Consider the following 56,542-nt stretch of genomic DNA (forward strand, 5'->3'; position numbering starts at 1 on the left):
TCGCGCAAGCGTCTGTTGATCCGACACCGGGAGCCCGCTTTCAGCGGGCATCCTTCACCGGCCGGAGGTCGGAAGCGCGAGGGATATGGAGGGCGTCAGTCCCGCAACGCGGGATGAGCGAATAGCGAACCCGGAGCAGCCCGCCCCGAAGGGCGCGCAGAGTCATAACACAGCGCCGTCCAGGTCAATCAGAAAAATCCTGCATCGCTTGTTGGCTTGCGGTGAGTGCGGCGTAATCCTCAAGCGTGTTGACGCGCTCATTGTACTTTCGCCCCTTGAGACCTTTGATCAAGTACACATTTGGAGAGCCGGCCAGAGCCTTAGCGGGCATCGGCAAGCCAAAGGCTTCAAGAGTACTTTCGTTGGTGACCCGAAGAACGCTGATAAGGTCATGGTTGATCAACACATCGAGAGCCTGACGTACTTCCTGACTACCCAATCCTATGCGTTCCTGAATGCGGTCGTAAGCAATCAACGACACATTCGTATTGCGCTGACAGACCGACAGCAAGAGTAGATAGAGAACCAGGCCGTTCATGGCCGTTTTCCCTCGGCTGGGATACTCGGCAAGCATGATCGGATTCGCACTGGAGTACCGCCGAAGGCCAAACAGGTGACCCTTGGGCAGTTTAACGTGTCCTTTCCATTCATCCGGCCGCTCCGGGTCCAGACCCTTAATTCTGTAGACCAGAGGTTTGTACCCCAGTCGTTCGAGCGCATCGGTAGCCTCCAACAGTTTAAGCCCCTCCCGCACCAACGCCCTCGACAGTTTCAGGTACAGCTGAATTTCCTCGTAGGTCGTCCGCAAACAGTGCTTGCCCACATTCCGTTCCTGCTTTTTGTCGTCCGCCATGGCCACCAGGGCAATGTAGATCTTCAGTGCAGCAATGACCCCGCCCGTTGTTGGCCGCCACGCTAGCCCCGTGGGAAAGAGAAAAGGGTCATGAAGTGAGGCCCTGGCTAGGTTCCAAGGCGAGTGCCCTGCCCTACCCAACCAGTGTCGAGGTATCGGTGAGAACCGGTCTTCTCTCAAACTCGTGCTTTGATCGCTCATATCAAGAATTTCTCCAAATCACGGCCAAAGTCACCAGGGTCATCGCGACAACGGCAAGATTCTCTGTGGGCATGGCGGCGGCTGCGGTGATGAAATTGTCCAGCCAGTGCGGTGAGTCAGTCATGGTGCAGGCTCCTGTTGATCTACCATGCCACCAATTTGAACAGCCCTAGGCGTTGATCTCTAGAATACTGATTCAGCATAAATACATGTAAAATGTTTTAATTCATGTGGTTAAGTAAATTTAAATAGTTCACGAAAAACACTCAATTACTGAAACAATAGCCGATTCCGAAAAAGCCTGGGAAGACTGTTTCAGAAAGCCCGTCAATTGCCAATCACACCAGACCACCGTTGGGGAACTGGCTAGCGCCGCTGACAACATCAGCGACGCCGCCAAAAGGACCGTGTGCAGATAAGCACGCCCACCAGGGTCACCATTACAGGCACCGCGATCAGCCAGGCAGGGGGACCGATAGCTGCCATTACCCCCGTTCCTGTCAGCCCTGCAGTGACGATCTTCCCGCCCAGGGTGTTTAATCCAATGTCCGTTTCTTTTTTTTCTGTCATTCGATTTCCTCGCTCTAAGTTTGTAATCATCTAAATATTTAGGGGCGCTTGCTCTTCCTCTCATATATGACAATTTCCGATTCCTCGGCTTTCGCAATGGCGAAACAGCGCTTCCTGTCTTTATTTATAAAAACCTGAGTTCAAACGTTCCCCTGTGTCGACGTCCCACTAATGAACAGATCTGAATGTCGAAATAACGAGAATCTCTTGGTTTTCAAGCAAACAAGGATTCGAAGGCCGACAAAGTTGTCCTCGCCCTTCTCCTCCTTCAGACCAGGTACGGGAGTGCGAAAATTCGATATGCAGAAACGTCGAGGGGAAAGGAAATGGCTTAATCATCGCCGTAGCATTATTAAGAGCTGGAAAACCCTGCAAGAAATTCCGACGCCATTGTGGTAAACTTTATTTGCCAAATGGCAGGAGGTTTTATGTCAGCGATTACGGAGAAAAAGCAGAGCCCTAAAGGGCCTGGTAAGGCAAACGTTCGAGGCGTCTATGCGGGGCGTGGTGCTGTGAAAACTCACTCAGCCGCCACTGGAAAGTACGTGTTTTCCGGTGTTCAGGGCGTGAAGAAAATTCGCCGAGGCGGCAAGGCTAAAGAGCTGGATGCCTTGAAGGCCTTGTACGACATCGACGACTCTGTCTTGTGCGCCCTGCTGGGCATGTCTCCGCGCACCCTCGTACGTCGGCGCGAAGATGGCACCGTCCATAAGGCAGAACTGGACAGGTTAGCGACCCTGCACCTGGTGATGCGCGACGCCGTGGAATTGTTTGAAGGCGACCAAGAAAAGGCCCGACGGTGGCTGAAGCGTCCGGCGAGAGCTCTGGAGCACCAGTGCCCAATAGATCTGCTGGATACCGAGGCTGGTATTCGCATGGTAAGGGACCTGATCGGGCAGCTCGAGCATGGCGTGTACGCATGAAGGCGTACCGGATCACCAAACGAAAGCACAAGGACACTGCGTTTTCCGGGTTTGGTGCGCGCCAATATGGGGGGCGCTGGAATCTGCCTAATCACCCGGCGGTGTATCTATCCGAGAGTATTGCCCTTGCTCAGCTAGAAATTCTGGTGAATCTGGGTGAGGAAGACAGCTTGCAGAATTATCTACTGTTCCAAGTCGAGGTGCCCGACAGTCAGATTATGGTACTTGCCGACGACGCTTACCCAAAAGACTGGAACGGAACAAGAGTGCCAGCAGGCACTCAGGCGATCGGAACTGACTTCCTCATCGACCGCGAAGCGCTCGCCTTGGCGGTCCGTTCGTGTGTTGTGCCACAAGAATATAACCTCATCCTCAATCCGGAACACGCCGATGCAGAAGCGGTTATCGAGGAGGCCGTTGAAGTAACATTCCAGTTTGATGCTCGTCTGAGCCCAGGCTCCTAAACGGTTTTTCCGCATCGCAATGCCCTCACCCGACCAGATGACCGGGTACAGACCAACACGCCGGTTATCGTAAGCCAGACCAGCGACGTCCGCCCCGAAGGGCGCGCACTGTCTCTCGACTGGCTAAATCTCGCCAGGCAACTAAGGTTTCCCAATCGGAGTAATGATGTAGGGCATCAACTTATTTCGCATTTAAGGCTCGGAACGCCGATCTAATCCCAGATACTTTCACGGAAGGAATTCGAAATGACCGACTACAAAAATTGGATGACGGCCCGAGAAGCAGAAATGGGGCCTTTTACCCTGCGAGATTTCGCCATTCCTGGTAGCCACGACGCCGGGTCTAAAGGCGCTAAAGTTCTTGCGATATTCGGCAATGAAGCCGCCGAAGCCCAAAGCCTGACAGTGAAAGCGCAACTGGAAGCTGGCTCGCGCTACTTGGATCTTCGCGCAAAATGGCTGCCGGACATTATTCAAGAAAATTTCATTACCCAGGTCCTGACCCCGACGACTCCGAAGGTTTGGGTAATGAAACACGGTCCTGCCTGGACCACGACCAATATGTTCGATGTTCTGAAAGAGATCCGCGAATTCAATGCCGCCCACCCCAAAGAAATCATCCTGATAACCCTGTCGATTGAAGGCAACAATCCGGACGCGGCCTATCTCGAAGCACAAAAAGCCATCGGGCCAGCACTGATGGATGAGTCCACAGCAGATTTAGCGGGCAGATCGATCAGCAACATCATGGCCTCAAAAAAAGTGATCTACATGCAAAAGTGGCCAGACTCAGACAACCTCTTGAGGACAGGCATCTACAGTAACGCCGCCTACACGCCGATACAGATTTATCAGCTTCTGAAAGAAAAATATAACACCATGCCCAGTGATAAATTATGGGTCTGGCATATTGCCCCACCCTATCGTTTCTTGGGGCCTTCCCTGCAACGCATGGTCCAATTCGACTTTGACTATTTCGCGCCAAAGCTTAAATCCGGTGAGCTTCTGCCGTACGACCTCAACATCGTGAACTGTGATTACGTTGGTGCGCACGACTGGGCCGGGGCCTGCATTGAACACAACGATCACAAGCTCCAGGGACTCCGACCCACAGCACCAGGTCATATCTCTCTGGGGTAGGTGGTTTGATCCAAAGTTTCCGGCCGGAAACAAAAAAGGCCCGCGAATGCGGGCCAAGAAAAAACAAACCAAACCTAACCAACCCGAGCCTAGCAGTCTGATCGCAGCTTGGACAGCGCAATAAAAGGCTTGCCCCCTCTTTGGAGCCCGTGGACGGGAACACTTGGCAGTTGCGAAGCTCTGCCAGGTTTGTTCGGTAACGGGCTTTGCCTGATCAGACGCGCAGCGGCTGCCTTGGCGCGAGGGCTTTTTCTGGCGCGCGCAGCGCACCGGAAAACCTACGGTCCGAAGGACGCGCCACGTTTTTCCCAGAGGGTGGGCTGGGCCTGTTAAAGGGCCAGCCCCGCGAGCTCCGCAGTGCCCCAGAAATCGGCACCGAAAAGATAGCCGCGCGCGGCTTCGGTGACGGGAATGTGGGGCTGCTGTCGGTTGAAGAAATAACAGCGCTCAAACGGCTGCAACGTGATTCGTTCAGCGAATCCGGCCGGTAGCGCTTCCCTACAGTCCACCAGGGCACCATCGGCAAAGGCGAACACGGTGCGGACTCCCTCGGAGATCACTCGCTCCCAGGTTTTTTTGGACACCACAAAAGTCACGTTTTCCAAGCCAACGGCGCGGGCATACCCAACCACCTTCCGCTTATGCTGTCCTTCCATGGCCTGAATGGAAAAGAAACTCGGCTTTAAAAGATTGCGATACACCCGCACGCGCATGCCAGGCTTAATACTCTGGCCCTTGTAAGGTATGAACATCGCTCCCCTCCCCTATCAGTTTCCGGCCGGATCCTGTCCCTTAGTTGAGCAACGTGCCCAGGCGCATTTCGGTTTCTGCCACAGTGGGCGTCAGGTTCAAACCACATAGCCCCATCAGGGTCGCGGCCGTGCCCTTCACTCCATCGGACGTTTTCTGCATCCGACCGGCGACCACACAACGACCTTCCCAAACGGGCGCGGTGCGCTCCGGCACCAGGCTCTCAAGCCGTTCCATGACCTCGAACCGATCCACCCCCTCGGTCTTTCCATACATAAGATGGTTGTTCACCATCACGGCGCCATACAGTCCCAGCGCTTCCAGGAACACGGCATGGCCGACCACGTATTGCTCGCGAAGCTCTTGCGCCGAAATCTTCCCTGACAGCATCAGATCCCACATCGGCACATGCCCACGCGCCTTCTCCAGAAACAGCTTCACGCCTTCGGCTGCATCCTTCAGATAAGCCTCGTCGAAATCGGTAATGCTGCGTGTGGTTAGGTCGGTCAGATTTGAAACAAACTTCTTGAAGCTCACCAGGTTCCACAGTTTGAAACTCTTGGGGCCCACACTGCCGGACTCGAATTCAATCCGACTGCGAAAGTCAGGGAGCTCCTTGAGCAGTTCCAGAACAAACCCGTTGAACGGATCTCGCTTGTCGTACAGGGCACTCAGCGAACTACTGGGCTTCTTGGCATTCGCGTTGATGTCGGCAAACATCTGCTGGCTCCGTTGCAGTCCCTGATCAAAGAACAGGGTCACACACACGGTTTCCTCTCCCAGCATCGGCATGGATTCCAGCGCCAGCTCAATGCCCCGGCGGCGGTGTTGCCCGTCATTGATCAGCATCACGGCATCCATTGGGATATGCAGCACCCCTACCCTCGCACCGGCGCCAGATACCTGCAGACCCTCGAAGGCCATTTCACTGCTGACGCTTGCGGTAATCGCTGGCAATACGTATTCGTGACGGTTCTCCACGATGTAGTCAGCAATGTCGCGAGCATGGCGCTCATTGAGATTACGCTGCGCGCGGGCCTCCGGCGGCAAGGTGTCCTCATCGAACCGGAACAGCTTGACCAGGTACTTGAACGGTATCTGGGCGGTATAGAACTCGTTACCTGCCTGAATGCCCTTCACGGCCGGAAAGCTGTAAGTGATCTCGGAGCGCTCCGACACATCGGCCTCGATCGCGTTAATCCTTGCCATACGCGCGGCAAAATCCTGTCGTCCGGCCTCTTCCTCGTCCAGCTTGGCCGCTGCCCGCTCCCCAAACTCGGCCTTGAGCTCATCAACCGACAAGCCAAGATCCTCCAACCAGGACGCAAAGAAATCCGGGCGCTCAATCGGTGTGCCCCGCTCCTGCAGGATCAGATCCCGCGCAAGGCTCAAGCCCAACTTTTCGTGGCGCTCCTGTTTTGCCTGGGTCGCCAGCTTTGGAACAACGTCGCCCACGGCATGACCATAAGGCGCTTCTACCATGGCAATTCGATCCGGATGATCCGCTTTACGTTGCAAGGTGCGCCAGCGCTCGTCGGCCGTGTCCTCGCTCTTGTGACGACTGATAATGTTCCCTTCCGCGAAGGTCTCGGAGTAGGATTTAGTGACGGTAACGCGCTCTAAAGCAATGATGTAGAACATGGGATTTTCCTCTGATTCTGAAAGTTTCCGTCCGGAAACAGGGGGCTTTCGCCCCGCCGGGTTAGTCGAGAAGACGGTAGATTTTTGAAGCCTCTGGATGATCCCCAACGACAGCCATCAGCTTGTCGTAGGTTTCCAGGATCAGAGCCTCTTCCGGATACTTGTCTAGGGCGTAAGAGCACCCATAGATGGTCAGGACCAGACCTGCCGCCTCGGCGCTCATCGTTTCGTCCCCGTAGTTCAGAGGACTGATCAGACGAACCGGCTCCTCAGTGTTCAGAGAGATGAAAAGCGCATCGTTGGAGGTAATGTTCAGATTCCAATAGCCGCCGTTGTAGGCGTCGTTGAAGGTGTTCATGAAAGAGAACACGAACATTTCCAGGTTCACGCAACGATCGCCCCAGTATTGGTGCATCGTTTGAGCGCGTTGGAGCTTGGGAACACGAGTGAATAGCTCAGGGATAGCTTGTGCAGTAGACATAGCAGCATTTCCTAACTCGCCTCGATGACCGCCGGCGTATCACGGTGATCAGCACCCCGCTGACCATGTACTCATTATCAGTTTTTCCTTTCTTTGTGTCAATCTTTTTGTATACAGTTAAAAGACTAAAAACCCATTAAAAACAGCTTTCTATACACAACATCGTCGAAGCTCCGCTTGTCTTTAGCACTGTGATGATCTTGATTGTCCGGACGCCGCCGGGATCGGGCAGAGCCCGAATTAAATTCAGCGCGGCTCTGCCGCCACATCGTTGGTGAAGACCGACCACGCCCCTCCCCTGTCGTGAGATCCCGACCGCCCATCAACCGCACCCGTCTCGCCGGATGCCGGTGTAGTTCTGACAAGGAGAAAAGAGAGCCTGAGAACGTACCTTGTCAGGGCCGCGCTGGTATCCGAGGGTGCATACAGGTTGATGGAAGGTCGGGATGACACTGGGAAGCCATTCACCCCAGTGGGCTGTCTGTTACCGGCCGGAGGTCGGGAGCGCGAGGGATACGGAGGGCCTGTCCCAACCGAAGGGCGGGATGAGCGAATAGCGAACCCGGAGAAGCCCGGCCCCGAGGGCGCGCCCTACCCTACCCGCCATGGGTAGATCAGAAGTTTCCGGCCGGAAACAGGTGCAGAACCCAAACTCTCACATCAAAAGTTTCCGCCCGGAAACTTTCAACGTTTAGATCCTGAACCGGTTGCGAAAGCCAAGGCCAACTAAGAAAATCAAAGCAATGGAGATAAGCCCCTGGAGACCCATCAGCGCATAAAGTCCGGGATCGGCCGCCGCGAACACGTCCCGATACGCAGTGAGCCTGAGAATCCCAGCGGCCGGGAGAAATGGGAACGTCCACGCGAATGAAAATAATAGCGGCGCCTCTACGGCCTCAAATAGATATCGGTACAAGAGACCGAAGTTGGCCCAAAAGAATGCAATCCACAGCATCGGCAAGGCAATGGATTGCCCGTAGTTCGAGGTGCACTCGTACAGGACATCAAGGACATCTGCACAGAACTGTCCGACGCTCCTCCTCCGAAATCGTTTAAACCGCATTTCTTCGGCGTGACAGTGCAACGCGAGACTGTGATCTTTGTTGGCTTCGGCCAACTCCTTAATTCGCTGAAGCTTTGCGCCCCTTTGGTATTCATCCCGTTTTTCGCGCCAATTCATGCTCGCGCCAAACTCAACGTTCGAGAGATTGAGATGCTTACGGAATTCGGTTCCGATCAAATCAGGAACTGGGCCAAACTTCATGCCATCAATAATTAAAGGCCCATCGAATGTTGATCCCGTGAATGAAACGTCACATAGAAATTTCGCGCCCTCACGCTGACGGAATATAACATCTCCAGGGATTATCGCCTGACGAAAAATAACTATACCCGGCCCAAGATCCCCAAAATCAAACTGCGTTACACCCTTTTCTGGAAAATCCACAAACGAAAAATTAAGCACACCTCTGCTGGTACCAAGTCCGGCAAACCTCAACGATCTGACCTTGTTGAAATTAGCGAATGTAAAGATAAGACCGTTATCTGACAAAACATCAGATGGGTAACCTAATCGAAGATGGCGAATAATCACTGACTGACTGTGCCAGTGGGTGGAGTTGAAGTTGGCCCTCCATAGGTTATTGGCGCCTGAGAAATCCATATCGACTTTCTTGGCATGGAATTCGGCTTCCTCAAAATCGATGCATGTGCCAAGTGATTCTTTAATACAGATTTCGAACTTTTCGCCCCCTAAGATGCACGGGACCTTCGAAGGCAGTGGACCGTCGCCTTTATACATCGGCCCGAAATCCAGGGATTTCGAACCTAGATCAGAAATCGATAGTGACGCCATTTCACAGAATTCTGTGCCATTAAAATGAATTGTGCCCCCGCCACTAAATGTTACGTCTGAAAAGAAAAAACTAAGAAAGCCACATGCCATGAAACCAACGTCGCCGCTCCCAAAATGAGCGTGATTAAAAGAAACCGAAGCGGCGCCCATGCCATTAAAACTAATGTCTCCGTCACCAAAATCACAGTTGGAAAAATCCAGACTTCTGATACCCCAGTTGATGGGTGGGAACCTCAACTCGCGGCAGCCAAGATCCTCACGCAGCTTCCTCCAATCAACGGTCTCGAAGAGATACCTCGCGTACTCTATTTCTTTCCCTAGAATCACACTGGCTTCATCCGGAGTTCGGCATTGCAACAGCGTCAGAAGAAGCCCTTGCATTTTCTCGCCCGATACCTCTTCCATTATGATACCTCATCCTATCAAACGTCCTGTTGTACGAAATAAGTTTCCGGCCGGAAACAAAAAGGCCCGTGATTTACCAGGCATCAATCACTACCATCAGATTAGCAGGGCGGAAAGGTCGCTTCTATGTTACAGGTTTCAAGTCCCCCGCGACCCTCGCGCCCAATTTGTTTCCGGACGGAAACTTTCAATCGGCAGGTGCCGAAAGGGCTAATAACGCATCCTGACCCAGCCGCAGATTGGCGTTAAACGCGGCCTGGGCTTGAACAACGGAAATATCCATTTCCTCGGCCGCCTCGTGGGCATTTCGCACCCATCCTTTAAGGCGCCCAAATTCCACGTTCAACCGACACATCAGTCGCTGATTGACCTTGAGGTGTATCGTTCCTTTTTTGTAGGCTTTGGCTTCAAACGCTACGGATCGTTGCCCAGTCTTTTGATCGGTGAAATAGAACAACACGTTTTGACCCGCTTCCCATGCTTGGCGCTCTGCTGAAATCTCATCCCGAGTTACAAAGCCCAGATTGTTAGCAATCGTCATGAAATCATTAAGAAGATCGGCAACGGTGGAATTGAGGGTAGGCGACTTGTCTCCAAAATATCCGTAATCCAGCGCCTTCCAGCATTCCAGGATGATTCGGTAGTCCAGCTTGTAGCGATCGATCTCAGGGGTTCGACCATAGCGCCAACCTTCCTCTGTAAAGGTTTTCTGATTGGACTTGTAAGCAATGACGTTCGCTTTTTTAGTCAATCTCTCGACCAGCTCGATCAGCTGATCATCGAAATACTGATTGCAGTTCTTGATTAACCAGGCACACAGCGCGTGAACATTCTCCGGCATGAAATCGATACTCATCGAGGCCTGCAACTTATCAATCACCCTTTGCCGGGTCTTGGTGGCCAGTCGCGAGGTTACCGGCCTGAAATTCCCAAACAGTTCACGCCAGTAAACATGCTTGAGACCTTCGATTTTCAGCTTCAGGCCTTTAGCCAGAGCTTCAGTGCTGACGCCGAGCCCCCCAAGCAAAATAGGGTCAAGGCTGCAGATCCGCTCATAATCACCGATCAGCTCGGAGAGATCATTTTGATAGAATTGCGCAAGGGCCTGCACCAGGCCCCTGCTGGTGATCAAGTCCCGGCCGGTGCTGATTCGTTTCTTTGCTCTCGCCTCAATCGTGGCCTTTGGATCCATATTGGAGCTGTCAGATACCGTCGATTGCGGGGCAAAATGCTGCTCAAACCAGAGATCAAACGGATCCACCCGCAACTCATCGGAACGATAGTTATGTCCACGGTCCCGACCGTGCTTGTCCAGGCGAATCCGAACCACATCCACGGTGGTCCGCGCGCGCCGGGCCGCATCTGGAGTGTCGAACGAGTATTGCGCCAGCACTTCGGTTTCTGCCTTGCGGCTTTCGATGGCCGACTGCAGCGCTGGATCCGTTTGCCACCGGACAGGCACCACGAGATAAATCAGTTTCGCATTCGCCTCGCGAACAATCTTCTCGGACCAGGTACCAAAATGAGAGTAGGGCGGGTTAGAGAAAATAACGTCACACCGCAGATCTAAAAGCACCTGCGCAAACAGATCGGTGCCAACGGTCACAACACTGCGGTCCTGGCGCTCAACAAGCATCAGGCTTTTCTCAATGGCGTATCGATCGCCCTCAGTCAAACGCATCAGCGCACGGCCGTCACCGGCACCGACATCGAGCGCCGAAAAAATCGGGTACTTGTGACTGAAGGGAGCCGACAAAATCGCCTGAATATCCTCGCGAATGGTGTTCAACATCGCATCAGTGGTGGGGTAAAACTCGAAGTCCTGGGAATGGTCTTTCAGTGCGGAAACAAGCGCAAGTGTGCTCATGATCGGTCTTCTCCTAACTCGCCTCGACGCCGGCGAACGCGGTGCCAGCATTGGGCTGGCGACTATATGATTATCTTCTTTTCGTGCTCTTTCGTCAATCTATTTGTATATCTTTAGACGGCTTACCGGCCAGAAATAGGCCGACAAGCGCCGTTTAAATCATATACTGTTATATGAACCCTGAGGTATGATGGATCTGCCTAAAGGGGCATGGAAGCCCGTTCGCTGAAGTGGAGTCTATAACGGGTGCGTCACCTGCTTAGTGGTGAGCCTGGCCGGGGGCACCCGGCACCAAACAGGGTAGGGCAGGGCGCTTAGCCAGATCTGTCCAAACGGTCCCTACGGTTCTTTACCAACCTGATCATTGGTCGGCCTTTGTCCATGACGCCAACCACACCTGATTCAATCACTACACCCACCATGTAAATGCCAGGCCCCAAGCGAACATAGGGCTCCAGAATCATTCTTCTCCAGGTCGTGATGTCTAAAAGTACCGTCGAACGGTCGCTAATCCGCTTGATAACGTCCCGATCTGCGATCCCAAGCCAAGCTCTTATGTCGATTTCAGACGACGTAACAATACCTATAGGGTCATGAGACGCATAGGCGTTAAGCGTTGCGAAGTAGGTATTGTGTCTGCGGCGGAATTCCAAAATGCGGCCCTCGAAACTGTATGCATATACAGTCTAGCAAAGGTAGACCGTTCGAGCACCGGAGCAAAAACAATGTGAGACCAGAGCCCGGTTTACCCCAGAAGTTTCACAAACTCTTCGAAACGCATGGCAACAAGTCCGGCGCCGGACACCGAAAGGAAGCCCCCAAACCAGGCCTCATGATTTCCACTTTTCCACGCAAAGTTTTATCAACAACGGCTCTATTATGGCGCTTAGGATCATAGTAAACGCTTACTTTTCTACCCGCCGGAAATTGTGAAATAAACGCCTGAATGTCGTCGTACTGATAGGGGCTGAAGAAAAGAGGAGAGGTCGAGCGAAACGTTTTACCGCTGACGGCATACTCGTACTCGAAATCTAACAGGTAAGAGTTCCCGCGCGGGTTGCGGCTTTTTTCGGAACCAAAGTTAGCCTGCCGCTTTGAAGACTTAAGCACTACCCCAGAAACTGAAGGCCAACTCTGAGATGCATTCCTGGCAAGCCTCACCCGACGAACTGCCGTAACTAAGAGCCTCAGCCCACCAAAAACCAAGGCGATTCCAACAACAAGGGGTCCGAATGTCTCAATCATTTTTTAAGGTCCGATCCGTTAATTGACCTGGAGCCTGGCGACTTGAACTTCCAGAATATTCCATTTATGCGCTACAGGCGTACTTTGAAGGGGGCTTGCCCGTCACCGGTTGAGCTGACTCCGGTTCTATCGACTGGCTTGTGGCTTCATTTGCAGTATCAAACGTCGACGGGGGCATCTACTTCAGCTCTGATTCACTCGTACAGCCAGCGACACTCAGAATGGCGAGGCTTAATGTGTAAATCTGTGGGTATCGTATAGAGTCCTTTCTTTACACTGATCGTTTTTTAACTACCTCCTGGTTAACCATATAAAACAGAACACTAGGCCTTATTTCCACCGTTTTATCCACTGAATTTGCGGATAACCTACGACGTTTCGACGCAACAGCGTTGCCCGGAGGTTTCAAATAAAGTATTCACCCCGGTCCGGACATTGAATTCAACACAACCATACCGAATACGAAAACTCCTGCTGTTATTGCAAAACAATCCATTTGGGCATACAAAATTCCGGTGCTTGAATCGAGTGGGGTAGGGCGGGCCGCTCACCCCGCAATGGTTTTCTGGATCCTTCGGAACCGTAGGTTCTTCAGCTTTGGCAGCTCGTTCATGAGTTGATGGAACGTGCTCACCGTTCGCTCGTTCATTATCAGCCACTGCACATCGATAGCTCCGTGCTGCGACTCGATAAACAGCTTGATGTCCGCCCGGGTTTCATCCACAACCTTAACCAGGTCAAACTGTTCGACTGCTCCGAACGCCTCAACCATCCCGTCTCCATGGGATTCAATTAATCTCGCGGCATCGGTAAGGGATATGACACCTTCTTCGAGGCTGGACAATGTCAGCGCAGCAAAACGTAAAAACCGATCCCTAGCAAGCCACTGCAGTGTTTGCATGATTATTTGCCCTTCCATTGGTCTCTGATGTCGAGTTTCCGGCCGGAAACTGACGAAACAACAGCGCAGTATCGTCAGACCGATCCCTGGTAATGTAAAACAGCCTTAGTCTCAGCGTTTACAGGTGTATTCCATCGCAATTAAGCAATCTTCATTTAGTTGCCGGAAAACACGCGAGGCCCGCCTGATTAACACTGCTCACATAAACGCTTCGCTGGTTTTCGTTGCTCTTAGGCACGAACTCCAACACATTTTTGTTTTCGAGCTTCCCCGTGAATAGAACCTGATAATTAGGTTCCGTGGCAGCCTCGACCATGGAATGTTGCCCCGCAAAAAGAGTTCCTAAGCCAATCAAGGCAATGGCCGAAACTGGCGCCAAAAAGATAAAGACACCCGTCATTCTTTTCATAATTGTATTCCTTTACCTGGTTTGGCGACCCGAGGCGCAGCCGCTGAAGACAATGCTTTCTATCCAAAGGCACCAGAGGTGTTCCCATTCCATCCATCCGATCCAGAACAATGAAATTCTTTATCAGAGATCATTGGCGCAATTTGCCGCTTGCAGAGCCTGGTGGTACAGATAGTCGAAGTCCTCTTTTTCAAGATGTCTCCGCGCGAGCTCTACAAACAGCTGTGAAACCGAAACATCGGCCCCGCCGCGATGCCGCACCGCCTTGCCGGCTTTGATGAGTTGATTCACTTCAGCCAACTCTAACCGTGCCGCTTCCCGTTGCTGCTGGAGCTCTTCGATCTCATTCCCGATCCTTTGCTTCGCTTCACCAGATGATCCTGGGATGCAAGCTTTCAGGCGTCGCTTTTCCTCATCCAGGTTGCCCATAGTCTCAATAAGCACAAGACGTCGCTGATATGGAGTCACAATATTTTCAGCCATCACGATCAAGCCCCCCATGCCATATCAACGTCATCCCGCGCCACCCTCAAGCGGCCACCTCGGGTTTCAACGACCAAAGTGTTTTTGTAAACCCGCTTAACTTTGGCCAACACTCGATCCATTGGAACCGTTTGACCTCTTTTCACTTTTTCCATCTCACTTACCTCGCGTTGCGGTAAACCAATTTGACTACTCTTGTATCGTAACCTCCGCCTCCTTTTGAGGCAATCTCTTTGTATATCTTTCGAATACAATAGGCGGTAAGTTAGCGGCAAAGACGACAACAGTTTCAGACAGAGTTTCCGCCCGGAAACAAGCTATCCAGACTCAATGCGTCCTTATGCTTTTCCAAGTGTGCAAGAGCCATAGATCTAGGTACCGATGATTCAAGCGGCAGAGGAACTACATTTGATCCAAGATTTTCCTTGAACCTTTTCCCAAGATCTCCATAAAAAGCGACGCACCAAAGACCATTTTCTACTACAAGCTCCATACTAGAATTCTCTATTTTCATATAATTCTATATTAAATGAAAATAATTGCGCGGAGTCAAAGTTTTTTTATTGAAAGTTTGACAAATAAACCGGTAGGATAAGGCATTACTCACGTTCGCCGGTTTTCGTGGCGACCTAAAAGAAGGACCTACCTAATGGCGAAGCCTTTTGCCCCTAAGCTCAAACGCCCCATTAAAATTGCGGTGATTAATCGCAAAGGCGGCGTCGGCAAAACCAACACCACAATTAATTTGGCTTGTGAATTTGTGAACCGAGGTTATGCAACGGTTATCGCTGACACAGAGAAGGAAGGCGGCTGTGTTCACTGGCAAAGCCTGGCCGGTGATGAAGCCAAGGTGCCAGTAGTTGGCATGTATGACCCGATGATCAAGGTCAACATCAAAGCCTACGAAGGTTCGAACGACATTATTCTGATCGACACCGCCGGGATCATTGTCGATATGGATGATGAAGAAGATGGAAAAGCCAGCAAGATCAACAGCGCTGTCATGGCCATGGCCGATTACGTCATTGTTCCTCTTCAGCCGGCACCTGCCGACTTTCGTGCCACTGAGGTCTGCGTAGAGTCCCTGAGCAAGATCCAGGGTTTCCGTGATGGCGCGCCGTTTTTTCGGATTCTGCTGACCAGCACACGCGCCAATGAAGATTTAACCCGCATGGCGCTGGAACTATTCGGCGAGGATTACCCGTATCCCGTATTCAAAACCACCATTCGCCGCTCCGAGGAATTTAAAAAGGCGCACGCCTACGGCCAGGGCATCGTGGATTACGCCAAACGCTCAGAATCCGCAAATGACATCCGAGATTTGGCCGACGAAGTTCTGAGGGACCTGGACGAGGGTAGGGCATGAACAAGAAAGCAGGCTTGAAAGCTGCATTGGGGGGCAGCAAAAAGGAAACCACAGAAGCTAAAGTAGCCAGCAAACCCGTTGTCACTGCCGCGTCGGGCGAACTGTGCCGAGTGCTGATTTCCTCAATTCGGCCGGATCCCAATCAACCGCGGGAGAAGTTCGACCCAGAGTTCATCCAGTCTCTGGCGCGCAAGCTTCAAAAGGACGGTCAGCATACACCAATTACTGTCGTGATGACCGGGGCCAACCAATACAAGATCCGTAATGGTGAGAACCGCTGGAAAGCGGCACAAGAAGCGGGCTGGGAATACATCGATGCGATTATTTATGAATTCGAGCCCGAAGAGTTATCGGCCCCTGAACAGGCCGAAATTCTTCGTAAGCAGAAATCAGACAATGACGATCGCAGACCGCTAACACCATGGGAAGACATCAAAGCCTGCGCGCGCTATGTAGAGCTCTCTGGAAAGAAGCAGGGCGAAGCCGCCGAAGACCTGGATCTTTCCAAGACTGATCTGAGCAAACGACTGAAAATCTTCAACGGTCCCGAAGAAATTAAGAATCTTGTTCGTGCAGAAGCGTTAACGAACCTGAACACTCTCGGCAGCCTGGTGGAATTGTGGAAACTCGATCAGGAATCTGCCTCTGCCGAGGCTCAAACAATTCTCGAAACCGGCCAGATTGCCCCGGGAGCTGAAAAGAAATACGCAGCTCGCGTGAAAGCGCTTAAAGATGACGAGGAAGTACCAGGCTCTAAGCCGGCGAAGAAAGAACCCGATCCCCAAACACCGAAACCTCAGACATTTTCCGCCAAGAAAGTGAATGTCGCTGAGAAGGGCGTTCTGGAAATTGAAGACGGCAAAGGCAACGCCATGCGATTTAAAGTTCCTAGAAGCTGGAAGAAAGACTGGGAAAAAATCGGTGAAGCGCTGTTTGGCGGTAAGTTATGAGCGAAGAAAACAAAAAGCAAAGGGTAGGGGACGGCCGTGTGTTCTTTGCCCACGTACTGGCCGTCTTTGGTCCCCAAGAAAGCCATGACGTCACGGCTCAAAGAATTCTCGATGTGGGCAGGATCCGATACGGCGCCGAAAGAGACAACCTGAAAGGCAAGCACCTCAGATCCTGGGCTGACGGTACTCGTATCGTTCCCAAATGGGCGTATGCTGCCGCCCTGGACCTGGCGCTCGAAAACGGATTTGAGCCAACTGACGATGACCAGGCAATTGCGACCTGGAAGACCTGGCGCTCAGAAAGGCAAGAATTATCCGATGAACAGGCTTTCACCGAGTTCATGAGTTCCATCCCACTTTCCAAGTCACAGCGCGCAGCCGTGCAGACCTATGCGGGGTTAGGCGAATGAATATCCACCCCCAATCCTTTGCTAAGGCTGTGAAGGCCGTCAAACCTTCCCAGGACATCAAGGATCGGGCGTACCAAGTTTTAGTGGAAGGTACACCGACCTTGGAGGTGTTCAAGCGCGATGCACCCAACGCCGAAAAGGAATACCAGGTTCTGGTTGAGCTGTTTAAACATTCTGTAGCGCCTACGGAGCAGCCCATGTTCACTCAGCTGCAGCTGGTCTCGATCACTACAGAGTTTCGCTTCATCAAATATTGGGTATTCATGGCGCTGTCCCTCGTTCTCGTAGACGGCTACACCATGTCCCAGGTCGGACGTCTACTTGGGATGTCTCGACAGCAGGTAAACATCGGCGTCATCAGAGCCAAGGAGAAAGCGCTGTTTCTGGGCATCCTGGAAGACGCGCCGGATCTTGAGACGATCACGGTACAAATCCCGAAAACTGTTGCAAAGCAGGTTAAAGATTACGAACACGAATTTGCTAGCGCATCAGTGAAAGAGGGCGCCCAGAAGCGCCCTGTGTTCGCGATCCTTGATAATGACGATGCTGACCAGGTAGAGCGGTTTATTGCAGAACTTCAGAGCGCCAGAAAAAGCGCCTAACTCTTCCGGGCCGGGCTGGTGGCTTCACACGGGGCCAATTTCCGGCCGGAAACCACGCTTCATCCGATCAAAATCAACCTCTACACTGCGCCAGGATTTCTTTAATCCTCTGGTATTCGTCAGGATTAGGTTCCAACCGGTATTTCAGAACAATTCTTGTAAATCTGGCCGTGTAACCACAACGACCTTCCGGCGGTAACCATTGATCCGGCCCTCTATCGGATTTTGACTGATTCAGCGATTCGACGATCAACACATTCGCAGGATCATTGGCGAATGTCTCTTTTTGCTCGTCTGACCACTCTGAGGCCCCTCGGCGCCAACTCCAAAAGAGGGGGACCAGGTGATCGGCCTCAAGCTGTCGGGCATCGTGAATAACCTCATTGGTGAACGGGCTGATCCAACGCCCAAAGAGGACCCTGCATTTGGACGCATCCGTAAAGCGCACGGGTGCCGTAGAGCGTTCGATAAGAAGCTCATTACGGGTGTCCTGACAGTCACGGTCTTCATCTGCCCATCCGTTTCCATAGTGAGCGCGACTGTAGACCTGAGCACCAATTTGCTGGCGCGTGGAACTGGTCCCTTTTGGCAGGCGGCCTCCAGACTGCGTACACCTTCGAAGACTCTCGAAGCCTTGGTAGTTTTTCACCACGTCGTACCAGGGGCTTTGCGGTCCATGACAGATGCCCGAGCCAGACTTTTTGACCACATCGGCTGCCCCCATCAAGGGCAAAGCCGATAACACCAAGAAACATAACCAGACAGTCCATCGCTTAATCACGACTTACCGCCTTTCTCCCTGCCGGTACTGGTTTCCTGTCCTTGTTTCTGGAGCTCTTCAAGCTGCTTCTTTAACTGTTTTATGTCTGCTTTCAATTCTTCGTTTTGGCTTTGGCTCGTTGCCAGCTTGGTCTCAAGCTGAGTTACCTTTGTTTCTGCGTCTTTTTGGGCAGCGCGGGCAGACTCCCGATCAACCTTGCGTTCCTCTGCCAGGGCCTCCGAAGCTTTCTTTTGGGCTTCGAGCTCTTTTACCTGACCCTGAGCTTCTGACAGTTCGTTTTTCACATCAGACACTTCCTGTTCCCGAGACTCCGCACTCGCTTTCCAACCATCACGCTGTTCGCGCAAATCGAATTTGTCACCCTCCAGGCTTTTATTGGCGTTTTTCAAACCAGCGACTTCGTCTTTCAGATCTTTGGTTTTTTCTTGCTCTTTACTCAGTTTTTGATCGGCAATCGCAAGTTCTTTTTCCAGACTCACCAGCCGGTTTCCGAGGGTTTTGTTCTCTTCGTTCGCTGTATTCAGCGCTCGTTTTGTCTGATCCAACTCGTCCTGCAACGCCCTTGCCTGGCTCTCCAGTTCATCAACCGCTGTAGCGGCATCGATCAGCTCGGCCTCAGCGCTCTCCTGTTGTTCTTTGGCCGACTTCATCACATCGGCTACACGACGCTCCGCAGTCTTTACCGCTCGGTTGTTAAGATTCAGCGCCAAACTCCTAACCTGATCCAGAAATGAATCTGTCATTTCTGTCAGAGCTTCTTCAACTTCCACCGGCAAGTCTTGGACGGGCTGACTCTCAACCACTTCCTGACTTTGCCGGAATTCCTCCCATACCCTCACCAGGCGGGAAGGATTGCCGCCTCCGATTTCCTTTCTCAGGGCGAAGCCAGTTACCCGCCGACCTTCGCTCAAAAGACGCTTGCCAGCCTCGATGATCTGTTCATCTTCAAATTCAGCAGGGCGCATAAAAACCTCGAATCAGTGGAATATGAGTCAATGATACCCTAAGATAATAAACAAAGAAACAAACAAATAAAGGAACAAAGAAATAAATAACAAGCCAGGATTATGTGAAATTTGTGAGGAGTTTCGAATAGAAAACCTGGATGGTGCGCATATCGGTATTGCCGCACTTGAGGCGAAAACCACTTACACCGAAGCCGCGTGGCGTTTTCATGCCACGGTTAGGATCCTGAGTCCAAAAACCCGCGGGGAAGGGTGCATTCAAGGGAGTTGCCGGTGTGGCAAGACCTTTTCGGTGGCAGACTGGTCTTTCAGTTACTCCCTTGATGGCCTGGGTTTCAGGAGTTGGTGCATTGCCTGGATCCGATCCTATCTTCCCGGTGAAGTCACTTTCCCTTGGCTGGGTGGCGATCTGAGTTCTATTGACGCTAAAGATCGTGAGCGTAATAACGGTCGCCGGCGAGATCACTTCTGGAAACGTCACCTGGATTTAGGGCATGAAGGCCAGAGAAAGGGTTTCTTTCAGGTTGCCCTTAACGGTGATGGAGCCTTTGAAGCTCCCTGGGCAGAATTCGACTTTGATGCAAGCAGGGCAGGGTTTGTGGCCATTCCAATCAGCGAAGAGAAATAGGTGGCCAGGCTCACTGAGGTTGCCTTTCATGGAAGGCTGGTCTTATTAATTCCTGAGAAAAGCGGACAACCTCATGTTTGCATTATTTCCTATTTACACAGTTATGTTTGTTTCTGGACGAATAAAGACTGCCAAAACAATACATTACCTGTTTTCAGGCAACCACGATGAAGACTCAGTAGATCTGATGAAGTAAAACGGCAACTCCATGACGGTAAAATCGCATGGTCTGGACGGTTCCACGCAACTCCATGACGCAGTCCGGCAACCCAATGAAGGTCGGCCTCAGAAAGCGTTTTCTCACTAAAAGGCAACCCAATGACGGCTGTATAGGCACCTGTCAGGCTTTTTAGGCAACCTGATGACGGTTAACCTTCATTTTAAGCAACCAAATGACGGCCAAAGTCCGGAGATTTTTCATCCTGAAGGCAACTGAATGACGGTCGATCTCGGTTTCGGGGGTTTCGTAGCCTGGTACTAGCGTTTAACGGCAACCTGATGACGGCCTTAAAATCGATCTTAGCGAGTAACGGCAACTCAATGACGGTTAAATGTCTCTCCCAGGCAACCTGATGACGGTGGTTTCGATCTTTACTGGCCCAAAGCTACGCTAGAATGCTCGGTGTTGGGAAACTGCCCCCCTAAACGGCAACCAGATGAAGGCGAATCCAGCACAAGAAAGGGAAGGGCGGCTTCAGTAACAGCCCAAGCCCGCCCAATAATCGGGTAGGATCTATTGAATTACCCATCTTCACCGTCATTTGGTTACCAACGACCGTCATCAGGTTGCCTTTAACCTTCCTTGAGTTGCTTCTGATGCGTCGGGCTTGAAGCGATCTGACTTGGGTGATATTTGTTCAAACCATAATTTCATTCATTCGGGGATCGTCGTGGGTCAAGCAGCTGAAGCCGGTCACCAGCTCGATTTAATTCCGCTTAACGAAAACACCCAAAAACTCCGGGTTGCGAAGGCCAATGCACTGGTTGAGGCGCAATTCGAGCTCACCAGCCAGGAACACAAACTTCTTTTGGTTGCCATGGCGCAAATCCGGAAGGACCAGACGCAGTTCCATGAACAGGTTTTTCAGGTCCAAGACCTGGTCGAACACCTGGAGCTCAACCCAAAGAATGCTTACAGAGACCTACGGCGCATTTCCAAAGGAATTATGAGTAAGCAGGTCACCATTCGGAACGACGACACCGGCGAGTGGCGCATGTACCAGTGGGTTTCCAAAGCTTACTGCGAGCGAGGTACCTTCGGCATCAAATTCAGTGAAGAGCTCAAGCCCTTCCTTATCGGCCTGGTAGGGCGGTTCACCCTCTACGAACTTGGCCGGATCCTCAAGATGAAGTCGAATTATGCCATTCGACTGTACGAGCTTTTCCAGCAATACCGTAAGTTCGGTAATCGGACCGTTGGCCTGGATCCAAAGCTTGCAGCTCGCAATGGTTGGGATAACTTCTCGAAATTGATGGGCTACAACCCGGAAACCTACGAAAGATTCGCCAATCTCAATCAGAAGGTGCTTCAGCCGGCGATCGCTCAAATTGAGCAATTCACGGAGTTCAAAAAGGTTCACGTCAAAAAGATAAAGCACGGCCGTAAAACGGTTGCCTTAGAGTTCGAGTGGAAAACCATCGACACGCTTGAAGATCTTCCTAACCATCCGTTGTATTCAGACCTCAGGGCGCTCGGCGTCACCGACGCATCATGTCGCCAGCTCTTTTCCCAATTTGATGAAGATCGGATCGTCAACAATCTTGCGCTGGCCAAAGCCCACCACCGAGCCCATACATTGAGCAACCCGGCCGGCTGGTTCGTGACGGCCGTGCGTGAGAATTATGCGGACCCTGAGCTGCCATTTGAAATCGAATCAACAGCAGCCAAGACCGCGGAGCCAAAACAAAAGCCGGATCATCCTTTGTTCGACGACTGCGCATCGCCGGCGGAATTCCGTAAATTGGTTGCCGCTGAGCAGGAGAGGGGCGAATCGTTCGCGACCTACTCCGAATTTCTAAACTATTCGGTCAATCAGCAGGTTGAGAAATTCCGGGCTGTCCCTTAGCCATAATTGGCAGCCTTAACGTTCCGATATCGAAAAACAGATCTCGCCACTCAGGGTTTCACCGATAACATGGAAGAAAAGGATCGCCTCAACCTGGTTGCCGACCAGCTTCATAACATCTAACCGAGATTGCTTATGGCATTGGAAGGAATAAACAGCAAGAAGGAGTTGCACAGTTTCATTGCTAAACATCTCTCGCGTTCTCATCCCATCCGATCCCCGGAATTCCTTTTCGGTAGGGAAAAGGAACTGCGCCAGGTCGAGCGGGCTTTATACTCAGACGGGACTCACGTCTTCATTGTAGGGGACCGAGGGGTAGGGAAAACGTCAATCGCTACCATCGCTGCAACAAGCTTCCAAGAAGGATCAAAAGCCCACATTCATATTGACTGCTCCCCCAGGACCACCTTTGCGGGTATTGTCGCCAACATCGCCTACGAAGCTCTTAAACACTCCGGTATCTTCGAGCGAAGTAGTGAATCTGGGCACGGAACGTCTATCGCGCTGCTTGGCCTAAACATTGGGAAAAGTTTGAGTCAGGGCGTCCGGTTGGCTGACATTGAAACTGGTATCCGTGATGTCACCGATGCCGTGCGAGTGTTTAAATGGCTTGCAGACAATTATTCCGACCCAACGACCGTGGTCATCGATGAATTTGATCGTATTCGCGATCCAAATGAGCGCAACCGGTTCGCTGATTTAATTAAGCATTTTGGCAACCAGATGATCCCCGTAAAGCTGATTATCACCGGCATTGCCACCAACGTGACAGACCTTATAGGCGAGCATCCATCCTGTGCCCGACAAATTGATTCAATTGATGTTCCGAAATTGAACTTCGACGATCGCTGGCAGATTATTCGGGAACCGCTTAATAATTTGGACGTAACAATCGGGCGCGAGCTTGAAATCCGCATCGCATTGATCAGCGACGGTTATCCTTATTACGTGCACCTGTTAACAGAGCGCCTTATATGGGAGCTCAATGATGATCCGAACCTCGTACACACAGTGAACGAAGATCACTTTCAGACAGCCCTTGGAGAAGCCATCGAGACTTGCTCTGCGGAATACAAAGTGCCTTACGAGAAAGCCGTGAACTCAATCCCGAACATTGAAGAAATCCTCTGGTCGACAGCCGACACTGATTACATGGTCCGCACTGAAGAGGAGATGTTCGCATCGTATCTTGGGATTATGCGTCAGATTTCGCGCTCTCCAGTAAGTCGCGAGGAGTATAAAAAGGGTATTCTGAATTTGGCGAAACCATCCAATGGTCCAATTTTGCAGCGCGCTCAAAAACGAAAACCGATTTTTGATTATAAAGAGCGAATGTTGCGTGGGTATGTCCGCCTACAGGCTGAATCACATGGCGTTCGGTTATACAACGATTTGCAGAAGGATCCAAAACCCTTGTCAGCAAATGCTGCCAGTAGTCGTTACGGTTACAGGGCAAGCACGATTCCAAAGGAGGTCCGCTTTGCGAACGAATCTGGCCCAAAAGCCGATTAACTTTGCCCATTGGCACATGACAGGTTGAGCACTTTGGTTTCTTGGGGGGATCACCTTTTTAATCAACAAAACGCGTGAGTTGACTACTCAAGGCATACAGCGCAGGCGGGCGGCCAGCGACTCGAGATAAGACTCGGTCAAGGTAACCATCTTGATCTGATAACTTCGACATACCGGGCAGTCAGGGGTGGGATCAGGGACGTGATGACGTCTACAAGACTTACAGAAAATGGCACTGTCTTCGCCGGCGGCCGCGATACTCTGGGCGTCAATCACCGACAACTCAATTTGCTCGTCCAACTCTTTACGACGCTGTTTCTTCTCAGCTTCTCTCTGCAGACTTTCCTGAGACACGTTCTGGGCCAGGCGCACGAAGGTCCGTGCAGACCCCTTGGACCACTCCGTACCAGAGGACTGTTGCTGTCGACGATGAGTCTCCCAAATGTCCGCCCCTGACAACAGGACCTTAAACGATCGGCCTTGCGCAACCTCCGCAAGCAGGCCTCGCTTACGCAGCGCCTTTAAATAGGATAAGACAACGGCGTAGGGTGAACGAATGGCCTGGTTTTCAGCAGGATCCAGAAACCACACCCCTCGCAACTCATAGGCCTTCTTTTGATTCTCGGGGCGCTTCGAGTGGGCCTGTTTCAGTTGACTAAGCTGCAGGGCCCATGGCCGGACCCCCGCGGCTTTCTCAGCTATGGCCAAGGCCTTGGGCACGGACAACATCTCGCCTGGCGTGTTAGCGAGGATCAACTGTTCAAACACAGCGCTTTGCCACAGCCGTCGATCTTCTTTAAAAACCCACTCCTGGTCGATGGGAAGATTCAGGAAGGATGGCCATTGTCGCGGATTGAAACCCAAACGCAGCGCGACCGACGCTAGATGCGGCTCTGCGCGTTTGGACATCGTCGCAGACATATTGAGCCAACCGGTAAAATCATTAGCATATTCCAGCCGTTTTAGGGCCCCGAGCCAGGGTGCCCGTTCCAGTTCTCGCTGCTTTTCCTGGGCCTCTTGACGCTCGACCTTAAGCCGGGCTTGTTCTTCCTTTTGCATCTCAGCGGCTTTTTTACGTTCCAGGCGTTTGATTTCCTTCGGTACCCGAGCCTTCAGGGCCGCCTTCGCCGCCTGAACTTCTGGGAGCTCATCAAACAAAGAGCATCGATGCCACCAGCGCGAGGCTCGTTGTAGAACCTCCAGCTCAAGTTCAGACGAATCCAACACGGTTTCTTCAGACAGCCGGCTCAGATCGATTTCCATGACGTTATCAATGGCTCCTCCTTTTTCTTCCCCGACCGCATGAGTCACCAGGATTTCAATGTACAGCGGGGCGCCGTTTTTCAGCACCGCCGTGACATCAGGGATAAAACCGCTGTCCAGCTTTTTTTCTGACACCGCCGACTCGAATTGAACCTCTCGGGGTTCAAAGCTGACAGTTTCAGAGAGCGTCTCACCAAAGACCAAGGGAAAGGAGAAGGTCACGTCACGCTTGGGCAACCACACCCGACCGGCATCCAATAGGATCTGCTTGCCCATTTTGTGGATGGCCGTTTCATAGCCTCCCAAGCAGTTCTCGGCGCGGTGGTGCGCAAAAAACAAGCGGCCTGCCACACTGCGTTTCACGCTCAGTTTGGCGTCGCATTCGGGACAGTGACAATCGCACTGCTTTCCTCTTTCCACGGCATCCGGACGATACAGACGCCCGTCTTTTTCGCCGAAAGGCACGCGGAGTTTGCTGTAGGGGCTCGTTTCTGTCTTCACGCGTCCATCTTATCCAGTAACAGCAGGGCAGGGGTGGCTCAGCTCCGGCAGGGCTTTCTAAAACAGAGTTTCCGTACGGAAATTGCCAGAATTCGAGATAGAGAACAACGATTAGCGTCTTCTCCTAGGCGAGTTTATCAAGCGAACCCACTTGTTCTCGATTTCCTTGGGTGGACGCTAACTCGGCTCCCAGGTTGTTTAAACTAGCGGTATCTCGAGGACATGCGCTTGCGATTGAAAATCGTGACATCGTGGCTGACCACATGCCACGTCAGCAAATGCTGATGCCTGGACCCTCGTAAGGAAATGGGTGTCCAAGAAAAAGGAGTGATTGTAAGGTTGCAATGATCCGGGGAGTAAGTTCCATTGGGCCAATACATCCTGTGGCCAAACGCATATAGAAAGACTTCATCCTTGAAGTCTCTGCCTAATAGTTACCTAGGCAATGATCTCAAATGCGAGATCACGCTTTCCCACTTCCCGAAACGAAAGCGAGGGTAACTGCATACTTGAACAACCTTAGGCTTCGCCATTAGGTCCTCCTAAATACAAGTTGAAGGAGGGATCTCTTGAAAAGATTGATGCAACCGTCTACGCTTATCTGGACTGAGATGCGCGCTTTGTGACGTGGGCTGAGACCTCCTGACATAAAGCCGGTACACAGCTTGTAGAGAGCTGCTGACCCATCAACCTCGAATAGGCATCGATGTAGAGTCGATGCCTATTTTTCTTTGCGTACCCCCTTAAACGGCGTGCCGTCCTGCTTAACGTCCATAATTCTTCCTGTATCTGCGTCCCTCTTGGCCCAACTCCCAGACGGAGTCTGGAACTGCGAGCGTTTCCTGACAGCACCCTGTCGTCGGTTATCCCCAATTGGCGGGTTTGTAGCCATACATTCACCTCAATGTCGATTGCATAACATCCGTAAACCTATTCTACGGACTATCATAATTTTAACCTGATCATTTTGATGATGTCAAATGATCGTTTTGATGCTACTCTAGATTTATAATAATTAGACTACGAGGATGAGATGAACATTTCACAGGCGGTCAAAAAGCGTCTTGAGCATATTGAGTTCCTGTTATTTTTCCGAGGTTGGGTGTCGAGACATGATTTAACCCAACACTTTGGCATTGGGGCAGCTGCAGCAACGCGGGACTTCCGCAGTTATAACGACCTCTGCCCGCACAATATGTCACTCAATAACACGACAAAGCGATGGGAGGTAAACCCCAAATCATTTTCGCCACTCTTTGAGCATGCTGCAGCCACAGTCTTTGCAAAGCTTCGAAACTTAAAAATAGGCGATGCGCTAGGTATTGGACCCGTAGCTGTCCCGCCAAGACTCTCTCTCCCAAAAGTAGAGATACTTGCAGAAGTCACCCGCGCGATCGTCAACAAAAGTGCTTTAAAGGTTGACTATGTAGCTGCCTCAAGAGGGTCTGACAGTAGCGAAATAGTGCCTCACTCACTGGTGGATAATGGTATTCGCTGGCACGTCCGGTCTTACGATCGCGCACGCGGCTGCTTTTGGGATTTTGTTCTCGGTCGAATCACTTCGGCAGAATCTATACAGGGGCCTATCCAGCGTAAAGAGAGCATAGAGGGCGACGAGCAGTGGAATAGAATAGTGCGGCTAGAACTTGCGCCGCACCCCGATCGGGACAATGTACGTCATCCTGAAGCTATAGCCACCGAATACGGCATGGAAAACAATGTGCTCGTTCTGCCTGTGCGTGCTGCAATTGCGAGTTATTGGCTGAGACTGTGGAGCGTCGACTGTTCACCCGATCAATCAAAAAAAGGCAAAGAGTATCAACTCTGTTTGCGAAACCCTCTTGCGCTTTACGACATTCAAAATGCTCTTCTGGCTCCGGGATACAAAAAGCCCGGCTAAGTTGCTTTTGATATATTGCGTCAATAAACGGTCGTTTGTTGGACGTTTTCACCAACGATTCAAATGTCATTTTCACAAGGTGGCTGCACCAATTGACTGGATGCAACGCCCATTGTGAAGACGGCTCCTGACAGCGAAATATCAGCAGCCGTCTTCACCAATCTCCACTATTGGACTTACCCCGGTCCACTAGACACTCCTAGCCTACGATCACCTTCCTAAAGAAGGGGCGCAATTGTTTAATCGTCGAAGCTATTTATAGACTGTCCCAACCCGTTGCAACGCATCAGCAATAGACCACTCCGGTAGCTCTTGGTAGATCAGCGTGGTTGCTTCGTTGACGTGTCCTGCCACTTGCTGAGCCGCTTTGAGACCCGAGGCTTCTCCTTGGATAATTCCGGTCAACAGTGTACGTCGACCAGAATGTGACGATCCCTTTTCAATGCTCGCCCAGCGTCGGATCATCAAAGCAATGTGATCCTGAAGCGTATTAGGGGAATAGGGCCCACCTTTTTGCGATAGAAACAAGGGGTCGCTTGGTTTCAGCGATGGATCTTGATCCAAACGAACACACAAATAGTCTGTTAAGGCCTCCCTCAGTACCAGGTCTTTCATTGGCAAATCTCTCGATTTACCTTTCCGATTTTGGACTGGAGGATGGAAGTCTTCAGGTTTAATTTCAGCGCCGGCTTTCGCCAATTCTTCTACCTGGCGAAGCTTTTGATTGAACTCTTCGACCGTCATTGAAATCCGGCGCCGATGATATGGAGTTGTAGATCGCTTTGTCGCGCTGGAACCCTTGGTAATATTCGCTGGCAAAGCCAATATCTCTTTGAGGCGAAATCCAGTCGTTCGGTTGCCTTGAAACTCCAGCTCCGCTACTTCTTTTACCTGGAGAAGTGCGATCTCCTGTACTCGAAGACCAAGCTTGAAACTTACCTGGACGATAGCTGTGTTCTTTTCCGGCCATCGATGATTCTTGATAACACCCAGCAGGTGAGTAAATTGTTCTGGAGTGAGGACCCGGGCTTTACCGCTTTTACTCATTGCACGTTCCGGAAGAGGGCTTCTAAGAATTAATAATAATCCGTAATAATAGTATTATAACGGATTTTATCAACTGAGATAGATTGGACCCACAACAGCCTGTCTGTCGGTGTTTGAGTCTTTCCCTGTGATAATTGCAAAACCTCAGCTACCGTAGAGAAATTGCTCAAGTTCTTTAACACCACCAGGCTCAGTCATGAGTTGCTTCGGGTCCGTCCCACCGAAAATTGGATTTTGCGTGACGAACCAACGGTCGGCCGCTTGTTGCGAACCAAATTTCTCCACGGCCGCAACAATCAGATTTTGCTCAATCAAACGTCGAATCTTCTCAATCGGCAGGTAAAGCGTTTCCTGGCCATGGAACTTACGACCAATTCCCACAAAATCGTACTTCCCGAAAAAATTCTCGCTGTCCTGTGTCAATGGATCAACCAGAATAGCCACCCCAAGTTTAGTAACTGTAAACAGCTGCCAAGTCTGATAAAGAGCCTCTAAAAGCAGCTCTTCACCCACTCGCATCGGGGTTCCCTGGTAGGCATCATCAACACCAATCCAGGCCAATTTAAAGGCAGGCAAAGGGTAATGCGGATATTGACCGGAAATGTCCTGGTGCGCGATGGTGCATGACGTCAGTGTAAAAAAACCAGCAATCGGCGCCGGCAGATCACGCATGGTTTCGTGGTCAATTGCTACCCACGTTCTGTTAACGGATTGCTGAGCTTGCTTGTTGGCCTTCTTCTGGAGAAAGTCGTTTACATCAGCAAGCCCGCAATCAAATTTTTTCCTATCGTGATATTTCTTGTTCAGTTCCTCTAAAAGAAGCACTTTCCTGTTTCCGTTTGTGACGGCGTCGCATGGCTGCTGACAGAGAGTCGCCTACAGGTTCAGGTGACTGGCAAGCCGCCTGAAAGGCTGAAAAGGCCTCACTGTTCAACCGCACAACCTCTGCTTCCTCTATTGTCCGGCTCGCTTTCTCGCGAATCGCCTGCACGACGAATTCACTCAAATTCTTGGAGCCAACTAAAGCAGAAGCTCGCGACGCAAGGTTTTTGATTTCCGGATCCAATCGAAGATCCAGCCTTGCGACTTTAGTTTGCATATATGCCCCGTGCTGAAATCCTCTCTTTGGAGGTTTTTCCAGCTCCTCTCCGTTACTGTAGTTTTAGTAGGTTTAGTAGTGTTAGTAGATCAATGTTTAGAGAATTGCCATTAGGCAACATCTATAATGTACGGCAAACGTCCGTACAAATCAAATCACGCAAGACCAGAGATTGCTAAAAATCACCACCGTGTTGAAAAACACTTAACTGGTATCTGGGTCCAGCACCCTACTTGATTTCATTCTGGTTGCCGAAGGAGACGCCGTTCTTACTCTCCGCACCGGTACTAGGAACCGACCATGATCATACAAAACAGAACACTCAAGCAAAGCAGTTATCTGATAGACAGCATTTTTAACATTAGATTTGGCGGTGTTTAGGCGCCGCTTTTCAGAGACAAAATCGACAACATTGCGACCGGTTGGCGTAAGTAAATGTTTGTGCTTTGCAACGGTTTGGCGGGAAAGTCCTGAAGCTCCAGCAACAGCCTTCTGTGTCAGCGCAGTTCCCTGAGCCTCAAGATTGGCGACGGCTGTCCGAATCTTCTCTTCGGTCTTCTTAACACGCTCTTTGTGCGTGTACCTCGCTGCTAAACGCTGCTTCTCAGGCAGCGGTATTGAGCGATCTAACAGCATGGTTCCACGAGCACAATCGGCGGCGCCGTAATACTTTGACCAGGTCCAGCGAGTAATGGATTTTACTGTCGCACGAACCTGGCTCTGGCGAAGCTTGCCGGATTTGTAGTGACGTCCGGAAAATCGGTTCTTACTCCGTGCGTACTGCTCCACCCTCTTTATAAAGGAGCTTTCAGAGCCCTGCTCACGTTCCTGCCGCACGATCGCATAGGCAAAAAATCGAACTTGCTCGAACAAGGTACAGTGTCTGGAATGGCTGACGGTCTCCAGATCTGGAACGCCTCGCCATGGAGGTATGTACTCAAGCTCGCTCGCCGGCTGCAATTCACCAAGAGAGTATTCAGAATTATGAAGCTCCGTGGTCTGCCACCAGGGATGGCCCGGTGTTTTTGCCACAGGACCGCTGTACGCAAGATCCGCCTTTAATTTCAGCGCCATTGAGCGATAAACAGCTTTCATGAAATCAATCGGCTGCTGTCGGGCTTCAGGGCCTGTGAGAACCGGTGTGATCGCATAAAAAAGGTGAGCACTGCTGGTTTCCGGGTTACGAACGATGAGGTTGGGAGGCGGTAACGCTGCGTCTTCCCAAACCATCGGATTATCATGGTCTAAATCGAAAACCATCCAGGAAACAACATTTCGGCGATTGACCTGCATGTAGGGCCAATTCACCGCGTTCGCCCTCGGTTTGACGTAAGCCGCAGACTTATTGTCTGAACAGCGACAAAGGTAAGGTGCTTCGTTAAAGACCCGAATCAAAGATGAGCCAGGCTTCGAAAAAGCCTGGTTATCCGGCCTTACATCAGGTGATGTCGCCACGCTGAATTCCCCTTTCCATGGGTGAACAGAGCGTGTAGAGAGGTGCTATCGTCATTCTCTACCCTTATTTCTTGCAAAAGGGAGCCATGACGCGCTATATTGAAGGCTGTTCGTGTGTTCCTTCGTTTAGCGCGGAGCTCGCACATCAGGCACTCAAGTTGCAGCTTGGTGCCCATTTTCTTGAAAGGCCCGATTTACCAGATCGGGCCTTTTCTTTTATCTGTTAGAAAAGCATATTCAGTTCCTGTTGAGACTTGGTTTCTGGTTCTACCAGCCGAGGGATACGGGACAAATCCGACCCCTTCACTTGGTTCTGCCATCGATCATAATCGGCCTGCATTTCTAACCATTTCACCGCAGGAATCCCGAACCCTGCTTCCAGGCGCAGTGCCAATTCAACGGTTATGTCGGCCTCTCCTTTAATCAGGCGATAAAGCGTCATCCTTCCAATCTGCAGCGACTCCGCAGTTTGGCGCTTACTCAACTCGTGGCGCTCAATTTCGTGTCCCAGGTGAATTCCGGGATGGATCGGGGCGGCGCTGCTCATTTTGCGGTTCCTCCGATGACAACCTTTTCGAAGTGTATCATAGGCGATACATCGCGCAATTGTGTCACACGAGAAACAACCCAAGGAAGGTTTGTCACAACCTGATGACGGCAGGGGGCAACTGAACCACGGCGAGCGGCAACTCAATCACGGCAGAGAGCAACCAGATGACGGTTCTATCGCCACAAAAGTGGCCTAGAATTTCATTTCGACTCGATCAGCGTTCTCGCTGGCTGCGCGAGCGGCCTTCGCTTTTTCTTCTTCCGCCGCAAGCAGTGCCTTGTGCTTCCACTCTTTAATCAATTCCTTTTGATGACGACCACCATTTATGCCCGCTCCAGCCCAGTAAAAACCCTGCTGGTCCGATCGTCTTGCTTGAGAGACGCCGACGGTAATGGTCGTATCACCGTTTGTGCGAGTGGCCTGAAATTGAGGTACTGGTTTTCCGGTGAGCGTTTTCAGTGATGTGGTATCCCATTCACACGGTGAAATGGCGTACTTTTCGCAGAGCCCATCCTTGAATTCATCGGCTTGTTTCATCGGGATCAGCTGGGCAAAATTGATGTCGTAGAGTTCACCCGTTGGAAGCGACCTGGCAAAGAGAGTCGCATCTTCCACCTCAATGCGGTGAACTTTGAAGCCGTACTCTTTCCCCATTGGATCATCAGAGGTCACTAACTGCCCTTCAGCAAAATTTGAGGCGAGCACAGAATAATGGTCTCCAACTTTAACGCTCCGAATCGAATCAGCCAGCGTGAAGGAGCTCGTCAAAACCAAAAGATTGGCCACCAGAATGCGTATTTTTTTCATGCCTTTTCCCTTTGACAGTTTGAAAGCTGTCCAATGGACTACCCGTTGCGAGCGCAAAAGTGCTTTATGAACGGGCTCTCATTGGTATTTCGCCACTAACACTCCACTATGTCTGTGCTTATGCACTGACCTTCGCGAACTGCTGAACAACGTTCGCACTGATTTCCAGTGCCCAGTCTCTGACGACTGCAAACGGAAGATTCCCGCCCTCTTCTGGCATCGTAGAAAGAACGTCTTCTACAAACATCCTGTGCAGACTCATGGCCAAGGTAGAGCAGCGACCTATTGGTAGTTCGATTTCTTCACCTGGAAACACAATCGCCAAAATGTTGAGCGCGAGTGTCTCCAGCACCCCTTTTGATATGTGCGACGAATGAAAAGAGATAGAAGGATCCGTTGATACGACTTGATGGAAATTCGTGCTGAAACTGCCTGTCTTCTCATCCCGAAGACACACGAACAGTGAGGGTGGGATGGAGAATCCTTTCGTGAGAGCGATCATGAGTCCGTTTCCTCAATATATGTCCTTATATAGGAGGAGAGTCTATGTTACGGAATGTAAAGTGTCTGTAGTAAGAAACAGACAAAATTTGTCTTAAAAAACCTACAGGGTTTTATCCCGAAGCCGACTACTCAAAAGAAAAATACCGTTGCGCGTCTCGACCCCCAGCTTTTCGCAGAGTCGGTTCACGTAGGAGCTGACCGTTTGCTGCTTTACCCCAAGGAAGTCACAGATTTCCTTGTTAGTCATGCCGTCCCAGATCAGGTTAAGTGTTTGGGTTTCACGATGCGACAAACAGTCCAGAGCGTTCACAGACGCAGATTTAGAGCTGGATAAAATCCCACCGGCCGCACCGCGACCAACCCGAGTAATCAGGTGTATGGCTTCATCGAATCCCCGGTGGAGATCTATATACCCTGCACACCCTCTCGCAATCAAAACTTCTGGTGCAGAGACAATGCCCAGGACAACTATTTGCACCTGCGGAAATTGCGTTTGAATTTTCGGTAGGTCCCTGAACCCAGATTGTTTCAGGAGGTCTGAATCCACAAGGATCAGGTCAGTGGCCTCAACACTCTCCCACAATGCCTTCAAAGATTCGATTTGATGAGCCACGTAGAAATCGGGAAGGCCATTGATGGCCGAAGCAAAGACATCAGCAATCAGCCGATAAGGATAAATGATTGTAATATTCACATAACTCATCGTGCCGTCTCCGTAGGAGCTACGATGAGCAGATCCCCTCTAAACCGATCTTTATCCGCGTCAAGATCCAGACTACCGCCAAGGCTTTGCAGCTCTCGAATGATCAAAAGAAGCAGAGCGTTTCGGCGCAAAGTTTGTGGGTCCTGGTCGCCACACGGGTCAAGGATGCTGTCCCCGAAAGGAGCGCCAGCGTCGAATGACAGGGAAATTTTCTTTTCATAGTCCTGGTGCTGGAAATAACTGCCGCCGAGTCCTTCAGGGCATTCTTTGAGTAGCATCCACCAATAAAAAAGCGCTCTCCGGCCAGAGTCAGGCCACTCCGAGCCCAACGACATCAATGACTCAATCGTGGAAAGGAAATCTAGAGCAAGCTCCTGCTCCTGGGCTTTATCTACAAGCAACAAGTCAGACCAATCATAAGGTTGCGCCACTGACGATAGGTCTAAAATTTGAAAGAAGGTGGAGCAAACACTGGATCCGAAACCCAAAGCCTGGCAAATCTGGACAATATCTCGTTCACGCTCGCCGCGAATAGCAGCCCACCGCTCATTTGCCGCCAATACACGGCGCCTTTCCCGCTCAACTTCTTGCAAAAGCTTCGCATGGGATCGTTTCACAAACTCACGAACTTCGATGGGATCCCAAGGTTTCTCAAGGTAACCATCAATACCGGCTTCATTTATACAAACCCGCAGCGGTGCCACATCTGCAAAAGCGGTCATTACCAATCGGCGCATCCGCGAAAACTTTTGGCTCACTAATTTGAGCACTTCATCCCCTGTCATTCCCTGCATTCGCTGATCACTGATCAAAACATCAAAGTGTTCACCAGCCTCCAGCGCACTGATCAGCTCAGACCCGCTGCAGAATGTTTGGATCTGGAAATCCTCGCCAAACTCCCACCTAAAAGCGCGCAGCGTTCGAGGCTCATCGTCCACCAGGGCAACAGAGATCGGCAGTGCGGTCATAAAGCCGCCCCCTCCATCCGGGTTTCTGCCGTGGAAATCGCAGAAGCCTTCAACGTATCCTTGATTGCCTGCGAAAGCTCAGCCAAGTCAGTAATGCGAGTTATTCCAATACCATTTACCGCCGCTTTTATATCGCTAGCAGTCGGATTCTCCGTGAGCAGGATTCGATGCACAGGAGTTGGAAGCCAAGGGGGATTGGCCAACCATAGCCGAGAGGGCTCATGGAGAATGAGTACCGCTCCCACCGGTATTGGCGGCAGAGGATCGTCATAGCCGTGAAATATGATGATGTCGCCAGCAAGATGACGACTGATCACATCAGGTTGCCCTGAAATGCAGTGAATCACACACAGTCCTTGTGGTGTTGACGTTAGGTATAATCCTATTTTTCTGTATCGGCAGCGCTAAATCTGCTGACCAGTACCCATTTTAGCGATATGTCGTCCGGTTTTGTGGCTCCGTCCCCGGAAATGGTCCCCAAACTTTCGTATCTTTGCACGCAAAGGACTGTAATAGAAGGTTATAAAATGACAACGCAGACTCCCAGGGAGACGGGTATAAACGGTTTCAGGTGCTTGGCATTTAATGAAAATGCACCGGGCACACCCGTTGTTCTGATCCACGGCCTTCTTTGCTCCATCTATTTCTGGTGGCCCGCTCATCTGTCAGTGTTTGGCAATCGCCCCATCTTTATAATCGGTTTGCCTGGGCACTACCCATCGGCCGCGATCAGTCCATCATCAAGACTATCGGCAGACAGTCTTGCCGCCGCCGTAATTGAGCAAGTGAATTACCTTCTGGGCCCTACCGCACCGTTTATTCTTGTTGGGCACTCCACAGGCGCACACGCAGGAATCGCAGCAGCAGCAACGACTCCCGATCGCGTTCAAGGCCTTATATCCATTGGCGGTGCTGTTACCGGAAAAGAGGAAGGCGGCATTTATGCTGCCTTTCAATGGATGGCCAACAAGCTGGGCGCTTTCGGGCGTGCGCTTATTTCGCCGGCGTTACGAGCCAGTTCTCTAACGCTGGGCATTCACAAAATGTTCATCGGCGATGTACTGGCCGAGCCCAAGAAGATCGTCAAGAAACCCGAGTTCCAGGCCTACCTGCCCTACTACTTTCCCGCCCTTCGAAAAATTAGCGGCTCATCTATGGGGGTGTACTTCAGGGACCTGGCCAATATGGATCTGAGCGACATCATTCCGAGCATTCGCTGCCCGGTATTAGTAATGTGTGGAAACCGCGACCCGTATGTGGCTATCTGGCGCACCGAAGAGCTGGCATCGTTGTTTCCGAACAGCCGCATCGCTGTAATAGAAGGCAGCGGCCACATGCCAATGTTTGAAAACTGGCCTCAGTACCAAGCGGCCATAGAGACCTTCATGGCCAAGGCGGGCCGGAAAAATGATCAAGTCGCTTACGCGTAGCCTCGCTCAATTCAGCCCAGCTTTCGGCGACGTCTCGCACCTTAAGCATTATCGCCCCGCTTACAAACAAAAGAATTTAGCGGATCGGGCTTACCTGAACCGAATTGGCTGCCTAATTTCCATCATCATCGTCACGCTGGGCATCCCTCTTGACTACGTTGTTTACCCGGACCATTTCGTTCAGTTCGCTTTTTTGAGAATCGCCGAAGTCGTATTTCTCATGGCAATGTATGCGATCACGACCCTGCCCAGCGTTAAGCCCTATCTGTTTTTAGTTACAACTGCTTTTACTTCTTCCGTCATTCTCACGGTAGTGATCATCATTTATCAGACGGAGGGCGCAACATCGACCTATTACGCAGGTATCAATCTGGTGTTGCTGGGTATCGGCTTCATGCTGGGCCTTACTTTTAAAGAAGCCCTGTTCTACACCTTTCTGACACTCGCAAGCTATCTGGCAGTGAGCGCAGCATCAGGCATCCCAGAGGGTGCCTGGCGCATCGTCATCAACAATTCCTACTTCATATTTCTGACGGGCGTTGTAGCCAACATCGCAGCGTATTTTTCAGAAAGGGAACGGTTCTATACGTTCTGCCAGGAACAGGAAATTCAGAGAAAGAATGAAGAGCTGGAAGAAATGGACCGACTCAAATCGGAATTTCTTGCCAACGTGTCTCATGAACTTCGCACGCCGCTGACCGTTATTGTGGGGCCCGCCAAGCACCTCCTGGCTACCGAGGGCGACCGCCTTTCGCTCCAGGCCCGGGAAGTCATTGAGCGAATAGTCAGAAATGGCTCCCGATTAATAAAGCTCGTGAATGATGTGCTAGAGGTCATGAGTTTTGAATCTGGTAGAAAACAGCCGAAGCTTTCCCCTTTAGCATTTGATCAGATTGTCAGATCCACGGCTTCTCAGCTCTCGGCTTTGTTCAGTGCTGAAAGCGGTAGAAGCCTCACAGTAACAGTCAACAGTGACGTTGTTCCGGTCTTGGGAAGCGAAATGCAGTTAGAGCGCGTTTGCTTCAACCTGATCCAGAACGCCTTTAAATTTTCACCAGTGAAAAAAGGTGAAGTTGTTGTTTCCCTCCGCAAGCAGGGCGATCAGGCCATTTTGACCGTCACTGATAATGGCATCGGTATTGATCCTAAAGACCATGACGTGATTTTTGAGCGGTACCGACAAGCTGACGGGTCACAAACCCGTCGCTTCCATGGCACTGGTATTGGCCTGGCGCTTGTCAAAGAGATTGTCACCTCGCACGGCGGCAGTATCAGCGTGAAAAGCAAATTGGACGCAGGTGCGACATTCACAGTATCACTTCCTCTATGCCATCAGGATATTCCAGCTTCCGTGGCGATTGATGATGATCGAGCGGACGTGTTCCGAAGCGCAGAGGTCGATTATCTCACCTGTTTCTCGAATGAGGCTCCGGAAAGTCAGAGCAATAAACCACTATGTCTTGTGGTTGATGACGAACCAGACATGGCAGCTTACATAAGAACGGTATTGTCATCCGACTTTCAGGTTCGAATCGCATCTGACGCTTACGAGGGGCAACAATTATTTGAGCAACTGAAGCCGAGCTGCCTTATCAGCGACCAGATGCTTCCTGGCATGAGCGGAACTGAATTTGTTACCTGGTGTAGACAACATCCACACGGTCAAACCGTTCCGATCATTATGCTCACAGCCAAGAACGATCCTTCGACAGAACAAGCAGCCGCCGACGCCGGCGCTGATGCTTTCCTGATAAAGCCATTCGATGCGGTTGAACTTCGACAATCACTCCACGATCTGATGCGATCCCCCATAAGGGCTATGAGCGAACGCCCGACGCTGGTCATCGTTGACGATGAAAGGGACATCGCAGCCGTTCTCATGGATCTTTTGCAGAGTAATTACGATATTGAGTGGGTATCAGAAGGCGGCACTGCCGTTGAAGTCATTCGCCAGCGTCAGCCGACAGCAGTGCTTCTCGATCACATGCTGCCTGATAAAGATGGTATCGACATCCTAATAGAGCTTAAAGAAAGCAAGGATCTTAAATCGATTCCGGTCATCCTTCTGACTGCCAACACCAAAGGCAATGTTCGAGAACAGGCATTAAGACTCGGCGTAGACGATTTTCTCTCAAAGCCATTTTCCGGACCAGAGCTTACCACTCGACTATTCAATCTTATCAAGCGAACCCGACTCGAAAGGATGCTGGAAGCAAAAAATAACGATTTGGAGAAGGCGGTAAGTGACCTGAAAGCCAGCGAAGCCCAGCTGATCCATTCGGAACGGTGGAGAACCCTCAACCATTTTGCAGGAGGCCTCATCCACGAAATTGGCAACCCTCTCAATTACGCTTTATCGGCTGCCCGCGTTGCAGCGAACCACGGTGACGACATGGTGCGAAGCGAGGCGCTAGCCGATGCCACAGAGGGACTTCAAAGAATTCAGCTTATGATCAGAGAACTGAGAGATTTCCTGGCGCCAACATCAGCACCTGAATTGGAATTGGAACCAACGCTGTTGTCCAAAGTGATTCAGCGTGCCGCTAAGCTCAACGCCGATCGTCTGTCCGGAATTGAATTCTCGGCTCACGGAGTTGAGGTATATGTCCTGGTTTCCGAGTCGGCCCTCATGCACGTTCTCGGAAATTTGATTGATAATGCGCTGGATGCTCTTCTAGGGAGCTCGGTAGAGAGTCCGCGCATCAAGATTGCTGGAAAGATTCGTAAGGAGGATCAGCATCTAATTTTAGCCATTTCGGACAATGGGCCTGGAGTTCCATCCCATCTCGATTCCCAGATTTTTGAACCCTTCATCCACTCCAATAAATCCAGTGGTCTCGGGCTGGGCCTTTCCATCTGTAAGACTCTTGTTGAGAAAATGGGAGGTCTAATCGTTCTTGAACCAAGCCAGCACGGCGCTACATTCAAACTCACGTTGCCACTCGCTCAACAACGGCTCCCCTGCTCCCCCCCCCGCAACAGAGACCGAAGCTCGCTGAATTAGCCGCCCGTTTTGAGATTCAGGTTGTATATCCGATCCTGATTAATTCATATAAAATTAATCACATTCGTAAACAATTATAAGTTTGATCCTTTTCAAACGGATTGAATTCTCTAACAAGTTGCATCACCGGACGCCGCCATGCGCGCTGCGCCGGTGTGCAAAGCATGAGGCAGTCAATGACAACCGCGAAAAAAGCCGAAAGAACCCTGCAACAAGTTAAGATGCCAGATGACCTTCACCGATCCATTAAAATGAAGGCCGTACAAGACGACGTCTTGATGCAAGAAGTGTTCGATGAAGCCATGGAGAAATTGATCGCGGACCGCAAGACAAAGAAAATTCAGTACCTCGCCTCCCCCCGCGAGGGCAAATCCCGATCTTTTTGGCTACGAGATTCAATTCTTGCTGGGGTACAGGCCGCAGCAGAAGAGGATAGCGTTCCAGTGAATCGCGTCGAATACACCGCGTTGGTCCGCTTTTTCGAATAGACCTCTAAGTGTTTAAGTGGCCGAGAGACCATAATTGTTCGAATTTGGCTAAGGCGGGTTAACCCTCCAAGTGTGGGCCATCGCGCTTTATAAACAAAAGCGAACATTTTCGAGGCGTATTTCACACTGCCAATAATGACCGCTTTTCTAATAAAAAGCGGACCTTTTTGCAATGCCCAAAAGGGCTATTTTGGGCGGGCCTGGATAGGTGCTCCAGCGCCAGCATAAGCAGGGCCCGACCGGGGCGTCCGGGGTAAGTCCATTGGTCTTTCTCAGCATCGGGAGACAGCAACTAAATTATTGATCAGAAGTTTAATGGATCAGGCTGAGCAGGATTGTGGTTACAGCGACGATGAAATATAATAAGAATGTATATCATTATTATTTATATTTGACTCGGAGTCACCATGTTTCAGGCCCTTATCCCGAGTGATCCTTTCGCATCCGGACCCATTGCCAAGCTCATCGACATGGGTGGCCCGGTCATGGCTGTGCTTTTAGTCATGTCTCTGGCGGGCATGATTACCTTTGTTTATCTGATGTTGTATGGCGCTTTGTTCGCGCCCCGCTATACCCGTCCTCTCCGGCGGGCAGTGCAGGAGTGGAAGCAGGAGCCAGACCAGAAGGTCATCGACCACCTGCGCAGTCAGACCCGGGGGGTTAGTCGGCTTAATCCACTGCATCCGCTGGTCCTGATGACCATGAACGGCAAACTGCGCGGTGAGCCTGAAAGTAAGATTCGCGAAATGGTATCCCAGAAAGCCCAGCAGGTGCTGACTCCGTTTGAGGCCCCTCTGAAGATTATTGAAGTCATTGCCGCTCTTGCGCCCCTGCTAGGTCTTCTCGGCACAGTAATGGGCATGATGGAGGCTTTCAGCACCATGGCCGCAGCCGAGGGCAGAGCCAGTGCCTCTCAGCTCAGCGGCGGCATCTACCAGGCCCTTACGACGACTGCTGCAGGCCTGATTGTTGCCATTCCGTTTGCAGCGCTGGCGGCCTGGATCGAATTTCGCCTGCGCCGGCTCCAGGGCACGATGAATTTGGTGCTGATTGAAACAATTAACAACGTCACGGGCAATGCCGACGAAACAGCTGGCGCATTCGGCGCCAACACAACCTCCGAAAGTGAAGATCGTCCGACAACCACCCCTCCCCAGCCCGCAACCATGCCTGTCGCTTCAGAGGTCGAGTGGCAGGGCCGTCAGACCGTATCCAATGCTATTCGTTGAGCCCCGGCCCGCGCGGCCACTGGCAATCAGAATGACACCACTGATTGATGTAGTGTTCATTCTGCTGGTGTTTTTCATGCTAACCACACGGCTTCTGCCGGTTAATCTTCTGGAAGTCAGCACCGAAGTGCAGTCAGAATCCGGTGGCCATCAGGGTGAGCAGGTGCCTGAAATACGCATTTTGGCCGGGCAACAACTTGAGTGGAACCACCAGATCTATCCGCTCAATGACCTTGTTCGCCAGCTCACAGGCGCAGCTATTGATCGGGTCAATGTTACATCCGCACCCGACGCCAATGTTCATGACTTTACCCTAGCGCTCAGCACTCTGGGCGCGAGCGGCATTGAGCCCAACTGGATGCGAGCAAAAGACGGGGATGTTGACCGATGAAAGACTCGCTCTCTCCCGCTTCCTCTGGGCCACTTTCCCCATCCTTCACGGCTGCCCCTAAATCACTGATGGAAAGAGTTGAAGATGCCTTACTACCGCTGATTAACCTGGTTTTTCTGCTGCTGATGTTTTTCATTGTCGCCGGCGAAATGCAGAATCGGGTGCTTCCAGATTTGCCAGGCACAATTGCAGAAGAGGCCAGTGCCAGGGTTCAGGCCGACCTGGTGGTACTGGCAACCGGTGACTGGCAGGTCGATGGCAAAAACGTCGTCGCAAACAGTCTGTTCCGGCACCTGCCGGCTTCCGACAGCAAGCCCTCGCTGACTGTTGGCGCTGCCGCTGGCACGGCCATGGCTGACCTGGAATCCTTGTTCAGTCTTTTGGCCGATGAGGGGTATCAGGACATTGTTCTGCTGACGGAGCCGTCGGGGGCATGAACCGGGGGGCTTCGATTCGCTGGTTGTTACTGCTGACATCGGCGATTATCACCTTTGGCGCGCTTGCTCTGGCACTACCGCCCGCCATACGGGAAATCAATCTGCAGGGCGCCACCAGCGTCAACCAGGCACCGGCGGTGAGAATCCGGTTGGCCAGTCCTCAGAAGCCTGCCCCGCAGCCGAAAACCGAAACGTTCGAACCTGAGCCTCAACCTGAACCAGAACCAGAGCCAGAGCCAGAACCTGAACCAGAGCCAGAGTCAAAACCTGAACCAAAGCCTGAGCCCAAACTATCACCCGCGCCACAGCCGGTTCCAGAATCCGAAACCTTGGTAGAAATCGTCGAAGCCGACGCATCGAAAAGTGAAGAGCCTTCAGAGGATGTCACGGAGAAACAGGCTGAAGAAGAGAATGCCAGCCAGCAGGTGGAACTCAGCGCCGGAGATTCGTCCGAGGTAGACAGCTACCTGACTGAACTCAGCCGACACCTGAGCCGGTTCTACGAATACCCGCGCCGGTCACGCCGTCTAGGCCAGGAAGGTTCACCCGTAGTGGTGTTCGAATTTAACCGCGACGGCACCCTGGTGCGGCATTCAATAGGCAGGTCCTCAGATCACTCATTTTTGGATGACGCCGCCCTGGATATGCTTAAAGCTGCGGAGCCTCTGCCTGCAGTACCTGAATCCATGAGAGGAGAGAGTTTTACTTACGCATTGCCGGTTAGGTTCAGCCTACGCTGAGCAATTTCTTGCGTGATTAGCAAGCTCGCGCCATGGCCGGTTTGGTCAAATGGCGTAGAAGTCGAGCTCATCAGTCATTTCCGCCGCCAGCCCGAGCTCGTCATTTTCCGGCCGCGGCTCTGCGGGCGATACCGTAAACTTTGTGACCAAGAAGCCGATGCTGGAAGACCACAACCGGGTAGAAATCTCAGTAGGCACGGATGAATTACTGCGCACGACGGCAGATCTTAACCGCCGAATCGATGATAACGGGTTCTACCTCTTTGCCATGGACAGCTATAAAAAGAAGGTGGGCATAAGACGAAACACCCTGAATGCTGCCGCCGATTTCGTAACCGCATTCCGTTTGGAGAGAGAGGCTTACCCTGTAAAAAGGACCGCTTTGAGAACGAAGGCGTTACGCCCGAATCTGAATGTCCGCTTTGCGACCAGGCCGAGCTTCCCAAACTCTTAAACAAAAGCGAACTTTGGTTGCTTTAAAGGTCGTCCATGCGCCCTACCTGGCGAGCGAGACGCATGGATTCGTTCTGCTCCATGGTCAACAGTGATTCCAGCAGTTCCTTTGCTTCTGGAATCTCGGCCTTTCCAACCAGTGTCTTGTAGAGATCAATAATCTGATCGTGGAAGTCAAAGACCTCGCGGGAGATGCCAGCGAAATCCAGCTTTGCGTAGGGCTCGTCGCAGGTTCGGTGAGTTTTGATCGGGTTATGAGAGAGGTAGTCGATAACTCGGGTCTCCAGAGCCTTCGCATCTCCCTGGCGCTCAAACTCGTTTACGATGCGCTCCATCTCGGACTCATGGGTTGCCAGGTAGTCCAACAGCGCCCTTGCCCGTTCCTCTTCATTCTTTGTTGCGCAATGGGACATGCAACGTGCCAGGTTGGCATGAAGATCCCGTGTCCACTCAATCAGCTCTCGAAATGTTCTAATGTCCATTCCAGATTACCTCTTACACATGGTTAATGATGTTGGATGCAAAAACACGTCCTTGTTCGGACCCAGGAGGGAGTCGGTGACGTTCTGCCAGCAAACCACATTCACCTGAATTCAAACTGAATGACCAGAGCGGTCCGGCTCGGACGTTGATCTCAATCAAATGCCTCATCGCCCGACAAAAATAACATTGTCGTAGCTTGACGTATGACCAGATCAAAGGTTTTATATTGAATACGAGTGACATCAGGATCGCTATAGCCGTTCAACTCATGGAAACCAACATGCCTTCTCGCCAATTCCTTGCAGCATTGTTAAGCATTCTGCTGTTCATCGGCGGCCCGACTCAGAGGCTTGCCGGGGTAGCGAATGCCGATGCGGCGAACACGAGCATCAGCGCAGCCGACTGGGACGGAATGACCCAGACCAGGGCCAGTACCTCAGGCATAAATCATTCCAAAATGGCTGTGGATTGCGATACCTCCGAGCAACAAAATTGTCACCGGGCGGCCTCTCACTGCGCTTCAGCTTCGGTTTATGGCATGGCCACAGCAACATCAGTGCCTTCCATTCAAACTGCTGCCCACGTTGACGCCATACCTTTCTGGGCGGTTTACCGCAGCCCGATTTCCGATGTCCTGACGCCCCCTCCTGACACCCTCTCCTGATCCTCTCACAGCTTCATCACCGTGGGCCGCAACGCCCGGAAAACCGGATTTACATTCATATTAACAGGCTGGGCCGGCTTCACAGAGTCATAGGCGGGCAAACCTGTCAGGAGATCACCATGAAGACCAGAAAACTTGCCCTTTACACTGGCGTAGCTGTCATTGCGCTCGCCGCCGGTGCCACCACGCTGGCAATCCAGGCCAACGAATCCGCCGAAACATCACCCCCTCCGGCCTCGATCAGCCAAGCCGGGCCTGCCATTACCATCTATAAAAGCCCAAGCTGTGGCTGCTGCGAGGGGTGGGTTGAGCACCTTGAGGCCAGCGGCTTCAAGACCCGGGTAATCGATACCGACGACGTCAGTGCGATCAAGCAGACCCATGGCGTACCCGGAGAGCTAGCCTCCTGTCACACCGGGCTGATCGGTGACCTGGTAATCGAGGGCCATGTGCCGGCGGACGATATCCTCGCTTACCTGGAAAACCCCCAATTCAATACCGTCGGACTGACAGTTCCGGGTATGGTCCAAGGCAGTCCCGGCATGGAAACCGGGCGGAAGGACGACTACCAGGTTATCGCCTTCCGCGCCAACGGCCAGCAAAGCGTATTCCGCGAACACAGCGATTACTGAGACCAGTCCCTGCCAACGGCAAGGAATACCACGGATTCTGGAGATTCTGAATGCCAGACCTTGCAACCTGGGGCACCCTGGCCGCTTTTCTCGGCGGCCTGGTGTCCTTCTTCTCACCCTGCACCCTGCCACTGGTTCCGGGCTACTTGTCCGTGGTTACCGGTGGTGCCGTAACCGAGGCCTCGAACCGGCTCAAAGCCCTGTGGCTGAGTGTCTGTTTTGTGCTCGGCTTCAGCCTGGTATTTGTTGCCCTGGGCGCAAGCGCAAGCCTTCTGGGGCAATGGCTGATGGCCTACCGTCAGGAAGCCAATCTGGTGGCCGGCGTACTGATTATTCTCATGGGCCTGTTCATGCTGAGCTGGTGGAGCATGCCAGCCCTGCAACGGGACTGGCGTCTAGGGCATACGCTGGAGGGCGGGCGACCGACCGCCGCTTTCGTGCTGGGGGTGGCATTCGCCGTCGGCTGGACGCCATGTATCGGCCCCATACTCGGAGCCATACTGGCACTCAGCTCAACCCATGCCAACGCGGAAACGGGCATGCTGTATCTTGCGGTGTATTCGCTGGGTCTGGCGCTGCCATTCCTTGGAACCGCACTGTTCATCGAGCACTTTCGCGAGCGGATGCGAGGGTTCAGTCGTTGGAGCAGACCACTGAGGGCAGTGGCGGGGCTGGGGCTGGTGTTAATGGGCGTGATGGTGTTAACCGGCCAGATGACCCGCTTTGCTTCGTGGATGCTATCCACCTTTCCGGTTCTGGGGGATCTGGGCTAGTAGATAAAGAAACTCCCGGCTCAAATATTCCGGGAGGTTTTTATGGCTTCGGGTCGATAATAGATTCCTCTTCGTGTTAAGACAATCAGACCGCCTGAACGACTTCAGAAAGCATATCCCTGACTTTCCCGGCAACCTGCTTGAGGTCTTCATTATCAATGGCGGACATGGAAGCCACCGGATCCACTGCACTTACCTCAATGCCCTCCGAAACCTCACGAAGAATAACGTTGCAAGGCAGCATGGCACCCACGCGAGGCTCCACACCGATGGCTTCCCAGGCCATGCCAGGATTGCAGGCCCCGAGAATCCGATAAGCCGACATGTCCTTGTCCAGCTTTTTCTTCATGGTGGCTTTGACATCAATTTCCGTCAGTATCCCGAAACCGTGGTCGGTAAGGGCCTGGCGCGCTCTTTGATCTACGCCCTCGAAATCTGCATCTTTGATAATTCGATTGATCGTGTATGACATGGCTATCTCCAATGATTCGGAAGTTCATTGTTTATTGATTGAGCTTCACCACCCTCAAACGCAGCGCATTCACTATCACGCTGACTGAGGACAGCGACATGGCGGCCGCTGCAAAAATCGGCGAAAGCAGTATGCCGAAAAACGGATACAGAACTCCTGCCGCAATAGGAACGCCAGCAGAGTTGTATATAAATGCAAAAAACAGGTTCTGCCGGATATTGCGCATAGTCGCCAGAGACAAACGGCGCGCTTCCACAATACCCATCAAATCGCCGCGCAGCAGGGTAATGCCGGCGCTTTCAATGGCCACATCGGTGCCGGTGCCCATGGCCACACCGACATCCGCCGTTGCCAGTGCAGGCGCATCGTTTACGCCGTCACCCGCCATCACGACAACACGGCCTTCATCTTTCAGACGCTGGACGATCTTGCCCTTATCTTCCGGCAGGACTTCCGCTTCCACTTCGTCGATATGCAGTTTTCGGGCGACTGCTTCAGCTGAAGTGCGGTTATCGCCGGTCAGCATGACCACCCGGATGCCGTCTTTTTGCAGCGCGGAAATAGCGGCTTCGGTGGTTTCCTTGACCGGGTCGGCGATGGCTAACAACCCCGCGATGCTTCCGTCGACGGCGGCAAAAATCACGGTAGCGCCATCCTTTCGGAGCTGGTCGGCTTCGCCGTCAAATGTCGCAGTGTCGACATTCTCTGACTCCATGAGAAGGCGGTTGCCAAGTAGCACCCGCTTGCCGTCGATTCGACCGGTGACCCCTTTGCCATTCGGGGAGTCAAAGTCTTCCGCATCAGGAAGCTTCACGTCCATGCCCTTGGCTTTATCGAGAATGGCGTGAGCCAGTGGATGCTCACTGCCTTTCTCCAGGCCGCCGGCAAAGCGCATCAAACTACTGTCATCGAAACCATTTGCCGCGACGATTCGGGTGACTTGCGGCTTGCCCTCCGTCAGCGTGCCGGTTTTATCGACCACCACGGTGTCCACCTTTTCCATTCGCTCCAGCGCTTCCGCGTCGCGGATCAGCACACCACTCTGGGCACCGCGCCCGACACCCACCATGATCGACATGGGCGTTGCCAGGCCCAAAGCACAGGGACAGGCAATAATCAGTACGCTCACAGCGGCAATTAACCCAAAGGCCATGGGCGGTGCTGGCCCAAAGAATGACCAGGCGATAAAGGCGATAATGGCGATCACAATTACGGCCGGCACAAAGTATCCTGCCACCTTGTCTGCCAGCCCCTGGATCGGCGCGCGGCTACGCTGGGCGCTGGCCACCATCTGCACGATCTGGGACAGCATGGTATCGCGGCCAACTTTGTCGGCCCGCATGATGAAGCTGCCCTGCTGGTTTATGCTGCCGCCGATCACTTGGTCGCCGGATTTCTTGCTGACCGCCAGGGGCTCGCCGGTCACCATGGACTCATCCACGTTGGAGCTGCCTTCGAGCACCTCGCCGTCCAGCGGGACCTTGTCACCGGGGCGCACCCGCAGGCGGTCACCGACCTTTACCTGATCCAGCGATACATCGGACTCACCGTCATCATCGTCCAGTTTTCTGGCGGTGGCGGGCGCCAGGTCAAGCAGAGCCTTGATGGCACCGGAGGTTTTCTCCCGGGCCCGCAATTCCAGTACCTGCCCGAGCAATACCAACACCACAATGACCGCAGCCGCCTCAAAGTACACCGCCACCGAGCCATCGTCCTGCCGGAAGGCGCCCGGGAATACCTGGGGTGCAAGTGTGGCTACCAGGCTATAGATCAACGCCACACCGGTACCAATGGATATCAGTGTGAACATGTTCAGGTTGCGACTGACCAGGGATTTCCAGCCCCGGACAAAGAAGGGCCATCCACACCAGAGCACCACTGGCGTTGCAAGCACCAGCTGAATCCAGTTGGACATCTGAGGAGCAACAATATGGTCAAGCCCGGTCAGGTGCCCGCCCATTTCCAGCACCAGGACCGGCAATGTCAGAACCAGGCCAATCCAGAACCGGCGGGTCATGTCCTTGAGTTCTGCCGACGGCCCGTCGTCCAGGCTCACCTGCTCTGGCTCCAGGGCCATCCCACAAATGGGGCAGTCCCCCGGGCTTTGCTGGCGAATTTCCGGATGCATGGGGCAGGTATACATGGTGCCCGGCGCTACCGGCTCTTGCTGCTTCTTTTCCTCACCGAGGTACTGTTCCGGGTCCTCGTCAAACTTGGTCTGGCAGCGTGACGAGCAGAAATACCAGGTTTTGCCACCGTGTTCGCTGCGGTGCTCTGCCGAGTGGGGATCCACCGACATGCCGCAAACCGGATCCTTCACTGCGTGCTCCCCGGCAGCTTTTTGATCATGACTGTGGTTATGACTGTGGTTATGACTGTCATGGTGGTGGGCGTGTTGATGCTCAGCCATTCTGATCTCCTGTTTTATCGGCGGGCCAGTCTGCAAATGCAATGAAATACAGCAGAACCAGATTGACGATAGGGATCAGTATCAGTACACCCATCCACCCCGGATACCCCGTGCGCTGGCAAATACGCCAGGCCGGAATGACGACCACAATGGCAATCACCAGCATCCACAGCCAGTGGCCTGCCCACATGGTGTTCCCGAACATGTTATCTCCCATCATGGCAATAGCCTCACTTCCTGATTCTGGTTAATGGTGACGATGCGCGTGACTCTCTTCCTGTTTCGCTTGCGCGGATTCCGGCGATCTTTTCAGGAAAATCTGCTCGGAAACTGCAAGCACAATCATGGTGACCACGGCCACGCCAATAACAAAGGGGTCCGTATTCAGCTTGACCCAGACAAAGCCGCCAAGCACCAGCAGATCCAACAGGATGGCTGTCGCCGGTACCCACACATTGGACTTCACGTCCTCACGCAGGTAGCGCAAAACGCCCCAATGGATGGCAATGTCCATGATCAGGTAAAAAATGATGCCTAGCGCTGCAATCCGGGAGAGGTCAAAGAAGGCCGTCAGAATCAGCCCCAGGACCACGGTGTAGACCAGCGTGTGCTTTTGGATACTGCCCGGCATACCGAAATGACGATGCGGAACCAGCTTCATTTCGGTCAGCATGGCCAACATGCGCGAAACGGCGAATATGCTTGCGAGGATGCCACCCGCGGTGGCCATCATGGCAATGGCGACGGTGAACCAGACCGCATACTCTCCCAATGCCGGGCGCGCTGCGGCAGCAAGCGAATAGTCCTGCGTTTCGATGATTTCAGCCAGCGACAGGTTGCTGGCCACAGCAAAACCAACCAGGGTGTAAATCACCACGCAGGCCGCGATGGAAATAATGATGGCTCGCCCTACATTTCGCTTGGGATCTATTACTTCGGAGCCGCTGTTAGTGATCGTGGTGAAGCCCTTGAAGGCGAGTATTCCAAGTGCTGTCGCACCCAAGAAATTACCCGTTGCTCCAGCTTCGCCCGCGCTTGAAAAGTCGACCGACAGACTATCGGCAACCCAGACACCCACCAGCCCGAAGACCAGAATGCCGCCAATTTTCAGAATGCCGATGAACGAGGCCACCCCCTGAATCATCCGGTTACCCAGCAGATTGATCAGAAACGCGGCCAGGATCAGAGAGACGCCAAGAATGGGCACCATGCGGCCGCTGTCATCACCGCCGAACAGCTGCATGGTGTAGGAACCGAAGGTACGCGCTAGAAAGCTCTGGGCAATCACCATCGAGAAATACATCAGCAAAGCGTTAAACGCCGTCGGCAGGCGGTTGCCATAGGCTTTGTGAAGGTACATGCCAATGCCCCCGGCTGACGGGTAGGCATTGGATATTTTGATGTAGGAATAAGCGCTAAAGCCGACGATCACCGCAGCGGCCAGAAACGCCAACGGGAAAAGAACGCCGGTCATCTGCGCCATCTGCCCAGTCAACGCAAAGATACCGGCGCCAATCATGACGCCGGTACCCAGCATGACAGTTCCTGAGAGTGTGAGACTGCCTTCCTTATAACGAGTGGTTCTGTCCTGCTCCCCGCTCATCTAACCTCCGGTTATTTTCGCTTCATGGGTGGGATTTTTGAACAGCAGAACGGCTCATGCTTGGCATTTGCCCGGACGTTGTCGTCGGTAAACCGGTACCAGGCCAATTTGCGCCGGCTCCACCATCCGGTTTTCAATCGGCCACCGTTAGCCTTGATCAGTTCCAGTAATTCATCGACGGACCAGTGGGTTCCGTCGTACGTCACCTGCAATGTGCCATTCGGCTCACGCTCGGCGAAATCAACGCAGGGGTGGTGATTAAGATCGTGAATGAGCCCATCCCACTGATCCTCTCCAAGCCCCTCGACGGCCATTTTTCGGCGCAACAAAAACTGCTCCTGATTGGTTGCTTTGTGTGCTTTGGTCATGGGGTGACACCTCTCTTCCTGATGACTTCTCCCTGTATCAAAACACTTCAATCTGAACTGCGACTGAAAATGGACACAGACTTTCGGTGGATTTGAGTTACATCAAATCATAGACGAAAAAGGGCCGTGGGTTTCCCCATGGCCCATCAGCATCAGAATGCGATTCGAGCGCCGATCACGGCAAACCAGTCTTCTGTCCCACCGCCTTCAGCTTTCGTAAAATCGGCTGTATCGCCGTACTTGCGCTCATGCACCACGCCCACGTAGGGAGAGAACGCACGATCGATCAGGTCATACCTCAACCGAAGGCCAGTTTCGGTGGAAACCAATCCCTTTCCGACACCGATTTCTTCATCCTCGCTAAACGCAACAGTGGCATCCAGCGTTGCGGCCAGGATCCAGTGGTTCGTGAACAGCAACTCGTACTCTGCGTCAAGTTGGGCTGACGTATCGCCATCTTTGCTCACATAAAGGTTCGCATCGATCTCAAACCACTGAGGCGCCAACCCTGCTACGCCCAATACCGCGTAGGTCCGATCCGGACCCTCGGGGGTATCGAATCGAACACCTGCCTTGGCATCAAAGAACTTGGAAATGGGCACTTGGCCTACAAGCTGGTTTTCCAACGTTTCGTAGGCCTTTTCTTCAATCGCATACTCACCTTTTGTCAGCCACCGAACTTTCAGATCGTCCGTGCCGTAGAAGGCATCTGCATTCCAGACACCCAACTCCTCATCGTCGTCACTGTAGCGGTATTCAAATTCCTCGAACTGAATGCCCCAGGTTGTGAGCGGCTGTTTGCGAGCGGTGGTGTCGGAGATCATTTCCTGAGCTGTCGCCGCCGCTGAGAATCCAATGGAGGCAAGAAAACTGACAGCAACAAGTGATCGAATAGATCTCATGCATCACCTCCTTCCGCGGTTGTTACGTCCGCCTTTGCTTGAGTCGACTCGGGGCCACCCTCAACAATCACTTTGCGGAACATACCGGCCGCCGCGTGATAGGACAGGTGGCAGTGGAAAGCCCACTGGCCAGGCTCGTCCACCTCGGTTTCCATATACACCGTCGTGCCCGGCTGGACGCTGACCGTGTGTTTGATCGGGTTCCACTGACCAGCGCCAACATCGAGGATGGACCACATGCCATGCAAGTGCATGGGGTGCGTCATCATGGTTTCATTGACGAATTTGAAGCGAACGCGCTCACCGTATTTCAGGCGAATGGGGTCAGCGTCCTCGTACTTCACGCCGTTAATACTCCAGGTGTACCGTTCCATGTTGCCAGTCAAACGAAGCTCGACTTCCCGCGTCGGTTCGCGGTCTTCATACAGTGGGTCCTGAGCCTTCAGGTCTGCGTAAGACAGGAACTTGCCGCCATTGGCTGCCGTGGGCACAAGGCCGCTTCCCTTGGCATAGAAGGGATCGCTTGGGCCTTCTTTTCCCATCGCCATGGAGCCATGGTCCATGCCGGACATGCTCGAATGATCCATGCCTTCCATATTCGACGGGTCCATTCCTTCCATTGAGGAGTGATCCAAGCCCGGCATCTCTTCTGAGCTATTCATATCCATGTTGCCATGATCCATGCCAGCCATATTGCCGTGGTCCATGCCGGGCATACCGCCCATATCCGCCATAGTCAGACGGGCAGGCTCGCGCAGTTGCGGCACGGCGGCTTCCATACCCTCTTCAGGGGCCAGTGTTGCCCTCGCATAACCGGAACGCCCCATGGATTCGGCGAAAATGGTATAAGCCTGCTCATCTTTCGGGCGCACGATCACGTCGTAGGTTTCCGCTACACCGATGCGGAACTCGTCCACGTTGACGGGCTGAACGTTATTGCCATCTGCCTGCACAACGGTCATGTCCAGACCCGGGATACGGATATCGAAATAGGTCATCGCCGAAGAGTTAATGAACCGCAGCCGGATGCGCTCTCCGGGTTCAAAGAGGCCAGTCCAGTTCTGATCGGGCCCTTTGCCATTGATCAGGCCTGTGAAGCCCTGTAGGTCTTCCACATCCGCTTTCATCATCCGCATGTCACCCCAGGCCATGCGGTCCCGGATGGTGTTCATCAGACCGTTTTTGGACGCGTCCGAAAAAAACTCCCCTACGGTTTGCTGCTCACGGTTGTAGTAATCCGGCATCATCTTCAGGTTGCGCATGATGCGGTCACCAGAATGAGGATGCTTATCAGTGAGCTGCACAACGTATTCGCGGTCGTAACGGAACGGCTCACGGCCTTCGGGCTCAATAACGATGGAACCGTAGGCGCCGTCCGGCTCCTGAAAACCAGAATGGCTATGAAACCAGTAGGTGCCTGCCTGCTGGATCGGGAACTCGTAGGTAAAGGTCTCACCAGGCTTAATGCCCGGAAAGCTGATGCCTGGCACACCGTCCTGATCAAAAGGAAGGATCAGGCCGTGCCAGTGGATCGATGTCATCTCATCCAGGTTGTTGGTTACATTGATCTTAACGTTTTCACCTTCCTTGAAACGCATCACCGGCCCAGGGGATTTTCCGTTGTATCCAATGCCTTCCTTAACGAAATCACCGGTATCAATTTCCACTCGGTCGACCGTCAGGTTGTATTCACCGGCCAGAACCATTGCCGGCATTAACAGGCTCAATAGCCCCGTCAGTAGACGTGTTTTCATCTGTTTTACTCCAAACTGCACTTCGTTGAAGCTGGGCTGGCACTCAGTCGCCAACCCTTGCATTCGTGTGGTTGTCAGAACACCGAATCACTCAAAGTTAACGTCACCGTACATGCCCGCCTGGTAGTGCCCCGGCACGTTACAGGCAAACTCGATATCGCCCTTTTCGGTAAATTTCCAGACAACTTCCTTACTTTGACCCGGTTCCAGCAACACGCTGTTCGGATCGTCATGCTTCATGGTTTTACCGTTGCCCATATCCATATTCATCATGTTCTGATTGAGCTTTCCGCCCTGGATCACGCCATGTTCAACCATCATCATCATTTCCTTCTGATGGCCCTCATGCATGGAAGGGGTGCCAATGTTGAACTCGTGGACCAGACTGCCCTCGTTCTTGACGACAAAGCGTACGGTTTCGCCAGGTTCAATATTGATTTCTTCCGGTTCGTAGTAGTTGTCGTACATTTCGACGGTAATCGTGCGCGAGGCTTCTGATGCCTTGCCCGGTTCGCCACTGCTGGCCCCGTGGCCACCGCCGTGGGCACCGGCGGCGAGGGTCACTGCCGACATCGACATGGCAACGGCTGCGACAATCAACTTGGATGCATTCATCTTGTCTTCTCCTCAGATTACTGGCCGGAAATACCGGCAACGGTTAGCCCTGAACTCAGAGCAGTGCCAAAATACGAGTGACACCATCGCGCACCAACCTGAATTCTTGCTGAAAATACCCAACTCTTTTGTTGTTCAGCCTGAATTCAGGTAAGTGGGTGACACTGTTCGCCCATCCGGTTCAAGAGAAGGACAGCCCGATGCGATTACTGCTCGTTGAAGATGACCGTTTGCTGGCTGATGGATTGAGCGGCCAGCTCGAAAAGGCGGGATTCAGCGTTGATACGACCTACACGGCCAGAGAAGCCATGGTTCTGGGAGAACAGGAGAATTATCGAGCTGTTATCCTTGATCTTGGCCTGCCCGATGGCAACGGTCTGGACATCCTGCGAAAGTGGAGAAAAAATCGTATCGCCTTTCCAGTGCTCATCCTGACCGCTCGTGGAGACTGGCACGACAAGGTGGAAGGGCTCAAAGCGGGGGCCGATGACTATTTGGCGAAACCCTTTCAGACCGAAGAACTGATCGCCCGCCTGAATGCCATTGTGCGTCGAAGCGAAGGCCGAATTCACTCGATGGTGAAAGCCGGGCGATATGAGTTGGACGAAAATCGCCAGAGCCTGAAGTCGGACGATGGCACTGAACACAGTTTGACCGGCACTGAATTTCGCCTTCTACGCTGCCTGATGAGCCGCCCGGGCCATGTGTTTTCGAAAGAGCAGTTAATGGAACAGCTCTACAACCTGAACGACACCCCGAATGAGAACGTGATCGAAGCTTACATTCGCAGATTACGAAAACTGGTTGGCAACGACGCCATTTCAACCCGTCGCGGCCAGGGGTACCTGTTCAATGACACTGTTTAGAAAGCCCAAATCCGTCAAGGGCACCCTGCTGGTACTGCTGTTGCCTGCGGGCATCGCTCTGATGGGGCTGGCCTGGCTGGTTCATGGTCTGCTGCTGGACCGCATGTCACGGGAATTCGTAGAAACACGCCTAAAGGATGAAGTTGCTTTCCTGGAACACCAAATCCGTGATTCTGGCGGTAAGCTGGATAGTCTCCAGACCGGTGATTACTTTCAGGAAGTCTTCCACCACGCCTTTGCCATCCACGCTCCTTCCAAAACCATCCTGTCACCAGATTCCTGGGCGCCGGTACTGAGGTCGATGATCGAATCCGGGCAGGACGGAACCCTTCGTGTACAGGGGTTGGAAAGTGCCGGGGCGCCGGAGGATATTCTTGCGTATCGCAAAACATTTCGCCTGGGCGAGACCCCCATCGTAGTGATTGTGTCGGAGGATCTGGGCGCACTAAAACGCAGCCAGGCCGAGCTGCATGCCTGGACCGCCATCGTCTCCGTATTGCTGATTCTGCTTCTGGTTGCGGTGATCTGGTTCGGGATCAACCTGTCCATGCGGCCCGTTGTCGAGCTGAAGGCCACATTAAAAAGGCTCCAGAACGGCGAGGTTTCGCGGATTCATGTGCAGGCGCCCGAGGAATTTCGCCCGCTGGTTCAACAACTCAACCAGCTACTCGATTCCTTGGATCAGCGCCTGGAACGTTCCAGGGATGCGCTGGCTAACCTGTCTCACAGCGTCAAGACTCCCATTGCAGCCGTCCGGCAGGTACTTGAGGACACGAGCCGCCCGCTTCCCAATGAACTCCGGCTCCAGTTGACGGCGAGACTCAACGACATCGACAAACAGCTTGAAGCCGAAATGCGACGAAGTCGTTTTGCCGGACCACAGGTCGGGAAAAGCGCCTACCCACTGAAACAGGCACGGGACCTGCTCTGGATGCTGGGGCGACTGTACCCGGAAAAATCCTTTGAACTGTCGAGCTCTCTGCCAGAGGACGTCCGCTGGCCGATTGAGGAGCACGACCTGAATGAAATTATGGGTAATCTTCTGGACAACGCTGGCAAATGGTCAGAACGCTGCGTGGAGCTGTCATTGGCGCAACACTCCGGAACACTGCACATAGGTGTTATCGACGATGGGCCGGGCGTTGCTGACGCCGAAATCGGCAAGCTGGGTCAACGGGGATTGCGGCTGGACGAACAAACACCGGGCCATGGCCTCGGGCTCGCCATCGTTCGGGAAATCGTCGAACGCTACGGAGGAACCCTCCACTTTACGGCCGCTAAGAAAAGCGGTTTGTGCGCGACAATCGACATTCCCTCTGCGATATTGGCCGCCAGTTAGTATCTTGGCCGCCTTAGATGCAATTCAGGATGGATGATCGCTTGGCAAATCAGGAAAAATCACTTTTAATTCAAATTTCGCTCATGTTGCAGGATCTGCTCAATCATCAGCTGCATTTGATCCATTCGCTGTTGCATCATTTGCAGTTTCTGGTCGGTACTCGGTCCAGTACCTTTATTGGATTCACGGTCGTTCATCATGTGTTGCCCGTTCATCATACCGTGACGCCCCTGCATCATGCCGGGCCCCATCATTCCATCGTGCATAAGATCCATCTGTTCTTGCATCGATTCCCAGTGCTCACGCATCAACCGTTGCCGCTCTTCTGGCGAAGCCTCATCCTGCATGCGTTGCATCGACTGATTCATGCGCGACCAATTTTGATGCATCTGCTGCATTTGCTCCTGATCCATCATCATTCCAGGACCATGTCCTTGCCAAGGGCCCTGATCACCATGCGCCATTGCAAATGCTGGAAGCGCTGCAAGAACGGCAGTTGCGACGAGGTATTTGATCGGCGTCATGTACCTTCCTCCACAAATCAGAGCCAATACCACCTATTTACTTTAGACCACAACTCGAAATAACGCGCAACCATGAGTTTAGAAATGCCCGCAGGTCATTGATATTTCAAAAATCCAGGGTTTTGAACTGGTATTTCTGTAAGCTATTCCAGCATTTAAAGAAAGATCAGATCTAAACGGTGTGGGGGTTATGCACGACGATCAACATTCCCACTGAGATATCAGCGGCCAATCAGTAACCCGGCCACCTCGGATGTAATTCATCGATCACATACCGATGAGAATGTTCTGGCCCGGACTCTACTCTGTGCGGATGATTGCTGGGCAGGTCGGCGTGACTGTGTGCTAGCACCAGCGGATCATCAGCAGGCCAAAGTCTTATCGCAGCGATCAGGAAAGCGAGCCCCAGGGTCGCCAGCAACATCAACGTTAGTTGAATGCCTGCACTCGATCCCAACCATCCCGCCAGTGGGTAGGCGAACAGCCAGCCTGCATGGGATAAGGAAAACTGAGCAGCGAAAAGAGCCGGCCGATCTTCGCCGTGAGAGGATTGGGTAAGCAGCCGGCCAATCGGCGTCTGCACTGTTGAGAAGCCTGTGCCAAGGAAGACCCACACTGGCAACAACGTTTCAATCGAATCGGCAAACAGGGCCGCTCCCAGGCCACCGAGTAACACCCACGCCCCTGTCAGCATGACCGG

Annotated in this window: 58 protein-coding genes (1 of these 58 cut by a window edge); 22 read left to right on the forward strand and 36 right to left on the reverse strand. The window is 52.4% G+C overall.

Annotated features, from left to right (window positions below; translation table 11 throughout):
- Positions 1-184 precede the first annotated feature (184 nt).
- The 3 genes from QPL94_RS19470 to QPL94_RS19480 form a co-directional block, all read right to left on the reverse strand.
- Positions 185-853 carry a hypothetical protein gene (locus QPL94_RS19470; RefSeq protein WP_285359579.1) on the reverse strand — a complete coding sequence of 223 codons (669 nt, stop codon included), beginning with the start codon at positions 851-853 and terminating at the stop codon, positions 185-187.
- 202 nt (positions 854-1,055) lie between these two features.
- Positions 1,056-1,178, reverse strand: a complete 123-nt coding sequence (locus tag QPL94_RS19475) for a hypothetical protein (protein ID WP_285359580.1) — start codon at positions 1,176-1,178, stop codon at positions 1,056-1,058.
- A gap of 260 nt (positions 1,179-1,438) precedes the next feature.
- On the reverse strand, positions 1,439-1,624 hold the full coding sequence (locus tag QPL94_RS19480; protein ID WP_285359581.1) for a hypothetical protein: 186 nt from the start codon (positions 1,622-1,624) through the stop codon (positions 1,439-1,441).
- 428 nt (positions 1,625-2,052) lie between these two features.
- Here QPL94_RS19480 and QPL94_RS19485 point away from each other — a divergent pair, with 428 nt between their 5' ends.
- From QPL94_RS19485 to QPL94_RS19495, 3 genes are all read left to right on the forward strand, one after another.
- Positions 2,053-2,547 (forward strand): Xre family toxin-antitoxin system antitoxin, encoded by a 495-nt coding sequence (locus QPL94_RS19485; RefSeq protein WP_285359582.1) that lies wholly within the window; start codon positions 2,053-2,055, stop codon positions 2,545-2,547.
- Positions 2,544-3,011, forward strand: a complete 468-nt coding sequence (locus tag QPL94_RS19490; RefSeq protein ID WP_285359583.1) for an RES family NAD+ phosphorylase — start codon at positions 2,544-2,546, stop codon at positions 3,009-3,011. The genes QPL94_RS19485 and QPL94_RS19490 overlap by 4 nt, the downstream gene beginning before the upstream one ends.
- Before the next feature lie 246 nt (positions 3,012-3,257).
- Positions 3,258-4,151 carry a phosphatidylinositol-specific phospholipase C domain-containing protein gene (locus QPL94_RS19495; RefSeq protein ID WP_285359584.1) on the forward strand — a complete coding sequence of 298 codons (894 nt, stop codon included), beginning with the start codon at positions 3,258-3,260 and terminating at the stop codon, positions 4,149-4,151.
- A 329-nt stretch (positions 4,152-4,480) separates the two neighbouring features.
- On the opposite strand, the gene QPL94_RS19500 is transcribed toward QPL94_RS19495, so the two are convergent.
- The 9 genes from QPL94_RS19500 to QPL94_RS19540 form a co-directional block, all read right to left on the reverse strand.
- Complete coding sequence (locus QPL94_RS19500; protein ID WP_285359585.1) at positions 4,481-4,903, reverse strand: L5-gp82 domain-containing phage-derived protein; 423 nt, start codon at positions 4,901-4,903, stop codon at positions 4,481-4,483.
- A gap of 40 nt (positions 4,904-4,943) precedes the next feature.
- Positions 4,944-6,542, reverse strand: coding sequence for a DNA sulfur modification protein DndB (locus tag QPL94_RS19505; protein WP_285359586.1), 1,599 nt, complete (start codon positions 6,540-6,542; stop codon positions 4,944-4,946).
- A 61-nt stretch (positions 6,543-6,603) separates the two neighbouring features.
- Positions 6,604-7,023 (reverse strand): antirestriction protein, encoded by a 420-nt coding sequence (locus tag QPL94_RS19510; RefSeq protein ID WP_285359587.1) that lies wholly within the window; start codon positions 7,021-7,023, stop codon positions 6,604-6,606.
- 691 nt (positions 7,024-7,714) lie between these two features.
- Positions 7,715-9,283, reverse strand: coding sequence for a hypothetical protein (locus QPL94_RS19515; protein WP_285359588.1), 1,569 nt, complete (start codon positions 9,281-9,283; stop codon positions 7,715-7,717).
- A 187-nt stretch (positions 9,284-9,470) separates the two neighbouring features.
- On the reverse strand, positions 9,471-11,150 hold the full coding sequence (locus QPL94_RS19520; protein WP_285359589.1) for a class I SAM-dependent methyltransferase: 1,680 nt from the start codon (positions 11,148-11,150) through the stop codon (positions 9,471-9,473).
- A 759-nt stretch (positions 11,151-11,909) separates the two neighbouring features.
- The gene (locus QPL94_RS19525; protein ID WP_285359590.1) at positions 11,910-12,395 is read right to left on the reverse strand and encodes a DUF3592 domain-containing protein; all 486 of its coding nucleotides are present in this window, start codon (positions 12,393-12,395) and stop codon (positions 11,910-11,912) included.
- Positions 12,396-12,942: 547 nt separating this feature from the next.
- Complete coding sequence (locus QPL94_RS19530; RefSeq protein WP_285359591.1) at positions 12,943-13,296, reverse strand: hypothetical protein; 354 nt, start codon at positions 13,294-13,296, stop codon at positions 12,943-12,945.
- A gap of 151 nt (positions 13,297-13,447) precedes the next feature.
- Complete coding sequence (locus QPL94_RS19535) at positions 13,448-13,705, reverse strand: hypothetical protein (protein WP_285359592.1); 258 nt, start codon at positions 13,703-13,705, stop codon at positions 13,448-13,450.
- Positions 13,706-13,828: 123 nt separating this feature from the next.
- Positions 13,829-14,188, reverse strand: a complete 360-nt coding sequence (locus QPL94_RS19540; protein WP_285359593.1) for a hypothetical protein — start codon at positions 14,186-14,188, stop codon at positions 13,829-13,831.
- Between the two features lie 649 nt (positions 14,189-14,837).
- On the opposite strand from QPL94_RS19540, the gene QPL94_RS19545 reads away from it, so the two are divergent.
- Genes QPL94_RS19545 through QPL94_RS19560 form a run of 4 tightly spaced genes read left to right on the forward strand, consistent with a single transcriptional unit; the run spans position 14,838 to position 17,516 of the window.
- Positions 14,838-15,554, forward strand: a complete 717-nt coding sequence (locus tag QPL94_RS19545; RefSeq protein ID WP_285359594.1) for a nucleotide-binding protein — start codon at positions 14,838-14,840, stop codon at positions 15,552-15,554.
- Positions 15,551-16,504: a ParB/RepB/Spo0J family partition protein gene (locus QPL94_RS19550; protein ID WP_285359595.1), complete on the forward strand. Its 954-nt coding sequence runs from the start codon at positions 15,551-15,553 to the stop codon at positions 16,502-16,504. Before QPL94_RS19545 ends, QPL94_RS19550 begins: the two co-directional genes overlap by 4 nt.
- Complete coding sequence (locus QPL94_RS19555) at positions 16,501-16,914, forward strand: hypothetical protein (RefSeq protein ID WP_285359596.1); 414 nt, start codon at positions 16,501-16,503, stop codon at positions 16,912-16,914. Before QPL94_RS19550 ends, QPL94_RS19555 begins: the two co-directional genes overlap by 4 nt.
- The gene (locus QPL94_RS19560) at positions 16,911-17,516 is read left to right on the forward strand and encodes a hypothetical protein (RefSeq protein ID WP_285359597.1); all 606 of its coding nucleotides are present in this window, start codon (positions 16,911-16,913) and stop codon (positions 17,514-17,516) included. The genes QPL94_RS19555 and QPL94_RS19560 overlap by 4 nt, the downstream gene beginning before the upstream one ends.
- A 73-nt stretch (positions 17,517-17,589) precedes the next feature.
- Here the strand turns inward: QPL94_RS19560 and QPL94_RS19565 are convergent, their stop codons facing one another.
- Positions 17,590-18,240, reverse strand: a complete 651-nt coding sequence (locus QPL94_RS19565; RefSeq protein ID WP_285359721.1) for a GmrSD restriction endonuclease domain-containing protein — start codon at positions 18,238-18,240, stop codon at positions 17,590-17,592.
- A 53-nt stretch (positions 18,241-18,293) separates the two neighbouring features.
- On the reverse strand, positions 18,294-19,262 hold the full coding sequence (locus tag QPL94_RS19570; RefSeq protein ID WP_285359598.1) for a DNA-binding protein: 969 nt from the start codon (positions 19,260-19,262) through the stop codon (positions 18,294-18,296).
- Between the two features lie 1,518 nt (positions 19,263-20,780).
- Here QPL94_RS19570 and QPL94_RS19575 point away from each other — a divergent pair.
- Together QPL94_RS19575 and QPL94_RS19580 are read left to right on the forward strand one after the other, a co-directional pair.
- Positions 20,781-21,956: a replication initiation protein gene (locus QPL94_RS19575; protein ID WP_285359599.1), complete on the forward strand. Its 1,176-nt coding sequence runs from the start codon at positions 20,781-20,783 to the stop codon at positions 21,954-21,956.
- A gap of 135 nt (positions 21,957-22,091) precedes the next feature.
- Complete coding sequence (locus QPL94_RS19580) at positions 22,092-23,468, forward strand: AAA family ATPase (protein WP_285359600.1); 1,377 nt, start codon at positions 22,092-22,094, stop codon at positions 23,466-23,468.
- An 87-nt stretch (positions 23,469-23,555) separates the two neighbouring features.
- On the opposite strand, the gene QPL94_RS19585 is transcribed toward QPL94_RS19580, so the two are convergent.
- Positions 23,556-25,232, reverse strand: coding sequence for a competence protein CoiA family protein (locus tag QPL94_RS19585; RefSeq protein WP_285359601.1), 1,677 nt, complete (start codon positions 25,230-25,232; stop codon positions 23,556-23,558).
- Between the two features lie 1,033 nt (positions 25,233-26,265).
- On the opposite strand from QPL94_RS19585, the gene QPL94_RS19590 reads away from it, so the two are divergent.
- Complete coding sequence (locus QPL94_RS19590; protein ID WP_285359602.1) at positions 26,266-27,132, forward strand: BrxR family transcriptional regulator; 867 nt, start codon at positions 26,266-26,268, stop codon at positions 27,130-27,132.
- Between the two features lie 252 nt (positions 27,133-27,384).
- Here QPL94_RS19590 and QPL94_RS19595 read toward each other — a convergent pair whose 3' ends face one another.
- The 10 genes from QPL94_RS19595 to QPL94_RS19640 form a co-directional block, all read right to left on the reverse strand.
- Positions 27,385-28,179, reverse strand: coding sequence for a tyrosine-type recombinase/integrase (locus QPL94_RS19595; RefSeq protein WP_285359603.1), 795 nt, complete (start codon positions 28,177-28,179; stop codon positions 27,385-27,387).
- A 144-nt stretch (positions 28,180-28,323) separates the two neighbouring features.
- Entirely contained in the window at positions 28,324-29,004 is a 681-nt protein-coding gene (locus tag QPL94_RS19600; RefSeq protein ID WP_285359604.1) for an antitoxin Xre/MbcA/ParS toxin-binding domain-containing protein, read from the reverse strand.
- Positions 28,964-29,278: a type II toxin-antitoxin system TacA family antitoxin gene (locus QPL94_RS19605; protein ID WP_285359605.1), complete on the reverse strand. Its 315-nt coding sequence runs from the start codon at positions 29,276-29,278 to the stop codon at positions 28,964-28,966. Before QPL94_RS19605 ends, QPL94_RS19600 begins: the two co-directional genes overlap by 41 nt.
- Before the next feature lie 204 nt (positions 29,279-29,482).
- Positions 29,483-30,733 (reverse strand): replication initiation protein, encoded by a 1,251-nt coding sequence (locus QPL94_RS19610; protein ID WP_285359606.1) that lies wholly within the window; start codon positions 30,731-30,733, stop codon positions 29,483-29,485.
- A gap of 223 nt (positions 30,734-30,956) precedes the next feature.
- Complete coding sequence (locus tag QPL94_RS19615) at positions 30,957-31,280, reverse strand: HigA family addiction module antitoxin (protein ID WP_285359607.1); 324 nt, start codon at positions 31,278-31,280, stop codon at positions 30,957-30,959.
- Between the two features lie 195 nt (positions 31,281-31,475).
- Positions 31,476-32,090 (reverse strand): hypothetical protein, encoded by a 615-nt coding sequence (locus QPL94_RS19620; RefSeq protein WP_285359608.1) that lies wholly within the window; start codon positions 32,088-32,090, stop codon positions 31,476-31,478.
- A gap of 118 nt (positions 32,091-32,208) precedes the next feature.
- The gene (locus QPL94_RS19625; protein ID WP_285359609.1) at positions 32,209-32,592 is read right to left on the reverse strand and encodes a hypothetical protein; all 384 of its coding nucleotides are present in this window, start codon (positions 32,590-32,592) and stop codon (positions 32,209-32,211) included.
- A gap of 102 nt (positions 32,593-32,694) precedes the next feature.
- Positions 32,695-33,297: a helix-turn-helix transcriptional regulator gene (locus QPL94_RS19630; RefSeq protein ID WP_285359610.1), complete on the reverse strand. Its 603-nt coding sequence runs from the start codon at positions 33,295-33,297 to the stop codon at positions 32,695-32,697.
- The gene (locus QPL94_RS19635; RefSeq protein ID WP_285359611.1) at positions 33,294-34,265 is read right to left on the reverse strand and encodes a response regulator; all 972 of its coding nucleotides are present in this window, start codon (positions 34,263-34,265) and stop codon (positions 33,294-33,296) included. Before QPL94_RS19635 ends, QPL94_RS19630 begins: the two co-directional genes overlap by 4 nt.
- Positions 34,262-34,612, reverse strand: coding sequence for a hypothetical protein (locus tag QPL94_RS19640; protein WP_285359612.1), 351 nt, complete (start codon positions 34,610-34,612; stop codon positions 34,262-34,264). Before QPL94_RS19640 ends, QPL94_RS19635 begins: the two co-directional genes overlap by 4 nt.
- Before the next feature lie 228 nt (positions 34,613-34,840).
- On the opposite strand from QPL94_RS19640, the gene QPL94_RS19645 reads away from it, so the two are divergent.
- The 7 genes from QPL94_RS19645 (at position 34,841) to QPL94_RS19675 (ending at position 41,984) form a co-directional block, all read left to right on the forward strand.
- Positions 34,841-35,695, forward strand: coding sequence for an alpha/beta fold hydrolase (locus tag QPL94_RS19645; protein ID WP_285359613.1), 855 nt, complete (start codon positions 34,841-34,843; stop codon positions 35,693-35,695).
- The gene (locus tag QPL94_RS19650; RefSeq protein WP_285359614.1) at positions 35,673-38,699 is read left to right on the forward strand and encodes an ATP-binding protein; all 3,027 of its coding nucleotides are present in this window, start codon (positions 35,673-35,675) and stop codon (positions 38,697-38,699) included. The genes QPL94_RS19645 and QPL94_RS19650 overlap by 23 nt, the downstream gene beginning before the upstream one ends.
- A gap of 176 nt (positions 38,700-38,875) precedes the next feature.
- Positions 38,876-39,187 (forward strand): hypothetical protein, encoded by a 312-nt coding sequence (locus tag QPL94_RS19655; protein WP_285359615.1) that lies wholly within the window; start codon positions 38,876-38,878, stop codon positions 39,185-39,187.
- A 407-nt stretch (positions 39,188-39,594) separates the two neighbouring features.
- Positions 39,595-40,416, forward strand: a complete 822-nt coding sequence (locus tag QPL94_RS19660; RefSeq protein ID WP_285359616.1) for a MotA/TolQ/ExbB proton channel family protein — start codon at positions 39,595-39,597, stop codon at positions 40,414-40,416.
- A gap of 31 nt (positions 40,417-40,447) precedes the next feature.
- Entirely contained in the window at positions 40,448-40,807 is a 360-nt protein-coding gene (locus QPL94_RS19665; protein ID WP_285359617.1) for an ExbD/TolR family protein, read from the forward strand.
- Positions 40,804-41,244: an ExbD/TolR family protein gene (locus tag QPL94_RS19670; RefSeq protein WP_285359618.1), complete on the forward strand. Its 441-nt coding sequence runs from the start codon at positions 40,804-40,806 to the stop codon at positions 41,242-41,244. Before QPL94_RS19665 ends, QPL94_RS19670 begins: the two co-directional genes overlap by 4 nt.
- Entirely contained in the window at positions 41,241-41,984 is a 744-nt protein-coding gene (locus QPL94_RS19675) for an energy transducer TonB (protein ID WP_285359619.1), read from the forward strand. Before QPL94_RS19670 ends, QPL94_RS19675 begins: the two co-directional genes overlap by 4 nt.
- Before the next feature lie 476 nt (positions 41,985-42,460).
- Here QPL94_RS19675 and QPL94_RS19680 read toward each other — a convergent pair whose 3' ends face one another.
- Positions 42,461-42,919 (reverse strand): hypothetical protein, encoded by a 459-nt coding sequence (locus tag QPL94_RS19680; protein WP_041338076.1) that lies wholly within the window; start codon positions 42,917-42,919, stop codon positions 42,461-42,463.
- 269 nt (positions 42,920-43,188) lie between these two features.
- On the opposite strand from QPL94_RS19680, the gene QPL94_RS19685 reads away from it, so the two are divergent.
- The 3 genes from QPL94_RS19685 (at position 43,189) to QPL94_RS19695 (ending at position 44,989) form a co-directional block, all read left to right on the forward strand.
- Positions 43,189-43,584, forward strand: coding sequence for a hypothetical protein (locus tag QPL94_RS19685; protein ID WP_285359620.1), 396 nt, complete (start codon positions 43,189-43,191; stop codon positions 43,582-43,584).
- A 119-nt stretch (positions 43,585-43,703) separates the two neighbouring features.
- Positions 43,704-44,216 (forward strand): DUF411 domain-containing protein, encoded by a 513-nt coding sequence (locus QPL94_RS19690; protein ID WP_041338074.1) that lies wholly within the window; start codon positions 43,704-43,706, stop codon positions 44,214-44,216.
- A 50-nt stretch (positions 44,217-44,266) separates the two neighbouring features.
- Entirely contained in the window at positions 44,267-44,989 is a 723-nt protein-coding gene (locus tag QPL94_RS19695; RefSeq protein WP_285359621.1) for a cytochrome c biogenesis CcdA family protein, read from the forward strand.
- Positions 44,990-45,074: 85 nt separating this feature from the next.
- Here the strand turns inward: QPL94_RS19695 and QPL94_RS19700 are convergent, their stop codons facing one another.
- From QPL94_RS19700 to QPL94_RS19735, 8 genes are all read right to left on the reverse strand, one after another.
- Complete coding sequence (locus QPL94_RS19700; RefSeq protein ID WP_285359622.1) at positions 45,075-45,461, reverse strand: DUF302 domain-containing protein; 387 nt, start codon at positions 45,459-45,461, stop codon at positions 45,075-45,077.
- 31 nt (positions 45,462-45,492) lie between these two features.
- Complete coding sequence (locus QPL94_RS19705; protein WP_502881564.1) at positions 45,493-47,871, reverse strand: heavy metal translocating P-type ATPase; 2,379 nt, start codon at positions 47,869-47,871, stop codon at positions 45,493-45,495.
- The gene (locus QPL94_RS19710; RefSeq protein ID WP_022990675.1) at positions 47,864-48,091 is read right to left on the reverse strand and encodes a DUF805 domain-containing protein; all 228 of its coding nucleotides are present in this window, start codon (positions 48,089-48,091) and stop codon (positions 47,864-47,866) included. The genes QPL94_RS19705 and QPL94_RS19710 overlap by 8 nt, the downstream gene beginning before the upstream one ends.
- Positions 48,092-48,118: 27 nt before the next feature.
- On the reverse strand, positions 48,119-49,474 hold the full coding sequence (locus QPL94_RS19715; RefSeq protein ID WP_285359623.1) for an APC family permease: 1,356 nt from the start codon (positions 49,472-49,474) through the stop codon (positions 48,119-48,121).
- A gap of 11 nt (positions 49,475-49,485) precedes the next feature.
- Entirely contained in the window at positions 49,486-49,842 is a 357-nt protein-coding gene (locus tag QPL94_RS19720) for a hypothetical protein (protein WP_285359624.1), read from the reverse strand.
- Positions 49,843-49,994: 152 nt separating this feature from the next.
- A complete protein-coding gene (locus QPL94_RS19725) occupies positions 49,995-50,744 on the reverse strand; it encodes a copper resistance protein B (protein ID WP_108019684.1) in 750 nt (249 codons plus the stop codon).
- The gene (locus QPL94_RS19730) at positions 50,741-52,498 is read right to left on the reverse strand and encodes a copper resistance system multicopper oxidase (RefSeq protein ID WP_285359625.1); all 1,758 of its coding nucleotides are present in this window, start codon (positions 52,496-52,498) and stop codon (positions 50,741-50,743) included. Before QPL94_RS19730 ends, QPL94_RS19725 begins: the two co-directional genes overlap by 4 nt.
- 87 nt (positions 52,499-52,585) lie before the next feature.
- Entirely contained in the window at positions 52,586-53,113 is a 528-nt protein-coding gene (locus QPL94_RS19735) for a cupredoxin domain-containing protein (RefSeq protein ID WP_285359626.1), read from the reverse strand.
- 200 nt (positions 53,114-53,313) lie between these two features.
- Here QPL94_RS19735 and QPL94_RS19740 point away from each other — a divergent pair, with 200 nt between their 5' ends.
- Together QPL94_RS19740 and QPL94_RS19745 are read left to right on the forward strand one after the other, a co-directional pair.
- Entirely contained in the window at positions 53,314-53,979 is a 666-nt protein-coding gene (locus QPL94_RS19740) for a response regulator transcription factor (protein WP_285359627.1), read from the forward strand.
- The gene (locus QPL94_RS19745; RefSeq protein ID WP_285359628.1) at positions 53,966-55,318 is read left to right on the forward strand and encodes an ATP-binding protein; all 1,353 of its coding nucleotides are present in this window, start codon (positions 53,966-53,968) and stop codon (positions 55,316-55,318) included. Before QPL94_RS19740 ends, QPL94_RS19745 begins: the two co-directional genes overlap by 14 nt.
- A gap of 65 nt (positions 55,319-55,383) precedes the next feature.
- On the opposite strand, the gene QPL94_RS19750 is transcribed toward QPL94_RS19745, so the two are convergent.
- Positions 55,384-55,842 (reverse strand): hypothetical protein, encoded by a 459-nt coding sequence (locus QPL94_RS19750; RefSeq protein WP_285359629.1) that lies wholly within the window; start codon positions 55,840-55,842, stop codon positions 55,384-55,386.
- Positions 55,843-56,074: 232 nt separating this feature from the next.
- Positions 56,075-56,542: the 3' portion of an MFS transporter gene (locus QPL94_RS19755; RefSeq protein ID WP_285359630.1), read on the reverse strand. The gene runs 840 nt beyond the window's last position; the window shows 468 of its 1,308 coding nt (coding positions 841-1,308); its start codon lies off the right edge, out of view — the gene reads right to left on this strand; it ends in the stop codon at positions 56,075-56,077.

Source organism: Marinobacter sp. SS13-12 (assembly GCF_030227115.1).
GTDB lineage: Bacteria > Pseudomonadota > Gammaproteobacteria > Pseudomonadales > Oleiphilaceae > Marinobacter.

What these genes read in the sequence shown, in the direction of transcription:
- QPL94_RS19590 (WP_285359602.1), top strand. Translation starts at nt 26,266, where the DNA reads ATGAACATTTCACAGGCGGTCAAAAAGCGTCTTGAGCATATTGAGTTC.
- QPL94_RS19650 (WP_285359614.1), top strand. Translation starts at nt 35,673, where the DNA reads ATGATCAAGTCGCTTACGCGTAGCCTCGCTCAATTCAGCCCAGCTTTC.
- QPL94_RS19705 (WP_502881564.1), bottom strand. Translation starts at nt 47,871, where the DNA reads ATGGCTGAGCATCAACACGCCCACCACCATGACAGTCATAACCACAGT.
- QPL94_RS19655 (WP_285359615.1), top strand. Translation starts at nt 38,876, where the DNA reads ATGACAACCGCGAAAAAAGCCGAAAGAACCCTGCAACAAGTTAAGATG.
- QPL94_RS19550 (WP_285359595.1), top strand. Translation starts at nt 15,551, where the DNA reads ATGAACAAGAAAGCAGGCTTGAAAGCTGCATTGGGGGGCAGCAAAAAG.
- QPL94_RS19520 (WP_285359589.1), bottom strand. Translation starts at nt 11,150, where the DNA reads ATGAGCACACTTGCGCTTGTTTCCGCACTGAAAGACCATTCCCAGGAC.
- QPL94_RS19725 (WP_108019684.1), bottom strand. Translation starts at nt 50,744, where the DNA reads ATGAGATCTATTCGATCACTTGTTGCTGTCAGTTTTCTTGCCTCCATT.
- QPL94_RS19530 (WP_285359591.1), bottom strand. Translation starts at nt 13,296, where the DNA reads ATGCAAACACTGCAGTGGCTTGCTAGGGATCGGTTTTTACGTTTTGCT.
- QPL94_RS19470 (WP_285359579.1), bottom strand. Translation starts at nt 853, where the DNA reads ATGGCGGACGACAAAAAGCAGGAACGGAATGTGGGCAAGCACTGTTTG.
- QPL94_RS19500 (WP_285359585.1), bottom strand. Translation starts at nt 4,903, where the DNA reads ATGTTCATACCTTACAAGGGCCAGAGTATTAAGCCTGGCATGCGCGTG.
- QPL94_RS19660 (WP_285359616.1), top strand. Translation starts at nt 39,595, where the DNA reads ATGTTTCAGGCCCTTATCCCGAGTGATCCTTTCGCATCCGGACCCATT.
- QPL94_RS19700 (WP_285359622.1), bottom strand. Translation starts at nt 45,461, where the DNA reads ATGTCATACACGATCAATCGAATTATCAAAGATGCAGATTTCGAGGGC.
- QPL94_RS19475 (WP_285359580.1), bottom strand. Translation starts at nt 1,178, where the DNA reads ATGACTGACTCACCGCACTGGCTGGACAATTTCATCACCGCAGCCGCC.
- QPL94_RS19730 (WP_285359625.1), bottom strand. Translation starts at nt 52,498, where the DNA reads ATGAAAACACGTCTACTGACGGGGCTATTGAGCCTGTTAATGCCGGCA.
- QPL94_RS19630 (WP_285359610.1), bottom strand. Translation starts at nt 33,297, where the DNA reads ATGAGTTATGTGAATATTACAATCATTTATCCTTATCGGCTGATTGCT.
- QPL94_RS19735 (WP_285359626.1), bottom strand. Translation starts at nt 53,113, where the DNA reads ATGAATGCATCCAAGTTGATTGTCGCAGCCGTTGCCATGTCGATGTCG.
- QPL94_RS19555 (WP_285359596.1), top strand. Translation starts at nt 16,501, where the DNA reads ATGAGCGAAGAAAACAAAAAGCAAAGGGTAGGGGACGGCCGTGTGTTC.
- QPL94_RS19580 (WP_285359600.1), top strand. Translation starts at nt 22,092, where the DNA reads ATGGCATTGGAAGGAATAAACAGCAAGAAGGAGTTGCACAGTTTCATT.
- QPL94_RS19595 (WP_285359603.1), bottom strand. Translation starts at nt 28,179, where the DNA reads ATGAGTAAAAGCGGTAAAGCCCGGGTCCTCACTCCAGAACAATTTACT.
- QPL94_RS19740 (WP_285359627.1), top strand. Translation starts at nt 53,314, where the DNA reads ATGCGATTACTGCTCGTTGAAGATGACCGTTTGCTGGCTGATGGATTG.
- QPL94_RS19505 (WP_285359586.1), bottom strand. Translation starts at nt 6,542, where the DNA reads ATGTTCTACATCATTGCTTTAGAGCGCGTTACCGTCACTAAATCCTAC.
- QPL94_RS19710 (WP_022990675.1), bottom strand. Translation starts at nt 48,091, where the DNA reads ATGATGGGAGATAACATGTTCGGGAACACCATGTGGGCAGGCCACTGG.
- QPL94_RS19675 (WP_285359619.1), top strand. Translation starts at nt 41,241, where the DNA reads ATGAACCGGGGGGCTTCGATTCGCTGGTTGTTACTGCTGACATCGGCG.
- QPL94_RS19490 (WP_285359583.1), top strand. Translation starts at nt 2,544, where the DNA reads ATGAAGGCGTACCGGATCACCAAACGAAAGCACAAGGACACTGCGTTT.
- QPL94_RS19670 (WP_285359618.1), top strand. Translation starts at nt 40,804, where the DNA reads ATGAAAGACTCGCTCTCTCCCGCTTCCTCTGGGCCACTTTCCCCATCC.
- QPL94_RS19480 (WP_285359581.1), bottom strand. Translation starts at nt 1,624, where the DNA reads ATGACAGAAAAAAAAGAAACGGACATTGGATTAAACACCCTGGGCGGG.
- QPL94_RS19565 (WP_285359721.1), bottom strand. Translation starts at nt 18,240, where the DNA reads ATGGGGGCAGCCGATGTGGTCAAAAAGTCTGGCTCGGGCATCTGTCAT.
- QPL94_RS19685 (WP_285359620.1), top strand. Translation starts at nt 43,189, where the DNA reads ATGGAAACCAACATGCCTTCTCGCCAATTCCTTGCAGCATTGTTAAGC.
- QPL94_RS19605 (WP_285359605.1), bottom strand. Translation starts at nt 29,278, where the DNA reads ATGCAAACTAAAGTCGCAAGGCTGGATCTTCGATTGGATCCGGAAATC.
- QPL94_RS19715 (WP_285359623.1), bottom strand. Translation starts at nt 49,474, where the DNA reads ATGAGCGGGGAGCAGGACAGAACCACTCGTTATAAGGAAGGCAGTCTC.
- QPL94_RS19510 (WP_285359587.1), bottom strand. Translation starts at nt 7,023, where the DNA reads ATGTCTACTGCACAAGCTATCCCTGAGCTATTCACTCGTGTTCCCAAG.
- QPL94_RS19570 (WP_285359598.1), bottom strand. Translation starts at nt 19,262, where the DNA reads ATGCGCCCTGCTGAATTTGAAGATGAACAGATCATCGAGGCTGGCAAG.
- QPL94_RS19620 (WP_285359608.1), bottom strand. Translation starts at nt 32,090, where the DNA reads ATGAAAAAAATACGCATTCTGGTGGCCAATCTTTTGGTTTTGACGAGC.
- QPL94_RS19745 (WP_285359628.1), top strand. Translation starts at nt 53,966, where the DNA reads ATGACACTGTTTAGAAAGCCCAAATCCGTCAAGGGCACCCTGCTGGTA.
- QPL94_RS19615 (WP_285359607.1), bottom strand. Translation starts at nt 31,280, where the DNA reads ATGAGCAGCGCCGCCCCGATCCATCCCGGAATTCACCTGGGACACGAA.
- QPL94_RS19485 (WP_285359582.1), top strand. Translation starts at nt 2,053, where the DNA reads ATGTCAGCGATTACGGAGAAAAAGCAGAGCCCTAAAGGGCCTGGTAAG.
- QPL94_RS19750 (WP_285359629.1), bottom strand. Translation starts at nt 55,842, where the DNA reads ATGACGCCGATCAAATACCTCGTCGCAACTGCCGTTCTTGCAGCGCTT.
- QPL94_RS19515 (WP_285359588.1), bottom strand. Translation starts at nt 9,283, where the DNA reads ATGGAAGAGGTATCGGGCGAGAAAATGCAAGGGCTTCTTCTGACGCTG.
- QPL94_RS19690 (WP_041338074.1), top strand. Translation starts at nt 43,704, where the DNA reads ATGAAGACCAGAAAACTTGCCCTTTACACTGGCGTAGCTGTCATTGCG.
- QPL94_RS19535 (WP_285359592.1), bottom strand. Translation starts at nt 13,705, where the DNA reads ATGAAAAGAATGACGGGTGTCTTTATCTTTTTGGCGCCAGTTTCGGCC.
- QPL94_RS19720 (WP_285359624.1), bottom strand. Translation starts at nt 49,842, where the DNA reads ATGACCAAAGCACACAAAGCAACCAATCAGGAGCAGTTTTTGTTGCGC.
- QPL94_RS19625 (WP_285359609.1), bottom strand. Translation starts at nt 32,592, where the DNA reads ATGATCGCTCTCACGAAAGGATTCTCCATCCCACCCTCACTGTTCGTG.
- QPL94_RS19665 (WP_285359617.1), top strand. Translation starts at nt 40,448, where the DNA reads ATGACACCACTGATTGATGTAGTGTTCATTCTGCTGGTGTTTTTCATG.
- QPL94_RS19695 (WP_285359621.1), top strand. Translation starts at nt 44,267, where the DNA reads ATGCCAGACCTTGCAACCTGGGGCACCCTGGCCGCTTTTCTCGGCGGC.
- QPL94_RS19495 (WP_285359584.1), top strand. Translation starts at nt 3,258, where the DNA reads ATGACCGACTACAAAAATTGGATGACGGCCCGAGAAGCAGAAATGGGG.
- QPL94_RS19635 (WP_285359611.1), bottom strand. Translation starts at nt 34,265, where the DNA reads ATGACCGCACTGCCGATCTCTGTTGCCCTGGTGGACGATGAGCCTCGA.
- QPL94_RS19540 (WP_285359593.1), bottom strand. Translation starts at nt 14,188, where the DNA reads ATGGCTGAAAATATTGTGACTCCATATCAGCGACGTCTTGTGCTTATT.
- QPL94_RS19560 (WP_285359597.1), top strand. Translation starts at nt 16,911, where the DNA reads ATGAATATCCACCCCCAATCCTTTGCTAAGGCTGTGAAGGCCGTCAAA.
- QPL94_RS19525 (WP_285359590.1), bottom strand. Translation starts at nt 12,395, where the DNA reads ATGATTGAGACATTCGGACCCCTTGTTGTTGGAATCGCCTTGGTTTTT.
- QPL94_RS19545 (WP_285359594.1), top strand. Translation starts at nt 14,838, where the DNA reads ATGGCGAAGCCTTTTGCCCCTAAGCTCAAACGCCCCATTAAAATTGCG.
- QPL94_RS19680 (WP_041338076.1), bottom strand. Translation starts at nt 42,919, where the DNA reads ATGGACATTAGAACATTTCGAGAGCTGATTGAGTGGACACGGGATCTT.